The sequence below is a fragment of the Paenibacillus sp. J22P59 genome (assembly GCF_059383895.1).
In genome coordinates this window covers 288358-345453 of sequence record NZ_JBXENX010000003.1, presented here as the reverse complement: position 1 = coordinate 345453, position 57096 = coordinate 288358, and the positions used below count along the sequence as shown (strand labels likewise).

The following is a 57096-nucleotide window of genomic DNA, read 5'->3' as shown; positions in this document are numbered from 1 at the left end:
AGTTCGGCAACCTGCCTATAATCCCACCAGTGCTTCCAGGAGGACCTAATGAGATTCCTAGCGTCCCTGGCAATGGCGGGGGAACAGACATCACGAATCCTGAGATCACTCCGCCTACCCTGCCTTCTTCACCCAGCGGTTTGACTGTCAGTAAAACAGACCTGAGCGTTACGTTATCATGGAAAGGCAATCCCGCCTCCGAAACGGTTATTGCCTACCATGTTTATCTAAGTACAAATGATGGACAGTTCGTCGAAATAGGTACAACAGCCGAGACGAGCTTTGAATATCCATCGCCTCTAACTGCTGGTACCTTCTATGTTATTGCAGAGAATGCTGCCGGTAATTCCGTGCCTTCACAACAAGTGAAGGCCTAGCATTACCATAATAAAAAGCCCCGAGTTAACCGCAATCAATCACGCGGTTAGCTCGGGGCTTTTTTAATAAATTCTAGTCTTCAATTGTGGACAAATCACCTGTTGGGAGATTCAATTCCCAAGCCTTCAATACACGACGCATAATTTTACCGCTGCGTGTCTTAGGAAGCTTATCCTTAAATTCAATCTCACGAGGCGCTGCATGAGCAGACAAGCCAATCTTAACGAACTGGGCAATTTCTTGCTTCAATTCATCAGAAGCGGTATAGCCTTCACGCAATGCAATAAAGGCCTTAATAATTTCTCCGCGCATTGGGTCCGGCTTGCCGATAACACCTGCCTCTGCTACAGCAGGATGCTCTACCAGCTTGCTCTCAACCTCGAATGGACCTACACGCTCTCCAGCCGTGTTAATCACATCATCCACCCGGCCTTGGAACCAGAAGTATCCGTCCTCATCCATATAGGCGGAATCACCCGATACGTACCAGCCCTCAAAACCGAAATACTCGGCATACTTGGAAGGGTTATTCCAAATTTTGCGCATCATGGACGGCCAAGGGGTCTGAATAGCCAAATTACCCATACGGTAAGGCGGCACTACATTTCCTTGATCATCAATAATTGCAGCCTTAACGCCTGGCAGCGGCTTGCCCATAGAGCCTGGCTTGATATCCATGGATGGATAGTTGCAAATCAGCTGTGCGCCCGTCTCGGTCATCCACCATGTATCATGAATACGCTGGTTGTAGACCTTCATCCCCCATCTTACAACTTCAGGGTTGAGCGGCTCACCTACGCTAAGTACATGGCGCAGGCTGGACAAGTCAAACTGGGATACAACATCATCTCCGGCACCCATAAGCATCCGGAATGCAGTAGGAGCACTATACCATACGGTTACGCCATACTTCTGAATCGTGCTATACCATTCATTCGGACTGAAACGGCCGCCTCTAATTACATTCGACACGCCATTCAGCCATGGAGCGAATATACCATAGGATGTACCTGTTACCCAGCCTGGATCGGCTGTACACCAATAAATGTCGTCCTCTTTTAGATCGAGCACGATCTTACCTGTATAATATTGCTGCACCATAGCATTCTGAACATGGAATACGCCCTTAGGCTTTCCTGTTGAACCTGACGTATAATGTAGAACAAGTCCATCTTCACGGTCCAGCCACTCAATTTCCGCTTCATCAGAAACCTGACTCATCTCCGTTGCATAATCGGCAACGACATCATCCGTTTCCACTTCATCGCCAAACACAAAAATATGTTTGAGGTTAGGCAATTCATCGCGTTTGATTCGTTTGAACAAAGCGGGAGTCGTTACGATTGCTGTAGCATCGCTGTCTAGCAATCTATCCTTAACCGCTGTCTCCATGAACGCTTCAAATAATGGGCCTACTACTGCCCCTACCTTCAAAGCGCCTAGAATACTGAAATACAACTCTGGCGTACGAGGCATGAATATAAATACTCTTTCCCCTTTGTTAACGCCAAATTTGCGTAATACATTAGCAAACCGGTTGGACTGTTTGCTGAGCTGCTCAAAGGTGTAAGATTCATCGCGTGTATTATCGCTGTAATATAACGCAATCTTGGATCCTTTGCCAGACTCTACATGACGGTCAATTGCTTCATAAGCCATATTTACTTTGCCTGTGTCGTACCAGCTGAATTGGCGCTCAATCTCTTCCCATTTGAATTGATCGACTGCCTCTTCATAGTTGGATAGGTTAGAGCCTACCGCCGTTGCTGGAATTCGTTCTTGATGTAAGTTGATCATACTATCACGCTCCCATCAAATCTGTTAAACTTTACTAGAATACGCTTTCATTGATTAGATAAATTCATCTCATGATGAGACTAATCATAAAGGTTTCTATAGATTGCTCAACCGCCAACAACAATTATAACATAACACCTTTCTATTCGACTACGCTTTTCATTTGATCAAATGTTTGTTATAACCATTATTAGACGTATTTTATAGCAGTTACCGCTATTCCGAGAGGGGAGTATGGCTTGGAACATCGAAAGAGGTATCAAAAAGAGACACTTGCTCTTCAAGACAACCGTGAAATCATCATTGAAGGCCCGCTATGCCCTGGCGAATTATCGAAGCTCGTTATGCACCCAGACTTAGATGCTTTCCGCAGACCAGCCGATCAGCATGAAGCGCTTGTAGAAATTGCCGGCCTAGAGGAAGGACGAATTATTGTCGCACGAGAAGGCGAATTAATTGCCGGATACGTAACCTTTCACTATCCTGACGAAATGGAGCTTTGGTCACAGGCCAAAATGATAGATCTTATTGAGCTCGGCGCAATAGAGGTTGCTGATCAGTATCGCTCCTATGGACTAGGGAAGAAAATGGTTCAGCTCGCTTTTGCAGAGGACCAGTTTGAGAATATGATCGTGTATACAACCGAGTACTATTGGCATTGGGATTTGGAAGGAACGAAGCTTAATGTGTGGGAATATCGGAACATGATGGAGAAGTTGATGCAATCCGTGGGGATGGTCTGGTTCGCAACGGATGATCCAGAGATTTGCTCTCATCCAGCCAATTGCCTAATGGTTCGTATTGGCAAAGAAGTGCCTTTGGATTCCGTCCAACACTTTGATCACGTTAGATTTCGTCAACGATTCATGTATTAGCATAGGATAAACGTATTATTACAGGCCCAAGGAGGGATACGAAGGCTATGTCGTCAAATGCTGTATTCATTCAACATACGGATTCGGCCCGTTATAACTTCGGAGAGGACCACCCTTTCAACCCGATCCGGATAGCCTTAGCAACTGATCTACTAAAGACTGCGGGAGCATTGCAGGATGATCAAATCAGAACAACCGCACGACAAGTGAATGACGATCTGCTAGCGCAGGTGCATCGTTCCGATTATTTGCAGGCTGTTCAGTTATTAAGCAAGGACGAGCCCGCTATTGCTGATATCGATGAAGCTGAACGCTTCGGCCTGAATACCGAAGATACACCAATCTTCCCAGGCATGCATGAAGCGACAGCTGCGATTGTTGCAGGCTCCGTTGAAGCAGCAGATCTTGTAATGAGCGGACAAGCGCTTCATGTCTATCATATGTCTGGAGGACTCCATCACGCTTTCCCAGATAGAGGGTCCGGTTTTTGTATCTACAATGATGCTGCCGTTGCTATCAAGCATTTGCGGAATGAATACGGGGCACGCGTGCTTTACATTGATACCGACGTCCATCATGGAGATGGCGTACAATGGATTTTTTATACGGACCCGGACGTATGCACCTACTCTATCCACGAGACAGGGAAATTTCTATTCCCCGGAACAGGCTATGTCCATGAGAGAGGCAATGATGCAGGCTTTGGCACCTGCTTCAATATCCCGCTTGAGCCTTATACGGAGGATGATTCATGGATCGAATGCTTCCGTGAATCTATCACCAAGGTGACCGCTGCCTTCAAACCGGATATCATTATTAGTCAGCATGGCTGTGATGCTCATGCTTATGACCCTCTCTCCCATATTCATTGCTCTATGCGCATCTATAATGAAATGCCAGCGATTATTCATGAGCTCGCTCATACTTACACCGAAGGAAGATGGATTGCCCTTGGCGGAGGCGGCTATGAGATATGGCGAGTCGTACCGCGTGCCTGGGCACTTGTATGGCTAATCATGTCTGATCATCCTCTGGCAGAAGCCCTAGCGGAGCCAGGCGGCAATGTGCGCCTTCCCCAGCCTTGGTTGGACAAATGGTCGCCTCTTAGTCCTGAAGGGCTTCCTGAGTGGTGGCTGGACGACACAGCATGCATTCCTATCATACCAAGGCGTGCAGAGATTGAGAGCAAGAATCGTACAATAAGAGAAATAGCTGTGCAAGATTTGTAGTCTTGCTTCAATAAGAGCAGGCTATGCTGTCTTTTGATGGCAAAGCCTATTCTTGTATGCAGAACGAGTACTACATAATAAACCTCGAATGAAAAAAACCGTCTATTAGCTTGTATACTACGGCTAATAGACGGTCTATTTTTTTACTATATATTTGCAAGAATATCGTCAATGATAAGATAGGAATTATTGGAGGCTTGGACGGTAAATTCAGCAAAGTTCACATGAGCCGAGCCATCAGCCTTATCCGACATAGAGCGAATCACGACAAATGGAACTTCGTTCATATCGCATACCTGAGCGACCGAGGCTCCTTCCATCTCTGCACATGCGCCCTGCATCGTTTCGTACAAATCATTTACCGCTTCTCTGCTTGCTATGAATTGATCGCCGGACAATACTTTGCCCTTCAGGCTGCGACCGGCAAATAATCGTTCACTAGCGTTGGAGGCCAGCTCAACCAACTGCTCGTTTGCTGCGAATTCCGAACGCTCATGGAATGGAATAACGCCTCTAGCGAACCCAAGCGGCGAGCAATCCATATCATGCTGCACGCAGCTTGTGGACACTACGATATCTCCAATGTTCAGCTGCGGATCAACCGCTCCGGCAACGCCAGTAAACAATACGCAATCTGCTCCAAGATCAAGCATAATTTGTGTGCAAACCGCAGCATTGACCTTGCCTACACCAGACTTGCAATAAATAACCGATTTGCCATGGAAGGTACCTTCATAGTAAGTAATGCCCGCCTTCGTAATTGTACCCTCTACCTGCACATGCTTATGGAGCAATTCTATCTCTTCAACCATAGCACCAATAATACCAATTTTACTAAAGCTCATTATTGTTACAGACCTCCAACCGATTGTCTTATTACTAGCTCATGAGGCAATATGACTTTTGAAAGCTCGACGTTCTCTTTCTTCATCAGCTTAGTCAACAGACGCATGGAGACTGCACCAATATCATACATTGGCTGTGCAACAGCGGTAAGCTGCGGCCTAACCATAGAAGCCATCCTGCTGTTATCCACACTAATTATCGAGATATGGTCTGGAACCTTCAGCCCCGCATCCTGAATGCTGTGAATAGCGCCGATAGCCATCTCATCCGTTGCTGAGAACACGGCAGTCGGACGTTCAGGCAGTTCGATGAAATACTTCATCGCCTCTGCACCTGATTCATACCGGTAGTTGCCAATACGGACAAGAGAATCATCATAGGCAATTCCCGCTTCCTCCAGTGCTCGCTTATAGCCTTGGAATCGAGCATAGCCGTTCGCCGGATCTTGAAGTGTCCCACTGATCATTGCAATTCGTGTATGGCCTTGCTCGATAAGCTTCTGAACCGCATCATAGGCTGCATCCTCATGGTTGATGTCAACAGAAGGAATTTCCCCATTCTCATCCGTCGTTGCGCACAGCACGATCGGAACATTCGCCGTCTTAAAGGCTTGCATATGCTCTTCCGTCACAGCACCGCCCATAAACAACAGACCGTCCACTTGCTTCTCTAGCAATGTGTTAATGACACGAATTTCTTTTTCTTTCTTTTTATCTGCATTGCATAGAATAATATTATAATGATACATATTCGCAATATCTTCGATACCGCGTGCTACCTCAGCAAAAATAGCATTCGAAATATCGGGAATAACAACCCCGACTGTCGTTGTTTTCTTGCTTGCCAAGCCTCTTGCTACCGCATTCGGACGATACCCGAGCCGTTCAATGGCCTCGTACACTTTCTTCCTGGTTGCCGGCTTCACATTAGGGTTGTTGTTAACTACCCTCGAAACCGTCGCCATCGAAACTCCTGCTTCTCTTGCTACATCATAAATGGTTACCGTCACGATGCTTCTCTCCATTATCTCAAATTTTTCTCTTTCGCTCGCCACATATTATCGTAATCATAGCACAAGTGAGATTGCAACGCAAAGAAAAAGACGGCAAAAACCTTGTGGCGGCAAGCTTTCATTTGATTTTCAATAAACTGTGAGTAACTATGAAAAAGATCGTTCGGTATGAATAATACGGAACAAAATAGGCTATAAGAGTAGAAAATTACTCGCTTGCAGGCTCTTTAATCGAACTATATCCCCGCGCTCGCTGCGGCATAAAACAATAAAGATCGAAGCCCACTGGACGATATGATCCAATGGTCTTCGATCTTTTCTTCTTTTTGCATACGTATAGATATCGCTACGGCGAAGCGACTCCCCTAGCCTTGTCAGTTGCATTGAAATATGCTTGAGTCTATGTATGCATGATTCGTCGGCTAATCTGAGAAAGCCTTTTTTGAATATCTGCAATCCATTCCTGATCATTCAATGTCTGCGCCAATAAATAAAGATCGAGCAGCCCGTTGACACGCTCTTGCAGCAATTGTTCGACGGCTAATCTGTCAGGCAGCTTGCGCTCCTTGTTAGCCTCTACCAACAAATCCGCATATTCATTGCACTCATTGAACAAAAAGGTTTGCTTGGACGGCTCGGCACCAAGCTTTGCTATAAGTCCAGTTAAATCTGGTTTTACTTCAGGAAATACTTCGCTGCGGTTGCATACCGAACATGAGAATATCGGAACATTATCAATTTCTACTTTGCCAGAATAGATAACGGTACGCAATTTCATCTTCATGATGTCACCGCAATGACACCTCTTCTGCAAAATGGCCCACTCCTTCACGCAGCAGCATAATGCCGCTTATCATCCGTTCCTTCTCTTGCTATTAGGATGCGTAAATTATTCGACCTTTTTTGCAAAAAATCCTGCTTTTTACTCTATGTAATTTTTACTATGGGGCTATCTTCCGCCATACACGTCGTACAGCAGGGATAGAGACCAGAACCACCCAGACTAACGCCCCAATCATATCATTGCGAATGTCCATCAAGTCAGGCATCCTGCCTCCAACAAAGGACTGATGGTATTCATCAGTTACACCGTACAGCCCGCATAATAGAACAATAGCTACTTTCCACTTGAAGCGATCAGCCTTGCCGCCTATCCCGTAATCCAGTGCAGCCGCCAGTATGAAATAGGATACGAAATGTCCCCAGTCGAAGCTGGTCATGAACGGAAACCACTGCTGAAAAAACGGCAGCAATGTATTCACATCATCACCTGTCTGTGAGGATAAGGAATAAATGACAGCCATCCATACAATTGCGGGAATGAACCTCAGCAATCTACGGCTGTTTTTCGGGTTTGTTTGCTTCATTAGGTCTCCTTGGTTACAATGTAAAGGAATAAGGTTATGGAGGGGAATACATGACATTACATAATAAAACCGTCATCTGTCTGCTTGACGATGAATTTGAAGATTTGGAGCTATGGTATCCTGTTTACCGGGTTCGTGAAGCAGGTGCAACTGTTCTCTATGCAGGACCAGAGAAAGGCAAGCAGCACATCGGGAAATATGGCGTACCGGCAACGGCCGACCTGTCTTTTGATGAAGTAAACAGCGCCGATATCGCTGGCTTGCTTGTTCCAGGCGGCTGGGCACCAGACAAGCTTCGCCGTTATCCCAAAGTGCTGGAGCTTGTCCAAGAGCTTGACGCAGCAGGCAAGCCAATCGGACAAATCTGCCATGCAGGCTGGGTCCTAATTTCTGCGAAAATTTTGCAAGGGCGCAAAGTAACCTCCACTCCCGGTATCCGTGATGATATGGAGAACGCGGGAGCAGAATGGTTCGACGAAGCTGTTGTCGTAGATGGGAATCTGATCTCTGCCCGACGTCCGCCAGACTTGCCGCCTTATGCAAAAGCATTCGTAGACGCATTAGAGCAGCAGGCTTAATGAGCACCATCAGCTCCCATCCTAAGAGGATGCTGATGCTGAATCGACCAACTGCATGAATTGCTGGAGCTTCTCGTGGATGTCGACACTTGTACGACATTCCAGCAGCTCAGGCAGTAAGGAGCGGCTGTCATCTTGCCTTGTGCAGAGCAGCCGCTCTTTTACTTGCAGAATCGAATGGGAAGACATGCTCAGCTCATCAACATCAAGGCTTAGCCAGATCGGCAGCGCCCTTATATCTCCGGCTACCTCTCCGCACACGCCTACCTTAATACCATGTCGCTTGGCTGCCTCAACAGTCAGCTTAATCATCCGAAGAACGGCTGGATGAAAAGGCTCATAGAGATAAGAGATCGCATCGTTCATTCGATCCACAGCCAAGGTGAATTGGACAAGATCATTCGTCCCTATACTGAAGAAGTCCACCTCTTGCGCCAATAATTCAGCAATCATGACGGCTCCCGGAACCTCGATCATAATCCCAACCTTCATGCCTTTGTCAAAGGGCAATCCCTCTTGCTCCAGCTCTTGCTTCGCTTCGTACAGCACCGTATTAGCCGCACGAACCTCTTCAACTGAGGAAATAAGCGGATACATGAGCTTAACTTGACCATAATGGCTGGCACGAAGTATTGCTCTAAGCTGTGTTTTGAACAGATCTCTTCTATCCAGAGAAATACGGATCGCCCGATAACCTAGGAAGGGATTATCCTCTTCAATAATATTGAAATAATCGAGCTGCTTATCTCCGCCGATATCCAGTGTACGAATGATTAACGGCTCTCCCGCTAATTTCTCAGCGACACTCCGATAGACTTCGAACTGCTCTTCCTCCCTTGGAAAACGATTGCGGTCCATATACAGAAACTCTGTCCGAAATAAACCTACTCCATGCGCTCCGCTCGATAGAGCTACCTCCAGTTCTTTATAAGAACTAATATTGGCAGCGAGCTGCAGCTTCTTCCCATCTGGTGTCAGCGGCTTATGGCCAGCGATGCTTTTGAGCCTCTTCTGTGCTTCTGTCTGATTCTTCTGAATAACCGAATAGCGATCAATGAGCGCTTGATCCGGTTCGATATAGAGAGAGCCGTCACTTCCATCAATAATTAGCGTCTGCCCTGTCTGAATCGGCTCCTCCAGCTTTGTCTCCAAGCCGACAACCAGAGGCACACCAAGAGCACGTGCCATAATTGAGGAATGTGAAGTCTTGCTTCCTGCCAGCGTTACGATGCCCAGAACATTTTGCGGATTAATATGGGCAAGCTGAGAAGGCGACAGCTCCTTCGCAATCAATATGAACGGAAGCGTATCTGAAGGCAATGTAATTTCTGGCGCACCTAATAAATGCTTAAGCAGACGATTGCCCACGTCTTTTATGTCCAAGGCCCGTTCTTTCATATATTCATCATCGAGCAAGTCGAACATCGTGACGAAGTGGTCAATGGCTTCCTTGACCGCTACTTCCGCCGCTTTGTACTGCCTTTGAATAATGCCTTGGATCTCATTCATGAATACCGGATCATCCAATATAGCAAGATGCGCATCAAAAATTTGAGTTTCTGCCGGACCTACTACTTCTCTAAGCTCATCCTTAATCTGCTCAATCTCGAATTTGGAGGTACGGATTCCTTCATACACGCGTTCAAATTCACGGGCAAAATCAGCAACATCGATACGTTGTTCCGGGAGCTCCCACTCCCAGGTAGGCAGAACGAACGATTTGCCAATTGCAATACCCGCTGATGCTCCAATACCTTGTATCATGACCTTTCCCCTCCACCATTTCTCTCTTTCAGTACAACCGACATCACTGAGGACTGTCCTTTTTTAACCGCTTTGAACGGAGCGAATCGCCAGGAATGAACGAGGTCTGAATTGGTGATCACCATTGGGGTGGCCAAAGACTTGCCCTCCTTGCGGATGCCTTGAAGATCAAACCTTACTAGCAGCATGCCTGGGATAACTTCATCGCCCTCTTTAACAACGGCTTTGAAATACGCTTTATCACCCAAGCTGGATGTATCAATACCGATATGCAGGAGCACCTCCAGCCCCTCTGGCGTTCGAATGCCTAATGCGTGCATAGTCGGATAAATATGAATAACCTTGCCTTTGACCGGAGAGACAAGCTCTCCCTTATCCGGTATAAAAGCAACCCCTTCGCCTACCAATTTACCGGCGAATATCGGATCAGGCACTTCATCAAGTGAAATCATGCGGCCCTGCATTGGAGAGCTGAACAATACTTGCTGCTGATCACGTTGAATGGACTTGATCATCTCACCGCGAATCAATTCCGAATAAGTACCGAATACAACCTGTACATTACCGCCGCCAAGTCGAATCACCCCTGCTGCTCCCAAGTTTCTTAGGGCATTGATATCAAGCAGCTTTTCATTCGATACCTTGAGCCTCAGTCTAGTAATACAGGACTCCATCTGCAGAATATTGTCCTTCCCGCCGATGGCCTGCAGAATAAGCGGTGCACGGTAAGGGATATCACCTGCCCAATCATCCAGCTGTGAGCCTTCCTCACGGCCAGGGGTTGGAATTCTAAAGCGATTGATCGCCCAGCGGAACAATACATAATAAATGATACCTACGACTATGCCAATTGGAATCAGAAGCCAGCCCCGTGTCGCCAAATGCTCATTAATAATGAAGTCAATAGCGCCTCCCGAGAAGGAAAAGCCATGTCGAATGCCTAGCTCATAGGTCACCCACATAATGACGCCAGACAACAAAGCATGAACAACGAATAAATAAGGAGCCACGAATAGAAAAGCAAATTCCACTGGCTCTGTCACACCGGTCAAAAAGGAGGCCAGCGCAGCATACATAAAGGTTTTTTTAATCTTCGGCTTAAGGTCTTCCCTTGCCTCGTGAATGATTGCAAAGGCAATAGCCGGCAGCGCGAACATCATCGTCGGGTACATACCTGCCATGAATACGCCAGCCGTTGGATCTCCTGCGAAGAATCGCGGCAAATCACCATACACGGTTAAGCCATCAGCTGTCTCATAGCCGCCGATCTGAAACCAGAATACATGACTAACTAGATGATGCAGCCCAAAGACAACCAATATCCGATGGACGAACCCATAAAGAAATACGCCAAAGCCGCCGCCGGAAGCAACAACATCCCCAAGCTCAACCAACATCTGTTGAATGTGAGGGGCTATGCCAATCATCCCGATGGAGAAAAGTACAGAGACAAAGCTAACAAATAAAGGAACGAATCTCGGACCGCCGAAAAATTGAATATACTCCGGCAATCGCAAATTTTTAAATCGCTCATAGCTGAATCCCGAAATAATTCCCATTAACGAGCCTATAAAAACAGTCGGTTCAATATGCGGGCTTGCACTGCCCGTAATTCCCGTATAGATAACCATTCCTGCCATAGCCGCCATACCAGCTGCCATCGCATTGCCCGTTAAGCCAAGTGAAATGCCAAGTGCAAATATGTAAGGCAAATAAGTAAATATCGCTTCACTAGCTGCCAATAAATAACCCGATATGGCAGGCAGTCCTATATAATCCCATGGAAGTTTGCTTAAAAATAGAAATACGGCTGCTCCCGGAAGCACGATCATAGGCAGCATAAAGGCTCTGCCGAGCTGCTGCAGACTTCCCAAAAAATTCAATCTCACACCTCCTGACGCTGTAATCCTCTATTGAATGGTAAGGGTTAGACCTTGTTTTGTCAAAGTAAAAGACGGGCCTCGCGGCCCGCCAGTGTTGATTATTCTTCATGAATGGTTGCTAAGCTAGCTTAGCGGTTGTTTCCTGAGTTATTGCCATTGTGGTTAGCATCATAGCCGACCTGCCAGCCCAGCTGAGAAATGACCGGTCCCGATTGCGCATAAGCATTCGTCGCCTGATAGACAGGGTGCTGGCTTTGGGTCTGGGATTGCGCATTATTGCTATAATATCCGCCTTGACCCTGCAATGCATTCGAATATTGATTCGTATAAGCCTGATTGTAATTCGAATGTTGTTGCTGATCTGGACCTGCTTGATAACCAAGACGAGCAATTACTGGTCCAACATTGCCGAAATTAGAGGCAGATTGATGCTCTGCCGAATAACTATGGACCGGTTGATGCTGCTGGTATTGTCCATAGTGCTGGGGAGCACTGTAATTCGTGTAATTCGACTGATATCCTTGTGAACCATAGCCTTGTTGTTGGCTTGATGGCTGATATCCTACAGAGTGGGATGCGATAGGTTGGTTTTGACCAAAGCTAGGTTGGCTTAATTGCCCCTGATAATGGGATTGCACATATCCGTGAGGCTGATAAGCGTTTCCTTGGTTTTGATTGTAGCCTTGGCCTTGTGCTTGATAACCTTGCTGTCCTTGATTAAATCCCTGCTGCTGTGAATATTGGTTCACGTCATGCCCTCCTAGGCGAATCTTAAGAAAGTCTTATTAGGCTGAACCTGATTGATTGAACAATCGCAGTTCATCCTCGTAAGCTTTTCTTATTGTGGTAGGAAAAGGCGGTTTTTATTAATGTTAGGATTTGGATTTTCCTTGAGGCAGCAGAATCGAATCCTCTACCTTGATGCAGCGATCCATAATAACCTGCAATCCGCCTTCTTCTGCAATACGAGCAGCTTCCTCGTTAGCGATGCCAAGCTGCAGCCATAACGTCTTCGCCTTGATTGCAACAGCATCTGCTGCTACAGGAGGCGTATGCTCTCTGCGCCGGAAAACATTGACGATGTCGACTTTATCCGGAATATCCTGCAAAGTCGGATAGCATGTCTCGCCCAAGATGCGATCTGCATTGGGATTAACCGGTATGATCCGATATCCCTTGGCTTGCATAGCATTAGACACCATATAAGACGTACGATCCGGCTTATCAGACAAACCAACTACGGCAATGGTTAAGCTATCCTGCAAAATCTGCTTGATTTCTTCACGGGATGGATTCTCAAATACCATTCTTTATCCCTCGCCTTCTTCATATGGATGATGAGATTATTATTCTACCCAATCGACGTTTGCTCCCAGTGCTTTGAGATGGTCGAAATAAATGGGATAAGATTTGGCTACATGATGGGCATCACGAATCCGAATCGGCTCTTTGGAACGAAGGCCTACAATAGTTAATGCCATAATCACACGGTGATCGTAATGAGCATTAATTTCCACGCCGCCTTCTACGCCTTCCGGTCTTCCATGTACAATGATCTCGCTTTGTCTTTCTTCCACATTCGCTCCTGCTTTGCGAAGCTCGTTCAAGTAATCCGTAATCCGGTCGCATTCCTTGTATCTTAAGTTCTCCACGTTGTAGAAACGCGAAGTTCCTTCAGCGAACACAGCAGCCGCAACCATAGCGAGCACAGCATCAGTAGCTTGATCGCCGTCGAATTCAACAGCCTTAAGCTTGCCGTTCCCTTTCACATGAACGATGCCGTTCTCATGAGTAAGAGGAGTCTCCATCATTTGAAGCACATCGACGACAGCTCGCTCACCCTGCTTGCTCTTCTCTTCCAAGCGATGCACGATAACATCAGACTGTGTAACTGCTGCTGCTGCAAGAATAGCCGCTGAGCCTGGATAGTCGCCCTGCACGATGTACGTTTTGGCCTCATAGCTTTGACGGCCTGCAATGCGATAATGCATCAAATCTTCACTCGCTTGAATGACAATGCCCGCTTGCTCCAGCACTTCCAGCGTCTGACCCACTACAACCTTGGATTTCAAGTCATGCAGCACTTCGATTTCGCTATCTTCTTCAAGCAGCGGTGTCAGGAACAACAAAGCACTTAAAAACTGTGAGCTGACATTTCCAGAAACCTGGATTTTGCCGCCCTTAAGCTTGCCGCCTTGAATGCGGATCGGAAGCTTGCCCTCATTATGCTCAATAGATACGCCAAGCTGACCCAGAGAATCAATCAAATCGCTATGCGGACGCTTGCCTAGGGAATCGGGATAACGGTTAATAAACGTAACATCCGGGCATAGCGATGCAATAGCCATAAGAAACCGAAGCACAGCACCAGCATTGCCAACATCAAGCTGCTCTACTGGTTTTGGATTGCGCCCAAAGCCAGTAATGACAATTTTCTCTTCATCTTCTTCTACTGTTGCTCCCAAATCACGAATACAGCGGCGCATAGCATCACTGTCTTCACTATGTGCCGGATAATAGATTGTGCTAGTTCCTTCCGCTAGAGCCGCGACCAGTAAATAACGAGTCGTATAGTTTTTGGAGGAAAGGGCTTGAATTTCCCCTTTTAGATTCGGGGTTGGTTTTACAATAACGTCCATGCTGCAGTTCTCCTTATTATGGTCATATAGTTTTTAAACTTAAAAGGAATGAATCAAACGTATTATCACTTGCTATCGGCTATGTAATTGTTCGATAATAATGGAAGATGCCTCGTCAATTGTAAGGGTCGTCGTATCGAGCACAAGATGTGCGAAATCATACGCATGCTTGCGCTGCTCCATAATTCGATGAACATTGCCAGTCAGGTCGCCTTGCAATAAAGGACGGGAGGTGTCCGATTCCACTCTAGCAATAATTTGCTGTGCATCTGCCTTCAGCCCAACGACGAAGCTCTTCTCCAGCATCAGAGCCCGGTTGGAATCCTTGAGCACTGCACCGCCGCCAGTGGCGATAACAGCTTGCCCTTCATCTGTCAGCAGCTTGCTGATGACACGGCTCTCTATCTCGCGAAATCCGGATTCTCCAAGAGATTCAAACAAGCTTGCAATAGATTGGCCTTCAGTCTGTTCAATGACCTCATCCGAATCATATCGCAGCCAACCAAGCTGTTCTGCCAGCAATTTGCTTACTGATGACTTGCCTGCCCCCATAAAGCCTACTAATACGATTTTGTTCGTTTGAAGTTTCAATGCACAACGCTCCTACTTTGATGATGTTCCTAGCTTACCTAGGATGACTTCGATAGGCTTTTCTTACACTTTTACACAACATCATATCATTATTTACATCCAATAGGGTATAAAAAAGTTGTATATGCCGTATGGTTGATAATACGCTGAATCGATGAATAGGAGTGAAGATGGCATGACCAATAATCGTGATTTGCCTGCTCCCCACCCAACACATATCCGTATTAGCCGCATACTCAATCCTGATCATCCCTTATGCCGGGAAGATGTTGTATGGATGCTGGAGTATATTAAAAAAAAGGTGGCTGACGAAGACCCTGCCTTACTAGGTCTATCGCAGCCACGCTTATTGAAGAACTTTCATTGCTTTGCCGAAGTAGCCATGTCGCTCATTCATCGAGGACATTGTTCAGATCAAGAGGCTAACCGTCTGCGAAGCTTGCTTGTTGAAGCTGCATATGGACTGGCTGAGGCTGATCCGAACAACCCTCGAAAATAACAGCTTCTTAGGACTGCATCCAATTGAAGTGGAATGAGCCTTCTTTGTCTAGGCGCTTGAACGTATGTGCGCCGAAGTAGTCACGTTGTGCTTGCAGCAGGTTAGCTGGCAAGCGCTCTGTACGGTAGCTGTCGAAGTAAGCAATTGCGCTTGAGAAAGCTGGAACAGGCACACCGTTCGTTACGGCAGTTCCGATCACTTCGCGCCATGCGCCTTGGTAAGACTCGACGATGTTCTGGAAGTAAGGATCAAGCAGCAGGTTGCGCAGGTTAGGATCACGATCATAAGCATCCTTAATATTTTGCAGGAAGCGAGCACGAATGATGCAGCCGCCGCGGAAGATCATCGCGATGTCGCCGTAGCGAAGATCCCAGTTGTATTCTTCAGATGCCGCACGCATTTGAGCGAAGCCTTGTGCATACGAGCAGATTTTGCTTGCGAACAATGCTTTGCGCACCGATTCGATGAAAGCCGCTCTGTCGCCTTCGAAAGGCTTTTTAGCTGGGCCATTCAGCACTTTGCTTGCTGCAACGCGCTCTTCCTTCATTGCGGACAAGAAGCGAGTGAATACGGATTCTGTAATAATGGACAAGGGTACGCCCAGATCAAGCGAGCTTTGGCTTGTCCATTTGCCAGTACCTTTTTGACCAGCAGAGTCAAGAATAACATCAACCATAGGCTTGCCTGTCTCAGGATCATATTTGGAGAAGATGTCTGTCGTAATCTCGATCAGATAGCTGTCCAGCTCGCCTTTGTTCCATTCGGAGAAAATGCTGTGCAATTCTTCTGTGCTAACATCCAATACGTTCTTAAGCAGGTCATACGCTTCGCAAATCAGTTGCATATCGCCGTACTCAATTCCGTTATGCACCATCTTCACATAGTGGCCTGCACCGTCTGGCCCGATATAAGTGCAGCATGCATCGTCGCCCACTTTAGCGGAAATCGCTTTGAGGATAGGCTCAACGAGCTTGTATGCAGACTCTTGGCCGCCTGGCATAATGGACGGTCCTTTCAGAGCGCCCTCTTCGCCGCCGGATACACCAGTACCGATGAAACGGATGCCTTGCTCTTCCAGCGTTTTGCTGCGACGCTGCGTGTCAGGGAAATAAGCGTTGCCGCCATCAATAATGATGTCACCTTTATCCAGGTGTGGAACAAGAGAATCAATCGTTGCATCTGTACCTGCGCCTGCTTGTACCATGATCAGAATTTTACGAGGTGATTCGAGTGATTGTACGAATTCTTCGATTGTATAAGTAGGGACGAGGTTCTTGCCAGCAGCTTCCTGAACCAGATCATCCGTTTTCTCGCGGGAGCGGTTGTACACCGATACAGTAAAGCCTCTGCTTTCAATGTTAAGGGCCAAGTTTTTGCCCATGACGGCTAAGCCGATTACGCCAATTTGCTGTTTAGACATTTGGTTCTTCCATCCTTTGTTATTATATTTGGGTCACAATAGCTTTATATTACTCTTTTTGCACGGATAAGAAAACTATTTGCGCGGAAAATATCCGAACGCACTATCTGAATGCAAAAGTGACGAAGCCCGCATGGCAGAAGATTAGAGTGAAGTGTTCCTCTTCTGAAATAACGAAAATGACGGAGCAGATCTCATTCCTGCCCCGCCATTATGATTGTATGGTATCGACATTACTGACAAGCAAGCGCCTACAATTCTAATTGCAGCATTTCTGAGCGCAGCACAGCAAGCTTTTCTTTGGATTGCGCAATGCCCTCCTCATTGCTCTCCTGCAGTGCATCGAATAAAACGGTTAGTTCATAATCCAGTTCATAGCGCAATACCGCAGCTCTTTCCTCTGCTCTTTTGGACTGAAACGCTTTGATCATGTCTTCTATTGTTACGAATGGCTTCTTCTGATAAATAATCCGATGTTCCATACCGGACACCTCCACAAGTCGTATAATTTCACCGAACATGATGCTTTCAATGACGATTTGACGGTCTTTAATCCGTTTAACCACCGCATGTCCACGTGAATCATTAATCAGCTTTTCAAGCAGTTCAGATAGTTTCTCGTCCTTGATAATATAATCACCGACGATTTTATAGCGGCTCTTCATCCGCTGGAACCTTAGCTTTACGAGCTTGCGACCGGTACGTATTGAAATGAGAAACTGCCCCTCCGTTTCGCTCCAGTACAAGGAGTACCCTTCCTGAATAAGATCGCGGATGAGGTTTTGGATTTGCCGGCGGTCAAATCGCAGCTCCAAATTGCAATATTCGACTTCATGGCTTTTATTCACGGCAATCCCTCCCTTACAAACAGTTGACGAAATGTTCTGACAATTTGTTCTTACCCTATCTTATACTCCATCTTATGTAATGGCAACTTGGTTTATTGACTAATTTTCTTGATAATACCGTCTAAATCTAAAAAATAGGCCAAGCTGCCCAGATTCAGGAGCTTGACCTATTCAGAATGTACTTCTTTCTTAGCTTTTCGCACAAGAAATGACATACGCAAATGTTCTTCTAGCGGAAGCATTCTTCATTTCACGTACTGTAAACGCCCGCAGAGACTTTAATGCAGCTCCATCATTGTATCCGGTTAGGTCTTAGCACAGCTGCTCCAAAACCAATTAGTACTACAGCAAAGAGCAGCAGAATTCCTAATTGAAGCCCAATATCGGCTATGGACCCGCCCCCGCCCAAGCGATCAATCGCTTGGATCGCCCATTTCTGCGGCATGAAATTAGCCAGCTTTTGCAGAAAATCAGGCATGATGGACAACGGCCAGAAGCAGCCGCTAATCATGCAGGTAGGGGTGATGAACAAATTGCTGATTTGACCGAGCTGGGCACTGTTTTTCACAAAGCCTGCGATAAGCATTGCAAGCCCGACCGCTGCGAGCAGGAAGCATTCCAATACGAGCAGCAAAGCTCCGAAGGATACCCCCTGCATAAATCCAAATATAAAATAAGCGAAGCTGAGAATGATTGCCAGCTGAAAGGTGCCTACTAACAGGCTGCCCATAAAATTACCAATGGCAATATCAATAGCCCGAAGGGGCGCGGCATACATCCTTGCCATCGTTCGTTGCTCACGATCCTCCATCACGAAGCCGATTGACTGGCCGACCAGCAGCATCACGAACATCAGTATAATGCCTACCGTCTCGGGATGAGACAGCGTTTGTCCAAGCTTCATCACCTGTTCGGAGGCTGTCACTCTGCCGGCAGCCTGCTGATCCAGAAGCTTAGTCAACAGAGCTACATCCGGCTTGGCGCCCTGCTGCCCTCGCAGAAGGTCTGCTGAAGCCATCAGCTTATTCGCTTCCGACTGGAGCGATGCTGCTAGTGATATGTTCCATAGCTGCTCGTTCTTTCGAAATAAGAGAGCCTGAGGGCGCTCCCCTGCTAACATGCGCTCCGTATAGTCTGCTGGAATATAGACCGCTGCTCTTACCGTCCCTTCCAGCACAGCATCCTTGACCATTTGCTCCGATAAGCTTGCGTCGACATGCATCTCATATAAATTTTCCTTTGCGATGGCCTTCTCATAATAATCGCCTAAGGCTCCCTGATCCTGATTACTGATTATAATGGCAGCCTTCTGATCCCCTGAGCCAGATACGAGGCCCGTAATAACAGCCAGTAAAATCGCGGGGAGCAATAGGTTCAGTATAATGCCGCGCTTAGATCCAATCGTTCTTCTAATCAGATGTGCAGCAATAGGTATGCTTTTACGCACGGCCATTCACCACCTTCGGCAGCCGTAATCCTGCTAGTGCAAGCAAGACAACCGCAATAATAGCTAGCACTCCAACCTCATTCCACACCTGAGAGGAGTCGTTATCATACATCACTGTCCGCAAGATCTCATTTGCCCAATAATTGACCGTAAATTTGTCTACTCCAACCAGAATCTGATTGATTCCGGCCACCATTCCTCCAGATAAAAAGGTCATCGCAAAGGTAACAATTCCGAATATCGTCTGTGTTCCCTTGGCCGTTCCCGTGAATGAAGTTATCGTAATCGCGAGGCCTGCTCCAGACAAGGTCGTCAATACACATACCAACGCGATCATTCCGTACTGGCTGCCCCATTCTACGCCATACACCAACCCTGTAAAGCCAACAATAACAAGTGCTTGCAGCATCGCTAGCAGCATCATTCCCAGCACGATTCCGAGCACTACTTTACGAAAAGAAACGGGGATGGCATAAATGCGATGCAAGGTTCCATTTCTTTTCTGCTCAAGCAGCGACAAAGCTCCAGACATGCCTCCGAACAGTAAAAACATGATCAAATATGCAACCGAATAATACTGTATAGCAGATACCGCACCAAATGCCGTATTTTGACCAACTCCAAGCGTTCCAATTGCTATTAATCCCGAGCCATCCGCCGATTGCGCTTGCTGCTGCGTGGCTGTAGCTGACGTAGGACCTAGCGTCATGTGGGCCGCCTGCTGCAAATTGACCTCCATGAGGTAACTATCAATAATTGCTCTAGCAGCCATATTCTTATCCTCATATCGACCCGAGAAGGTCAACCACTGCGCCTCTTGCCCCGCCATAATTCGTTCTGAAAAGTCCGTCGGGACATATACGCCATAATCTACCTCGCCCTCCCGAAGCAGATCTTGCACCTCTTGCTCCGAGCTTGCAGCAACCAGCTTGAGATAGCGCTGTACAGTCTCTCCAGCCCAGAATGTATCCATTCCTGCACGCAGCGCTCCCTCATCAGCATTATAGAGCGCTACCTTTGCAGGCTTCACCTCTGTGCCAAATGCACTGCCTAATAGGACGATCAAAAGTAAAGGAAGTCCAAATAGAACAATAAGAACCGATTTCAATCGACTATACTTTATAAGCTCGTGGTAAGCCATTGTCCAGCATTCACGCATCTTGCCCATTCCTCCTATTCATCCCGTAAAGTGCGCCCGGTCAATTGTAGAAATAATGATTCTAGCGTGGACTCTTCACGCGTCATTTTTTGAAGAGCGACATTATGCTTATGCAAAATAAACAACAGATCCTGAAGAACGGTAGTAGACTCCTTCACGATGATCTCAAGCGTCCTGCCGTCGTCTCGCGTTCTTAATTGCTTCACAGCAGGATGCCCGCTAATCTCTGCCGAGGCTTGCCCCAATGGTCGATCTATCTCGAAGACCAGTTGCTCATCTACCCCTGATTGCCGTTTCAATTGCTCTGTCGTTCCACAGGCGATCAGCTTCCCTTTATCAACGATTCCGATTCGAGAGCAGATCGCTTCGATCTCCTCCATATAATGGCTCGTATAAATAATCGTTGATCCTAGCCTGTTCAGCTCTCTTACAGATTCCAATATATGATTGCGGGATTGCGGGTCAATTCCAACTGTCGGCTCATCCATAATGATGAGCTTGGGACGATGCATAATCGCACATGCGATATTCAGACGGCGCTTCATCCCCCCGGAGAAAGTAGCCGGCTTCTCCTTAGCTCGATCAAGCAGACCTACGAAGGCAAGAGCTTCATTAACCCGTTCTTGCCGCTCCTTCCCTGTCAGACCGTACAGCTTGGCAAAAAAAGTAACGTTCTCGTGCGCGGTAAGCGTCTCATATATAGCCAGCTCTTGCGGCACAAGACCAAGACGCCGCTTCACTTCTAAAGGCTGCTTGCGAATGGAGAAGCCTTCCAGTGTAATGTCCCCTGCGCTCATCTCCAGCAAGCCGGAGAGCATATGAATGGTTGTACTTTTGCCCGCTCCATTGGGACCAAGCAAACCGAAAATTTCCCCTTTTGCAATATCAAGATTCAAGTGGTTCACTATCATTGTCGTATCATACTTCTTCACTACCTCGCGAAAGTGCACCAACGTCATATGCCTCATCCTTCCAAAATGCTTTATATGAATTCAGTATATAACCCGCGCTGCTTGCAGTCAGGTCTATAAAGTCACCTTCTCAAGGTGACTAAAGTCATTTCTTCATGAGAAACCCATCTTTTGCTCCAGGCCAGTATGCTATAATAAAACAAATTCAGTAGTGCAGGAGAAACGCAGCATGCCTATTTCGCTTCACTCCATTCGAAGCTTGCTAGTGGTGGTACCGGCTATTGCCAGCGTTATGAGCATTGATACGCACGCTTACGCCCCCTATACAGTTTCTATTCTATTGGCGTTGGTTTTAATCAAAGCTGGGCATTGGTTTCCGCGAAGGGCGCCAGCTCTGCTGGCCATCGAAATGCTAGGCTTCGGAATTCTTTCTTATATATATGGCAATGTCTTATTCCTACTGTTATTTGCTGCCCTGATAGGTGCAATGGGCAGCCGCCCTTCTCGATCTGCAGGAATCGCATGGGTGAGCGGAGGAGGCGCCATTCTATTTGCAAGCCTAAGTCATAGAGCACCAGAAATTATACTGACAGCTCTGCTATTGTGGCTGTTAACGGCGGCGGTTCTCTCTGTTTTCAATGACCTGGAAGGGCGCCGTCACAAGACAGAGGACCTCTACGCCCAGCTGACCCATAGCCATGCGGAGCTGGAAGATGCCAGGCGCAGATTGCTTGATTACGCTTCACAAATCGAACAATATGCACAATCGGAGGAACGCAATCGGATCGCTAAGGATATTCATGATGATCTCGGTCACCGTCTAATCCGTGTCAAGATGATGTCTGAAGCAGCTCTGCATGTGTTCGATTCCGATACGACCCGCGCGCATGCCATTACGCTGCAAATTCGTGACCAGCTGCAAGATAGCATGGAGATTATGCGCCGAACCGTGCGCAAGCTGGCCCCTCCAAGCGCTAACGAATCTCGTAAATATGCGCTTGATCGATTAGTTATCGAAGCAGGAGAAGCACTGGGCATCGCAATCGAATTTGATATTCAGGGACCTCCGCGCCCGCTCTATCCCAGCTTGGAATTCATTCTTTATAAGAATGCACAGGAAGCTGTTACGAATGCAGTCCGACATGGCCATGCGACTATCGTATCCGTCATTCTAAGCTTTCAGAAAGATACTATTGCCTTGACTGTATCCAATAATGGCATTGTTCCAGGACCAATCATTGAGACGGGTCTCGGGATGCGAGGAATGAAAGAGCGAATCGCACTGATTGGCGGTACGTTGGAGTGGAACGCTGAGGAGCAATTTTCCGTGACAACGACAATGCCGCTGCTCGGTGACTATACACAATGGCCTGAAACAGCCGTCAAGGAGAGCTAGGAACGATGATCAACGTGCTCATTGTAGATGATGATCCTTTTATACGGGAAAGTATGCAGCTTATATTGGGGCTCGACAATGAACTGCAGGTTGCAGGGATTTGCGAGAATGGACGAGAAGCAGCCGAGTTCGTAAGCCATACGCCTGTCGATGTGGTGCTTATGGATATTCGCATGCCTGAATGCGATGGAGTTGAAGGCACCAAGCTGCTGCGAGAGCTAAGCACTCCGCCAGCCGTCTTAATTCTAACCACCTTTGACGATGATGATTATATTGCACAAGCGATTCGCAATGGGGCGAATGGCTACCTGCTCAAGAATATGTCGCCCAGCCGAATTATTAGCGGAATCAAAACCGTTCATGAAGGCTCACTCCTTATCCATCCCGATATTGCCCGCAAGCTTGCCGGCATGCTTGAGCCCTCTCGTGGAGATTCCATAGAGAGTACAGCTGTCTCTGCCGATACGTTAGCTTCTTATGGCTTGACCCACGCCGAGCAGCAGATTGTCCGCCATATCGCAGACGGGCAATCCAATAAAGAGATCGCTGCCTCTCTCTACCTGAGTGAAGGCACGATCAAAAATTATATTTCAGAAATATTGAACAAGCTGGCGCTGCGTGACCGCACGCAAATTGCTATCTTTTATTTGAAATTACCTAATAACTGAACCAGCAGACCGAACAAATAAGGAGTGAACATAAATGACAACGACACAGGTAAATCATTTTACAGGATTCGAGCAGGCGGATTTCGATACCTTTCAGATAGATGGGCTTGAAGAGCGGATGGCCGCCATTCAACAGCGAATACAGCCCAAGTTCCGTGCAATAGGCGAGCAATTAGTGGGAGACCTCGCGATTCAAGCGGGCAATGAAATGTACTTGCATATCGCGAGGCATGCCCGCCGCACAGTGAATCCACCCAAAGACACTTGGCTTGCCATATGCAATAACAAACGTGGGTATAAAGCACATCCTCACTTTCAGCTTGGCTTGTTCGATGATCATCTCTTCCTATGGTTTGCACTCATCTATGAAGCGCCGAACAAAGCCCGAATTGCTTCCGCCTATCTGAATCGGCTTGATGAGTTCATCGCCGCTATACCAAGCGATTATGCGATATCACTTGATCATACGAAGAAAGAATCGATGGCTGTGAGCGAAATGTCGCGAGCGGACTTTACCAATGCGCTAATCCGCTTTCGCGATGTGCAAAAAGCAGAGCTCTTGATCGGCCGACAAGTTCCTGCAGGCGATCTCCTGCTCAGCGATGGCGACGCTCTTCTAAACTACGCTAAAGAAACTTACACAACGCTTATGCCTTTATATCGACTGGCTTACGAATAAACGCAAGAAAGCTGCCGCCTCCCGGTTAGGGAAGGCGGCAGCTTTCTTTTAATTCATAGCCTCAGTCATACTGATCCGTTCACTCTCCTTGCTGTTGTGGCGCTGCTTCCGTGAAGTGCGGAAGAAGAACAGCTCGTATACGCAAGGGACTATGACCAAGGTCAGCAGCGTAGCTGCTACCAATCCGCCAATGACGACAATAGCAAGGCCTTGCGATACGATATTGCCTGACTCATGGGAGCCGAATACGAGCGGCAGCATGGCTGAGACGGTCGCTATTGCCGTCATGACGATCGGACGCATACGTGTCGACGCCGCTTCAATCAACGCCTCTCTTATCGTCATCGTCTCCTCGTTCTGCTTAACTCTATCAATCAGCACGATAGCATTCGTAACAACGATGCCAATTAGCATCAATGCTCCGAACATCGCAGTTACATCCGGGGTAACTCCTGATATTAAGAGTCCGATTACAGCGCCAATCGCAGCGAGCGGCAGCGAGAACAGAATAGCCAGAGGTGCGCGAAGCGTCTTAAATGCCAGCACCATAATCAAATACACGATACCAATGGAAATAAGAGCTGTAAGGCCAAGATCAGCGAAATCACTCGACTGGTCTGCAGAAGCGCCTCCCACAGCCACACTTACTCCATCAGGAAGCTGTAGAGAATTAGCTTGCTTTGTAATTAAATTGCCGACAACAGACAGCTCGCTCGGTTCTACATCCGCAGCTACACGGACATAAGCTTTGCCGTCCTTATGGTAATACAGGCTTGGCTCTTCCGTTCTGACCAGCTTAGCTACATTCGATACGGCAACAGGCCCCGCTTCCGTCATTACTAACAGTTGCTTCAGATCCGCTTCCGAATCCGGTTGAACGATAGGCTGAAGCAGTACTGGCGTAGCACGGTCATCCATCTCGATTGAGCCCAGCGGAACGGGATTGATCAAGCTTTGCAGCTGCGAGGCAATCTCTTGCCCCTTGGCAAGCGTAGAATCCACCTCAAAGGCATAGACAGCCTTCTTCTCCTCTTGATTACTCTTTACCTTAACTACTCCTTCGAGCGGCTTAATTGCCGCAATCAGCTTCTCGGCAGTTTCAGCCAGCTCGACCGGATCTTCCCCTATCACGTCAACATAGACTTGTGAGGAGCTGCCTCCCATCATCAAATCAATTGCATATACATCAATCGCCGCATTGTATTTCTGGTTCTTCTGGGCTTTAACACCCTCCATGAATGCATCCGCATCCACGTTCTCATGTAAGTCTACGAGATAAGTAACCAGCGTTGGCGATGATACTGCGCCAAACTTCGCCATATCAGAGCTGTTGCCCAGAGACATATTCACCCATTCTACATCCTTGTTCCCCGTTAAATAAGATTCAAGCTTCATGCCTTCCTCTACGACTGCATCATGCGGCGTATCGCTGGGAAATTGCAGTGACACGTTAACGCTCTCTGCACTGGAAGAATCCATCGCTCCCTTAGGCATTACCGCATAAGTCCCTAATGATCCCGCAAGTAAGACAATGGATACGAGCAGCGGCACCCATTTATGCTGCAAATTCCAGCGAATGAAGGACTCAAACATACGGGAGCCTGTATGTGGCTTCTCCTTCGTGCCGCGCAGCAGAATCGCACTAAGCAGCGGCACCACAGTCAGAGCGACCAGCAGCGAGGCAAGCAGCGAGTAAGCGACCGTGAGGGCAAATGGAAGCAAAAACGATTGCAAAGAGCCACGCAGCAGCCCCATTGGCAAAAATACGGCAACCGTCACCAAGGTCGATGAAGTAATCGCTGAGGCTACTTCCTTTGTCGCATCAGTTATTACGAGGATCGAGAAGGGCTCCTTCTGCAATCTTCGATAAATGTTCTCGATCACGACGATACTATCGTCGACCAGCCTGCCTACTGCTACTGCAACCCCTCCAAGCGTAATAATGTTCAAAGATACGCCTGATAGCTGTAATAAATACAACGTAATTCCGAGCGACAAAGGAATGGATACGATCGTAATAATCGTCGCCTTAATATTGCGCATGAATAATAGAATAACAATTGTCGCGAATAAAGCTCCTAGCAATACTTCTCGCAGCATACTATTGACGGAGGAAGAGATAGACTCTGACGTACTAAGAAGTACAGCAGCATCAATCCCTTCTATTTCTTTATTTAATCTTTCCACCGTCTTTTCAATATGATTGCCTGTCGTTACCGCATTTGCTTCCGCTGATTTGGAAACTGTAAATATAATGGCATCCTTGCCATTCATGCGGTTGATGCTCTCTTGATCCTTGGCAAGCTCCACGCTAGCGACATCCTCCAGACGAACACCAGATGCAACAGGCAGCTTGCGGAGCGTTTCTATATTACGAATTTGATCGTAAACGTTAATGTTAGCGGAAGCTCCCTCGATTGTGCGCTCCCCAACAGAAGCTGCCACCCCTCGACCTTGCAGCACGCCCATAAGCGTCTGGACCGGCAGCCCTTTCTCAGAGAGCTTGTCAGCTAATGGAGTAACATGGATCGTTGCTATCGACTTACCGACAACACTGACAAGGCCAGCCCCTTCAGACTTTTGCAGCTCTGCTGTCACCTGCTTAAGCTTCATTTCTTTTGCTTGCTCACTCAAGCCGTCCGCGAACGTCAAGGTCACCCACGAAATCGGAATCATCGACGTATTTTGTTGAATGACGAACGGTTTCATAACGCCCGCTGGAAGCTGCACCTGCGAGAGCGCTCTTTCCACCTCCTCTTTCGCTTCCTTCATATTTGTCTTCGAGTCATAATTCAGATTAAGCTCTGCATATCCGTTACCCGAGGTAGAGAACATTCCGCTTTTCCCTGTCATTAAGGAAAGCGCCTCCTCCATCGGATTAGTAACCAGCTTCTCCATCGTCTTAGCGTCCAGGCCTGGTCCAATCGTTACCACTCGGACCTGCGGATTATCAGCCGCTGGAAGGAATTCCATCGGCAGCTTCAAATAGCTGACAACCCCCATAACCAGTGACATGATGACGATCAGTATGACGGCCGCCTTATTTCGGAACGACCATTCTGTTAATCTACTCATTTTTTCCCTGCTCCTTCTCCTTGTCGGATTGCTTTGTTTTCCTGTATAAAGCATAAGGCTTGGAAAAGTATTGCAAAAACGTCTGGAGACCGCTCTTTGCTCTGGCCTATGGTCGGAGACTCGCTCCGACTAGAGTCGGAGCGAGAGATTTCTATCCGCAACAAAAAAAGTGCTGGTACAGGGATCATTTCCCTCTACCAGCACTTTTAAAGGTAAATATGAACTTTAATCGTTAATCGTTATTGCCTGCAACCGCAGTTTGTTCCTGTGACAGCCGAACGTCCATACGACGGAAGCCGACTAGCAGCAGCAACGCCGCAAGACAAAGCACTCCTCCAGACACATACGGCAAGCCTAGATTAAACGTAAATAAAAATGTACCGAACAGAGGTCCTGCGATACGTCCAAGGCTGTCCATAGAAGAGCTTAGTCCAGAAGCAACACCTTGTCCTACTGTTGTTTTTTGGGTAATGAGCGAGGTCACGCATGGACGAATCAAGGCATTCCCTATACCGAATACAGCGAGGGATGCCGTTGCCCACCATAAAGAATGCGCACCCAGCAGCATAAAAAAGCCGATTGCTGAGATAATGAGCCCGATCGCTATATACTTAGGCTCGTCACCCTTCTTAATTTTGCGGCGTACAAAACCGCCTTGAACCAAAGCGCCCACAAGGCCGCACACGAAAAATAAGATACCGACTTGAAGCGGCGTTACAGCAAAACGGACCATCCCGAAAATTTGCAACGTTGCTTCGAGTCCCGCAAGCGTAAAGGTCACAAAAAAAGCAAGTACATATAAGTATTTGAGCGGCCCGGTAAAGGCTGACCAGCGCGATATGCGCGGCTCTGACGATTGGCGCCTATTCTCAGGCGTCAGCGATTCCTTAAGCTTCGTGATCGCCAACACGAAAGTAATAGCTGCCAAGGCAGAAGCGACATAGAACGGTGTCTCTAAGGAGACCAGACTTAGCATCCCGCCAAAGGCAGGGCCGAACGTGAAGCCAAGACCAATCGACATGCCCACAAAGGCCATTCCCTTCGTCCGATGCTCCTTCGGTGTAATATCTGCGACATAAGCCACGATTACCGACGTAACCGCTCCAGAGAACAAACCGCCAAGAATACGTGATAAATACATGAGCATCAAGTTACCGGAGGATAGCCCGAACAGCAAGAAGCTAATCGAAAACCCAACTACCCCAACTAATATAATCGGCCGTCTGCCTATTCGGTCGGACAGCCCTCCCCAATAAGGAGAGAGAATAAATGATACTGCCGAGTATACGGCGAGCATGAGGCCTGTATGCTTCTCAAGGCCGCCTGGATCGGTCGCTTTAATGATCTCGGGCATAACCGGAATGATAATCCCGAACCCGATGAACGTCGTCATAAGAATAGCGCTAACTAAGTATATTCGTTTATCTTTCATATCCATTTCACCCCAACTTTTATCGTACCATAATAGGCTGCAGCTTAGTTATGAACAAATAAAGAACAAAATAATGACCTGTTTTTTAAAAATGACGCTTGCATTCCAACTTGTATTTGCTATACTCAACTTTGTTTGTACATGTATATTAGATGATATTCGAAAGGCAGGGATATACAACGATGGATCATAATAAAACCCCGCTCTTCACCGCGCTCCGCCGCCATGCGGAGAACGACCCGGTTCAATTTCATATACCCGGACACAAGAAAGGCCTCGGCAGCGATTCTGAATTTCGCGAATTTATCGGTGACAATGCTTTGTCTATCGATCTTATCAATATAGCTCCGCTTGATGACTTGCATCAGCCGACCGGCGTTATTGAAGAGGCACAACAGCTGGCAGCCGATGCATTCGGTGCCGATTATACCTACTTCTCCGTTCAAGGAACGAGCGGCGCGATCATTACTATGATTCTGACCGTATGTGCGCCCGGCGATAAGATTATCGTACCGCGCAACGTTCACAAATCGATCATGGCTGCTATTATTTTTGCCGGAGCAAGGCCTGTGTTTATCTCACCGGCTAGAGATGCTAATCTTGGTATTGACCACGGCATTACGACTCAATCCGTCAAGCGAGCGCTGGACAAGCATCCTGATGCCAAAGCTGTTCTCGTTATTAACCCGACCTATTACGGCTTCTGTGCCAATCTGAAGGAAATCGTTGATCTGGTACACAGCTTTGATATCCCAGTCCTTGTTGATGAAGCACATGGCGTTCTCATTCATTTCCATGAGAAGCTGCCTATGTCAGCGATGCAAGCTGGAGCGGATATGGCGGCTACCAGCGTTCACAAGCTAGGAGGCTCCATGACGCAAAGCTCGGTGCTCAACGTCCGCAAGGGACGCGTGAACCCGCATCGCATACAAACGATCATCAGTATGCTGACGACGACCTCTACCTCTTACATCCTGCTGGCATCCCTTGATACATCAAGACGCAACCTTGCGATGAACGGACATGCCATAGCGGAACGCGCGATTAGCCTTGCTCAATCCGCAAGAGAGCGAATTAATCAAATTCAAGGCCTCTACTGCTTTGGTGAAGATATTCTAGGCGGTGAAGCAACCTATGACTATGATCCAACGAAGGTCGCTGTCCATGTTAGACATCTTGGCATTACCGGCTACGAGACGGAAAACTGGCTTCGAGACCACTACAATGTGGAAATCGAGATGAGTGATATGTATAACATTCTTTGCCTAGTTACGCCAGGTGATACCTCGGACTCCGTCAATAAATTGCTGGAGGCTCTTCAAGGACTGTCCGATGCCTTCCATGAAGGAGCCGAAGCTCGCGAGCTTATTGTGAAGATACCTGATATTCCGCAGCTTTCCTTAACTCCTCGGGATGCTTTCTACGGTGAGACAGAGGTGGTGCCTTTCAAGGAATCCGCAGGTCGTATCATTGCCGAATTCATCTATGTCTATCCCCCTGGTATTCCTATTCTACTGCCAGGAGAGGTCATCTCGCAAAATAACATTGATTACATCGTAGATCATGTTGAGGTGGGCCTGCCGGTCAAAGGACCAGAGGATCGCAGCATTCAATTCGTCAAGGTAATCGTCGAAGAAAACGCTATTTACTAATTTTCAAGCAAAACGCCAGTTGCTGGCCCTTTTTAAGGGCTATCAATCGGCGTTTTTATCATTTATCCCACATATTGTAAAGAAAGAACCTCTCATGCTATGATGTTGATGGAGGTGGGATGAATGAGTCAAAGCGCTTTCATCAAGCTTGTGCAAGGGTCCGCTGTCAGCGAGCTGCCGCTCACGCTGTTAAAAGAAAAGCTGCTGCATTACCGAGACCAGACTGCTCTTACCGGCAGCCAGTTGGATTGGGATTATGCGGAGGCTGCCTTTCCCTACACCATCGAAGATAGACAGGATGATCGTTGGTTTTACCTACAAGGAACGAATCCACTATATAAGTACATTATTTTTGGTACCGGCGAAGAAGGCCCTTCCAGCATACAGGTTGTTCTTCCGGAAGAAGCAACTCATGGGGATAAAGCAAAGGCCAATGAATTATGCAAATTTATAGCGAAGCAACTGCAAGCCGAGCTGATTCTATTCAATGGTCGAACGATTCATTATAATCCGCGCAAATAGAAAAGAGCACCTGCCCTTATCGTATAGCTCATCGCTATCCACTTGGGCAGGTGCTTCTTATTGCCGCGATTACTCGCCTTTGGCTTCGTTCTCTGTACGCGCAATTTCCTCGTAGATCGCTGTTACGCGATCCCACTCTGCGTCATCTTCGATACCAACAAGAAAGGCTTCGTCGTTCTCTTCTTCAATACGGAAAATAACGCCGTCCGCTTCTGGATCATTACGGTCCAGCAGAACTGCGTACCCATTGTCTTCTGATTCAAACGTATACACCATGACCATTTCGCGATCCTGGCCCTCGTCATCCGTTACTATGAACACACTCTCTTCATGCTCGTGGTCATGTCCGCAGCCGCAGTCTTCCCCATGCTGATGCTCACTCATGCGATTACCCCATTTCAGTTCAATATACATACCTAAGTATCGTACCATGAGGATGTACTTCGGTCAAACGAAAACACCCTTGTATCCTCTACGCAGGATCAAGGGTGCAGCCGTATTTTATTGCGAGGTAATATACTTGTCAGACACGACTGACCAATCATCGGAAGAGTTAATTTTCATATAAAATCGGACCACGTATTTGCCACCCTGATCGAAATTATATTTAATATCATCAATTGTGTACCAGAAGTTATCCTTGGACGTATTGATATTCTCCGATTTGATCGTCTTCTCGGTGCCCGACGGATCAGTAATCGTTACTTTGACAGAGGATACATCTGTCGTTAAATTATCAATTTGCGACAGCAACGTGAACGTATACCGACTGCCCTTGTCTACACTTCCGAACATCTTCTTGTCTTGGAACAAAATCATGTGCACATTAGGCTTATATAAAGTCGCTTTTTTGCTCTGATTGTCCCAGGTCACTATGGCTTGCAAGCCATCCACAACCTGCCGCAGCGGCAAGTAGGTTTTGTTGTCAATAATAACGCCATTCTCATCCAACTCTTTATTGTTAACGATGACACGCACCTTTTGTGATGCTGAATCCGCAAACAATAATGTCCCCCCACATAATGACAGTACGAGGAGCAGCGTGGCTACTTTTCTGAACTTCATCGATGAATACCCTCCATCCGGTTTGTCTGGATGCTAGGTTATACTCGTCATGCTGCTCAAAGTTGCGCTAATCCGTAAACTTTTTTTCAATTGGGAAACAAGCTAACAAGTCTCTTCTATTGCTGGTGTCATTTCTTGTTGAATGCTGCGCTTGCCCGGGAAATGATAAGCCTATTAACCATAAGTGCGAGTGAGAATACATGGAACGCCTTTTCCTACTGAACCGGGCTCGCTCATCCGTTCCCGATAGCTAATTCCTCTCTCACATGGCGTCTTGCAAGCAAGACATGTACTGGATAAAACCAGCTTGTAATGGAACTGCTTTCTGTCGCTTGTCACCGTTTTTTTCTTGGTTGCTTTTCCTTTGCCTTTGCTCATAATGCTCTGCCCCTCCCTGCCGAATACTGCTGCTCGCATTATATGTAAGGAAGGGCGAATGTGCATCTACATTTGTTCGGATACTGACAATTATGATACATTGGATATATTCGTAAAATACTTTCTAGGCGGGTGGTCTCCTTTGAATATTCAGATGCTCGGAACAGGCAGTGCTTTTGCCAAAAAGTATAATAACAATAATGCTCTTATAGAGGTTAATGGCTTCCGTTTGCTCGTTGATTGCGGCATTACTCTTCCTAGAGCCTTGCATGAATCCGACAGGTCCTTCTCTGAGCTGGATGCGGTACTGATCAGTCATATTCATGGCGATCACGTGGGGGGGTTGGAGGAGTATGCGTTCCAGATGATGTTTCTCTACGGCAGGAAGCCTGTTCTTTATATAGCCTCTACCTTGGTAGAGCCCTTGTGGGAGCAGACCCTAAGAGGTGGCTTAACACAGGAGCCATTAATGGCATTAGAGGATTTCTTCGAGGTCAGGCCGCTTGAGGAAGGCGTGGAGACTGAGATCCATCCGGGATTAAATGTTCAGCTAATTCGTACGGATCATATTCAAGGGAAAGACAGCTATTCGTTCATTTTCAATAAGCAATTCTTCTACTCTGCTGATATGAAGTTCAATGGAGAGCTGCTGCAAGATCTAGTTGACCATGGCGTTCAAACCATATTCCATGACTGCCAGCTGCAAGCGCCAGGGGTTGTGCATGCCAGTCTAGAGGAGCTGTTGACACTTCCTGCGGCCATTCAAGAAAAAACTTGGCTTATGCATTACGGCGATACGATGGAGGATTATAAGGGCAGAACTGGTGCTATGCAATTCGTAGAAGAGCTTCGCACTTATACCTTTTAATAGAAAGAAGCGAGCATTCACAGGCCTCATGCACTGCGAATGCTCGCTCCATTCCAGCTTATGCTAGAAGAGTGGAAGCTGATCCAAATTATTCGTCGGGTCTCCATCCGCATCTCCACGAATGTACAATTCTCCATCCCGCCCTTTGAATGCATTTACGCCAGCGATATGACCGGCTTGCACCTCTTGCAATGCGGTTTGATAATCAAGCACGCGACCAGATGATGTTTTGAACGAAGTCAGGTCTCCATCCCCGTTCTTTTGTACCGCTACGATTTGTTCCCTTTGGTCATTCGAATACTCATTCGGACTCAATTGGATTCACTCCCCTGTCTGTTGTTGGCAGGCCAAGGAAGCTTCACCCGGCTCTTCCACTATATTCAACAGGTAGCCTATCCATTATTTCAAAAGACTATGCGTATATTAGCCAGTATTGCTTATTTTTTGGTCCCATCAGATCCCAGCTTCCGTCTCCATACAAACTGCTGATCATAGGCCAAAGTATCTTTCACAACGAACAGTGCCACATATCCGCATACCGTTCCAACAATACCAAATAACCCTAATAGCCAAAGTGCTAAATAAGCATACTCCTCCGCCAAGCAATCTCCCCCTTGTATTTCGCAGCTCCAAGAATTCATTAGGAATCGGATAACCCAGCTTGCTATCGAGAGCGTATACTTCTGTACTTTTACACCTATGCGGAGGAATGGCTGATTATGTTTATGTATCCACCATGTCATTAACTATTTATAAGACTAATCAATGAACTGAATTTCCCCAAAAATTATTCTTGATTTTTATATTATTCATGTGATATTATATATTTCATTGAAGGCTGGTAGCTCAGCGGGAGAGCACTACCTTGACAGGGTAGGGGTCATGGGTTCGATCCCCATCCAGCCTACCATACTTAAATTCCCGAGAACCCTTGGTACATAAGGGTTCTTTTCTTTTTTATATCATCTTACAAGTCACTGTAGTTTCCTCAAAACCACCTGTTGATACGAATTTGATACGAATCCACTTTTGATACGAATAAATAAAATAGCAAACGCTTATAAGCCCTTGCTATCTACTCCTGATAAAACATTTAGCTATGTTCCCTCTAACCAATTCCTAAAAACTAATTTACTGATATATAATTCCCTACCTGCCTTCGCGACATGAAAGGGAGGATCGTTCAAAAACTCATATGTTTTCTTCAGTCCCATTTTCATAATCTGTTGTATATGCTTGGGTCGCAATGTCATCGGATATTTATCCCAGTCTGTTTCAATTTCATCTTCCACCCTGTTCACTCTCCTTTTTCATAGACGTTTACAAGTCTTCACATTCTATTAACACTGCCAGCCGTAAATTCAGCGCCAGCTTATAAAAGCATTCCAGCGATATTCCGCATACTTCGGCTGGCTGATCGGCGGCTGAAACTCAAAGTTGAATACCTTTTGATCGGTTATATAAGGTGCGTCCTCTGCCATATATCTCCTTTCAATCAGGAATTTCTCCATACGTGGCAGCCTGTTAATCGCTCATTCTATACACGCTCACAGTAAGCCCTCCGTGCATCCTGGGCATCAACATTACGCGTTGCGATATCACCTGTCTGGTCGCTTGTCGTACCTGTATTGCCCCTTGGCATATCGCTGTAACTCGCAGTCATGCAGGCTTCCCGTTTAAATATGCTCCATGCGACTAATATCCAAAACACTATGCAGCATGCTACGCCTGCTATGAGGAATGGGCTCTTCCGAACCTTACCACTTGTCATTTCCGTCACCCGACTGCTGATCCTCGCCGTCTTCTTCGAGATCGTCATTATCTTCTTCTTGATCGGGCTCGTCTTGCTCGTCTTGCTCGTCTTGCTCATCTTGCTCCTCCTGGTGTTCATCGTCCTCATGCTCAGCATCGGATTTTTCCGCATCATGATCGTTGTCTTCAGATTGGCCTTCTTGAGCGGAATCATCTGGAGCGTCCTCTTCCGATCCTTCATTAACATCACCAAAGCTTAACTGCTGGCCTTCGTCTTCATCCGGTTCTACGTTGCCCTCCACGTTTACAGTCCCATCTGGTGCAATTGTTCCGCGAACACCTTCGCGAGGCTGCTCAGCTCGTTCATTGTCATAGTCCTCGATATCATCATATCAGCCTGCGAGCTGGAGAACATAATGTAGGCCTTTCCTTGCTTCATAATCTTGCGAAGGGTTTCGAGCTGATCGGCGGATAGCCCGTCCATAGTGAGTGTCAATTTCTCAGCTTTACCTAATTTGATGTCCTCGATTGTTGCGCTTGCGAATGTTTTCATTGTTGTTGCTCCTCTCAAATTTTGAATAACATAAGATCATATGTTCGGTTTATGAGCAGTAGTGGCCTACCAGATTCGCAGAATGCGTCTGTTAGCTTGAATTGTAATATTCAGACCTACCCGTCTATCGGTTGCAAAACTAGCATGATTTTAGCAAGCGATATGCAAAGAGCAATTTATGTCCTTTCGTATTCAGGCCTATTCGTCTTCATCCTCGGCATGTTCGGCGCCTGACCCTTCGTTGTAGAGTTCAGCGCAAGCTTTTGAATCTGGGTAATACAATCATCACCCGTTACCTGGCAACCATACCTACCTGTATCAGCATCGTATTTTCCAGCAGATGCACAGCCCATCGTTTGTCCCTCCTCATGTATTTCTGCCATTGAATATTGTTAAAAATACTTTACGAAGTACGTATTATATCTTTGTTCGGAAAATATAAATTAAAAAAATTGGAGCGATTTGCAATATGAAAAAAATTATAATACCGATTGAACTGCTTAATGAAGATCAGGTGGCATGGGTAACCATGGCGAAATTAATTAGTCGGGAAGAACTTTATCAAACTAATAACGAAATATTTACAGACTTTTGGGCCGAGATAATAAAGTAATCTCGATCTGCGGCTCGTTCTTTTGAGAGCGGGCCTTAAAGTATCTCTGTATTCAAATTCGAAACATATCCATTTATTTAACGTAAATATTACCATCACATTAAAAAACGGAGTTCATATGAGAAAATTCATTCTGTACGGTCCCATATTATTATTTTTTGTATTTATACTTTTCATTGACAAAGACAATGGCTTCCACTGGAAAAATGCTGTTGAGAAAATATTAATTTCTGGATTCGCAATTCTAGTGGTCTACCTCATTTATAAGTTCTACGAAATGATCAGTAATATTAAGAATTAGTTGACCATAGCGAGGGAATGCTCGTTATGGTCTTTAATATTCAAACTGTCCGTCTAACTACTCGGCTGATCCGGTATGATATTCGGAGTCCAATGCGTGTGGTAGTCCGGCCAGTTATCAGCCAACGGAGATCCACAATACAGTGGTTCATCAATAGGAAATGCCCACCACAATACATCGCCGTAATCTTCATGCCATTCGTCAATCGTCCTTGCCTGTGCAAATGAATCAGAGAAAGCTTGTTGAGGACATCGCGGATACCGTATGCCTGTATTGAGTCAGCCCGATTTTTGATTTCTTCCAACGCACCTCGCAGCAGGGCTGCTTCTCCTTTGATTCGTTCCATTTCCGCGAATGAGTATCCGTGATCTAATTCTCTTAGACCAGCGGCATAACCTCGAGAATATTCATCACTCATTTTGAATCCCCCCATATATTTCCTTATTCATCCATCGCCGTCACTTTGCCCAATTCGGGGCATGCTCTGGCACATAGTCTAGCCAAGCTCCTGCTGGGTCAATGTTTTGCTCGAACCATTTCGCGCCTCCATATTCAAACCCAAATCCTGATATATCAATCAAACCCTCCACATCTTCATCGGAGGTCATATCGTCTATTTCTGTTTTCGGCATACCTAGCAGCCTGAGCATCTCTCGATTGTGTTCGTTATCAATAACATACACACTCTCCAATTCCCCACCGCATGCTGCGGAATCAACTACATGCATACTGTTCAAGATTTTCAATTTTTCCATGGCCTTATTTCCTCCTCATGATCTTCATTATTCAAACGGTGTTTATCGAAACAAAACGTAAAAAGCGTGTTTCCAGTCAACAAGATGGTTCATTTCTCCATCTGGATGAGTTGCAGTTATTCCACTGTTTCGATGTTTCTTTATGTGAATTCCGTTCTTTTTTGCTTGGTAACGAACTGTATTTTCAAAATTCAAATCATCACCTCAGATCTATCTCTACTAAAATAAAAGTTGATGCAAATTATACTTATATAGTAATATTATCCATGTACAAGTTCCCTTGTTAGGGGGTGAATATTATGAAAAAGAAGTTTGCATTTATTGTATCTGCTATGTGCCTTGCAATAACTCTTATAGGACCAGGTGCGGCATCTGCTTGGGGTGGAAATGGTCCTGATCCAGGATGCGGTAATCCGACAATATGTGAAAATCAATAAGGTACAAGAAACTGCCGAATTCTAATTGGCAGTTTTTTAATTTTTTTGCTATAAGTCTGGCTTTAGTGTCGGCTCTATGTGATAGCTACCAGATCATAGATGGAATCCCCCCTACTGCCTCGTCAATAATGTCATGATTGATTCCTATATAGCGCATTGTTATCATTGGGTGAGAATGATTTAATATCTCCTGCAGCAGCGCAACGTCCTTGTAGCGTTTATAAAAGTGATAGCCGAACGTCTTGCGTAGCGTAAGCGTTCCGATCTCGATCAGACCGACCTCTGCCGCGGCATAGTTGAGTATGCGGTAAACCTGTACACGGCCAATGTTCTGCTTCCTCCTATAGCTCAGGAACAGCGGTGCATCGTCCTTCATGCCTTTGGTGTACTGGTTAATAATTTCGCGCAGCTCCGAATTGATCGGAAACCATTTTTTCTTATTGGTCTTCCCTTCGACTATTCGAATGTGCGATTTATTCCGCACATCGCGGACATGCAGCTTGAGCAAGTCACCGATCCGCAGCCCTACGTTTATTCCCATGACTAGCAAAAACCAATCTCTCTCCGACCGTTTCCTTAGCGCTGCCTTCATTCTCTCGCGCTTTTCCTTTTCATTTCATAGCGATAACTGGACGTTGTACGCGTAGCATGTACGTATGGAGGATCAGCATAAATCATTACATCAGCGCGTTTATATCGCTGGAATATTGTTGTGGCAGGTTGGCATTCGATTTGCACTCCCTTAAGACGATCAGAAACTACCTCAATTTTTGAAGGAAACGATAGCCACTCTTTTCCGCTCAACGGCCCATTGCACTCAATCATGCTACGCCACCCCGTGCGATGAACTGTTTTACCTCCCCTACCTTGCCAGAGGCGGACCACCAAGCGGCGGGCTCGCTCAAGATCATCTACTGTAGGTTCATAACTCTCGTAATATTCCTGTCCCGAGTGCGGTGTCCAACAAATTGCATGCGCCAGCTCATCTGATCGCTCCCTGATGATACGGAAGAGGTTGACGATCTCTCCATCAAGGTCATTTATGGTTTCAAGTTGACTCCGGGCTTTGGTGATTAGAACTGCACCAGATCCGAAAAAAGGCTCCAGATACGTCTGATGCGGTGGCATATGACTAATGATCCATTCAGACATGCTCTATTTGCTGCCGGGGTAATGCAATATTCGGGGGATGTTCATTTTATATCATCACTCCCCACGATACTCTTTAGGATTGATACCTTCCGGAACCTTCCACCCATACTTAAATTCCCGAGAACCCTTGATACATAAGGGTTATTTTCTTTTTTATACAGATAATCTTTAATGGTACTAATGGCCTTTCTATTGATCTGGTGCAGCATTGGTGCCTTTTATTCAACTAAGACAGCATTCATATTTCTGTGGTGCCAATTTGTATTGTAATCATAAAAAAGGAGCAGCTCATTTTGTGACTGCTCCTTTAACTATTTTATTTGTCCGCCTCTTTCATACCATTCAAAAAATAATCTCTTAGAATCGCCCCCTAATTCACTCTTAATCAATACCACCCAGCGCAAATTCAGTGCCAGTTTATAAAAAGCATTCCAACGATATTCCGCATACTTCGGCTGCTGATCTCCTGTTCATCAAATCTTCTAAATTTATACTTTATATAAAATCATTGTAAATAAAATAATTATAATGTAAACTATTGGTGTAGTTTAATAAATATTTCTAGGAGGTCTTTTATGCAAAACTTAAAAACTTTTTTTCTTACAGTAGTTATTTTAATGATGACCACAACATCTGTTTTTGCTGCCAATATGTTCGAGACATCAGAGACTATTACTGGTTATCAAAATGAAATCACTTGGCTTGTAGATGGACAACACCAATATGGTGAAATTAGTTGGAACATCCATAATGGCAAAGCAAAAGTCGAACTTAACGCAATTTGCCAGAGTACTACTGGCGGTGTGGTGTATTCAAAATCTTATACTTCTAGTGGTTATATACATTTTTACATGTCAGGAGACTGCCAATATTACGCCAGAATAACTGGTCAAGATGTTGAATTTGCATATGTTAGCGTTCAAAATTATGTCCTCTAGAACTACTAGACTGGTGATATCCTTTCGCCAGTCTTGTATATTTAATAGTTGTTCATCCTTCTGGATACATCACAACGGATTCTAGCAGCAAATGGTAATGGTATTCTTCATTCATCATAAGTCAGACAATTCAATAGCATGAATAAAAGCAAAAAAAACCGCCTACGAGTTTAAGATTCGCTAGGCGGTTTTTATGCTTTATTCTTATGTTATCTATATATGTAATACATACCCTCGTGGTGTCCATATTGATCGGTCCAAAATTTCCACTGCCACCAGCATTGCACTTCTTCAGCAGAAGCAGTAAATGGAACGCTAATAACGGTGAAAAACTTAATGCTAATGCCATTTTCTGCCTTCAATATTCAAAGCTAATTTTTATTTACATTACCGCATGCCGTATTGCATATATTGATATCAAATATTCCGAAAAGGAAGCGATGGATTCAATGGACCAAAATAAGAATATTAATAGCGAACAACTCGCCAAATTAAGGGATATTCGTATTGCTAAAATCGCCTTTATCGGAGCATCCATTGCTACAATCGGAGACGGTATCGCTGCACTTGCCGCAGGGCTCGCTGTGGAAGCATTAGAAAATCCCATCGAGCAAAGATCGCAAAACACCCCTTACAACTCTGATCACTTAGAAATATCTCAAAGAAACTTAGATCACTATATAAACGAATTAATACAACTTAGAAAGTTAATGGGATGAACAAAATTTATTGCCAAGACTGTCCACACAAAAGCATCAACTGCTTGCCATTTCTGTCGGCGGCTATTAAATTAAACGATTTAACCCTGCAGTCCCTATCTGGATTACAAGTTTAAAAGTGTCGTCCTACTAAGGATTGGCACTTTTTTATTCGTTTATTTGTATCTCGTTTAGGACACTATTGACCAATCAAAAACGGCCCGCTGCTCCAGTAATCAGCTGAGAAGATTTTTTCACTTTGTAGAATTACACCTCCGACACGCTGTCCTGACTAATCCCCACCATATGGATAGGCCCTCCAAATTAACATGGCTGTGAAATATGGACTAGGAAATAGTGCCCATATGATATAAAATATAGTAGAATCTTTGAGTTTATTATTAGAAATGGCTGGAGATATGTATCCCTCATTGATCTGATCACTATCCCTAGATTGCAGCACCTATCGTTTGGAATTCTTGTAACAACATGCACTGCATAATATCAGTTGAAATTCATATCACTCATTACTGATGTTCTTCATTCTAAGACCCAGAAAGTGAAGAAATTCGGTAGAAAAATAGCTTTCAATTATTAAACTTTTAGAGGTGTTAGACTGTGCAGACTAAGGAACCTACTACAAAGCCTTCATCTAGAAAGCATCAAGTAAATCCTAAACAAACAGCCCTACCGGACAGAACAATGCCAAATTCAACTCCAACATTGTCACCAGCACATATTATGCAGCTGCAGAAGAGTTTAGGTAACCAAGCTGTGGTACAGCTGATGGAATTACCTATGACGTCAGCCCCTCCTATACCACAAGAGTTCACTATTCAAAAAAAGAAGAATCAAACCGGCATGCCCGATAACCTCAAATCAGGACTAGAGCGGTTGTCCGGAATGGATCTATCAGATGTAAAAGTAAATTATAATTCAGCGAAGCCAGGAAACGTAGGAGCTCTTGCTTACGCGCAAGGCAATAATATCTACATGGGGCCTGGACAAGAGCGACATCTGCCCCATGAAGGCTGGCATGTTGTTCAGCAAAGACAAGGCAGGGTTCAGGCTACGGCGCAAGCAAAGGGAATGGCTCTGAATGATGATGTCGGTCTAGAACGAGAAGCTGATGTTATGGGGGCACGAGCGAACAGCCTGGGCCACAGTTCTGTAGATTGCTGCTGTGATGATTGCACAGGCGGGCTTTCCATTAGTGCACCTGCTCAACAATCTGTCGTGATGAAGAAAGCGGTTATACAAAGAAAGAAGATTGGGAAAGATGAAGCACACAGGATCGGCGAAGAAATACTAACTGTAGTATTTGAAGACGATACGATAACCCAAGCAGCAATAAATGATTTAGATAAAATATATGATTGGGTCGACAAGGACACTAAGGATGATGACATCAAAGATGCTCTTTTACTTGTAGGTACAACATATGGTATAGCTGATCTAGTAACATTAAGTAATAGCATTGATTTAAACACCATTCGTTCCATGTATTATCCTACAGCTTTTAATAAAGGGGCATTGGCAAGTAAGGCTACATATGTCGCTAATAATCCTGGGACAGCTCCTAACACATGGATATGCCCAGGTACCGGAAGTAAAGCGTCGCATGAAGCTAGCACTTTAGATCGTGCAGAAATAACCATTGACCATATATCTCCCGTAGCTACTCATTGGAATACTATTGGGTATAATTCCGATAAAGCGACGCGTGTTAATTGGTACAATGATACAACCAATCATTCAATATTATGCAGGTCCTGCAATGCATCCAAAGGCTCTGGAGGTGTCGCCTACACGAAATCTAAGGGGATGAACTTTTCACACTAATTAATCTTATGAAACCACTCCACCGATCTCATTTGAGGTCGGTTTTTTACATTTTTTTGTTGACTCAAACCCGAACACAAAAAAGCCCACTGACCAATAGGTTAGTGGGCTTTACTATAGTATGAAGTATTCTATTAATGTTTATTTCCGAGCAGTATACAATCGGCACGTCATGCTCAAGTGCATATTTTCTCAGAAATGTCCTCTAGTTTAATTAAGTTATTGGTAGTATGGTAATTTTATACACATATACAATATTCCCGTATTGATCCTTTGAATATACCGTTGCTGTGCCAGGATTTTTCCCTATAATTTGCCCTGAGTTACTTAATTCTACACTCAATGGAGTCGATTGGAAGTAATCCACTACAAATGTCCATTCCCCCCATGGATTGTATAGTTGCTGCATATTCGCATAACCTATTTTTAGTGTCACATACTTAGTTCCAAGGGAAAGAGGTTGCACTTGTTCATTTTGAACAGTATTGTTACCAATGTGATTATTAACACTAGCTGCCGAAGCACCTCCACACACAACAGTTAAAGCTAATAAGGCAGAAGATACACCAAGAAATAATTTTTTCATAATATTCCTCCTTTTTATTAAGCTTAATTAACACCTTTAATGTACCTAATATTGGAAATTATTACAATGGTAGTAAGGTCCTTTTCACTCTACATAATTAGACATATTTCGCATGCATCACTTCTCTTCTCTGGTTGAAACAAAAAAAGCCCACCGCCCTCATTTTGAGGGAAGTGGGCTTTAAAATTTATTTGGTACAAATTGTTTATTCCATCTATATCATCAGGTTGAATGGTTGTTACTGAAGGGGTAAGAGCGTGATCCTTTGAATCTATCTTTGCTGTGCCTGGCATTTTTCCTACAATCTATCCCCAAGGTAATACATCTACATTCATCGGATTCGGTTGAAGGGCATATACGAAAAATATCAAATCCCCATGGTTCATAGAGTTGTACAATCGCACCATAAAAAGCACCGGTTTAAGGCGCTGAATATATTATTCCTTGGAACAACTTTAATTAAGGAGATCGAAGGACTCTGACATCCTAACAATAAATTACTACATGAGTGCAGCTTGTAAGTATACTCTCTATGTAGTCAAAGATGGCAATTCAAACGTAACAGGCACACTCCAAAATTATCTTTAATCGCCGTTAAAAGGTGCCGTCCCACTATGGATCGGCACCTTCTATATTTAGAGTGCTACATAAAGCCTCTATTCAGCAACTCCTCATCAAGCTAGGTTTGATTGCTTATCAAAATTTCAGGTTTATTCGATTGTCGGCTGTACCTCTTCCATCCCCCTTACTTAATCTGGTAAACTACTTTTATAGAAGGGGGTGTACGATGGATAATCTTATTTCGAAGGTTTCGTCTATCTTGCTCGATATGAAGCAGGATTGTTTAAAGGACCCTATGAGCGCGAATGACAAATATAATGTCATGTTTATCGGCCCAGATATGAACATTATTAACAGTGTAGTACTGCTCCACTCCTTACGAAGTATGTACAATTTAGACATTACAGAACCAGAACTATTGCGTATCATTCCTGGGATTTGCGCTAATTTGAATATGCAGACTGAAACATGGCGCGCCTTCGACAATCCCGATCTTGATGCAGTCGATGCTTATTCCATCATCCTTTACTAAGTGATAGCCGTCGCCCCGCCGCGACGGTTCCTTATGATCTGAATATGGGACATTATTCATTAGCCCGGTCCTACCTGTTATTCTTCACGATTTGAGAAAACCAGCTTATTCAATAATTCGCTCATCTGCTGAACAGCACCTTGGGAATGAACAGGCCAACGCTCGCCATGCTTCGTACGAAACACCGCCATGCTCTCAGTATCATCAGGGTCAGAGGGCGCCATGTCATAAATGTCTTCTGGTAAAAGAAATAACAAATTCCCCGCTTCATCCTCTGTCATAACGAACATATGCTCATCCTGTTCCGAGCTTTCCGGGAAAATGACGAGTCCATTAGGTATGATTACTCGCAATTGTTCGCCTGCTGCATTTTGCAATAACACAAATGCTACTTTTTCCTTCGCCAACTTCAGCACCTCCACAGCACCTATTTCGCCAAAACAAGCTCAACTCCTGCTACCCCTTCCCTTTATTTAATGACATGAACAAGGATGAAGTCCATGTAGATAAACACACATTTCATTTACTTGCCCAAGCATTTGCAGCAGACAATCATATGCTACTGTACCTTATAAAAAGGAGTTGAGTAAATTGAGTTATGGCGTAGGGAATGTTGGCCCTGTTGGATGCGGTCCTGTTAAATGCGGCCCTGTTGTCAGTGGTTGTGGGAATAGCAATATCGGCATTATTCTTGTCCTGTTTATCCTTTTAGTTATTATTGCTTGCTCTTGCCTTCGCTAGGCAGCTATACCGCCTCCAACCTATGACGTGACGTGACGCGCACCAGATTGATATATAGAATCCCGTTGGCCTTGCGCCAACGGGATTCTCTTTGTTAATTGGAGCCGTATTATTTCTGGCTCCTCCCCATTCACTAATCCCGATTGCTTGCCGATAATATAAGGGGAGGTGTTCTACTATGGATATTGCAGCATTATCTACTTCAATGAGCCAAGCTTCTCTGTCACAAGCCGTTTCTGTACGTGTTCTTGCTATGGGCAAGGAACAGATGGAACAGAATGGGCAGAACTTAATCAAGCTAATGGAACAAAGCGTTAACCCTAACGTTGGGCATAATCTCGACATTAAAGTGTAAGCTAGAACGGTGGTGGGCCTTCTTCTTAAGAAGAAGCCTAGCACCGTTTTTTCATAACTTTTTCGTTCCCTGCAACAATATGGAACCTCTCTCCGTCAAAACTAATAGTCAATAAGCTTAACTATATTACAGAAGAGGTGATGTTAACCATGCACAAAAAACCACTATTCATGCTAATAACTGTTGCACTGCTGCTCCTCACGATGGGGCAATCTGCGGGGGCCTTCAATGACGTTAAGAATGACCCGAATGAAAGCAAGATCAATTCTCTCCAGCAGCGAGGAATCCTTAACGGGGATAAGGATGGTAAGTTCAACGCTAAGGGCGAGCTGACTTATGCAGCTGGAATTTCAATGATCGTTAAAGGTCTAGACTTAAACTTCAATCACATTAGATTCGTCAAGGCACCTCAAGTATCCGATTATTATACCAATCTAAAAGAAGATGCATGGTACTCCGATGCGTTCATTATCGCTCATTATTACGGTTTGGACGTCGCTAAGGACATTAAGGCGAATGATACTATGACACGCGAGCAATTCGCACATCATTTGTTCAAGGCAATCTCCCAAAAAGGAAATTACGCCTTTATCGAATTGTTTATGCAAATTGATGATGCCAAAGAAATTAACGCTTCGTATATGGATAGTATTCAAAAACTTCTGATCAGCAAAATCGCTGTTCTAGATGACAAACAAAAGTTCTATCCAACCACTGTGATCACTCGTGGCGACGCGGCTGCTTGGCTGTATGACGCGATCGAGTTTGTAAAGGAGACACCAGTCATCGAAGAGCCCGTCACACAGCTAATCAACGATCTAACGGTGTCTGTAACCTCCGTGAACGCAGATGTGAATAAAGTAACGGTAACAGGTCAAGCCCCTCATCCTGGCTATGGCTTGCGCATTGCATCTATTGCTTTTGAAGGGGATCAAGCCATCCTCTATATCGAGACGATTCAGCCTGATCCCGATAAAATGTATCCTCAGGTCATTACCAAGGTTGAAGCTGTTACTTATGTCGACGCGAAGTTCAAACCTGTATTGCCAAGCAGTAACTAATACACAACAAAAAGACGTACACCTCGTATATCCGAGTCTGTACGTCTTTTTCGTTCTTACCCTTTGCTGACCACTGATGCAGCCTCAACAGGTATCTGCCAGTCTATCTGAGCTTCTCCAATACTGCGCAGGTATGTATTGGCTCGTGAGAATGGCCGGCTCCCGAAGAAGCCTTTACGAGCCGCGAATGGACTCGGATGAGGCGAAGCAATGATGAAATGCTTATCCGTATTAATAAAGGCTGCTTTATCCTGCGCATGCTTCCCCCATAGAATAAAGACAATCGGCTTCTCTCTCTCATTAAGCAACGTGATCACATAATCCGTGAACCTTTCCCAGCCAATCGCTTTATGGGAATTAGGATTACCCGCTTCGACTGTGAGCACCGTATTAAGCAGCAGCACTCCCTGCTTAGCCCAACTCAATAGCGAGCCATGCTCAGGGAGGGTACAGCCCTCATCCTCCTGTAATTCCTTATATATATTTTTCAGAGAGGGCGGTATTTTCACACCTGGCTGAACGGAAAAGCTCAGGCCATGGGCTTGTCCCGGTCCGTGATAAGGATCTTGTCCAATAATGACGACACGCGTCTGTTCATAAGAAGTATAATGAAAAGCATTGAATAGATCTGCTCGCGCTGGATAAATGAGCTTATACTTTTCTTGCTCTTCAATGAAAGCCATAATCTGCTTAAAATAAGGCTGCTTAATCTCTGACTCGAGCAGCTGCGACCAATCATTGATAAAAGGGTTGGTTATCATTCCACTACCTACTTCCTGCCGAAATCCGCTTTAATTTCTCCCCACTCTTCGGTATTCCACTTCACAATTTGGTTATCGTAAGTATTCGTTTTGAGCCAATTGATGGCCCAATCCGTAAGCTCCCATATTTGTTTCGTCGATGCATCCCGCTTCAAGGTGGAGGCTACTTTTTTGTTGCGAATCCAGGCAAGCGCCGTTCTGGAATCACTATAAATCGTCCTGCTGCTGCCTTGCTTTTTCAAATAATCAAGGGCATGAACAACGGCTATGAATTCTCCCAGATTATTTGTCCCATTGGGAATCGGTCCCACATAGAACAGAATATCGCCCGTCTGTGTGTCTACCCCCTTGAATTCCACTGGGCCCGGATTGCCGCGTGTACCCACATCTACAGAAATACTATCATAATCAATGCTCTGTTCACTTGCTGATGGGGCGGCAGTGCGTTTCACTTGAGCCTTAGCCTTCTCTTTGCCTGTCGCAGACACTGACTTCCCTTGGCCCCAGTGAAGCTTCCAGCCCTCTTTAAAGGCCGTCATCGCCTTCTCCTTAGATTCAAAGGATTTATATTTCGCTTCTGGATATCCGTTCACTTGCTCCTGACATTCTTTCCACGTACCGTATACGCCAGGCTGCTTGCCAACCCAGACTACATATTGTTTACTTGCAGCCATTGCCGATCACCGCTTCCGATTCATTTATGATCCCTTATAAAGAAAAATCCCCCTTCACGAAGCAAGGAAGGTAGGTTAAGGAGGATCGCTTTTTCTATTTTAATTGAATTCATGTTCAGGTACAAACCTTTTGTCTTATAACTATTGTGTGGGTTGTCCGCTTGCTTTGCGAAGCTCATTCGCCAATCTGTTAAATTCCGCTCGCGCTTCCTTGTCCGTAGTTGCCATATAAGCCGCGCTTAGAAAAGGAATGATTTTATTCGCATCTTCAGCACTTAAGCCTTGTATCACGGGTTCCTTCAGCTCCTCCCTATAGGAAGCTACAGCCTTCTGGAAGGCTACCTTATCAATCCCTGTACCAGGGCAGGTCTTCACATTCGTCATCTCCCGATGAAAGACAATACGGCTTCCGAATAATGTAACAAGCGCATGAGTAAGGCCTAATGCAGTCTGTAATTGCGCCCCCTCCAGCTTCTCCTCTCCTTTATCGAAGTTGCCGATCATCTCGAACATAAAGGGATGAATGCCGTCTTGATCCGAGTCATTATAGCCCGTAGCCGAAGCCGGCGCTTGCGTTAATGGACGCCCATCCCATATATAGCCGTCCGGATCAATCGTAGCATGCTGTGCGATGTCCGCGAATCCACGGGCAAGATGGGCGCGATACATGGCTTGCATATAATACTCACCGGGCCTTTGCCGAAAGTTGGCAATCGTGGGCTTCCAGGTGCCATGTACGTGAACCTCAGGGAATCGAACACGACCAACATAGGTACGCAAATGATTGACGAATTCCTCCAACGTATAACGCTTGAATGCCTTCCGATCTGCCACTCCCTCACGACCTCTCCTATAGAAATGCCTTCCTAGACGATTCTTCCATGATTTATAACTATTTCGCACTCTAAAATTATATGTCGAGTCATGCTGATGGTCTTCTCATGTCATGCAATTGGGCCTTTGCTGCAGAATCCCATACCCGTTGCACAGTCCTGCCGCTTCATTTTCGTCAAGCTGATGTTATTCCGAGTAATTGTTCTCCTTCAAAATACGAATCATCTCCACCATCATAAAAAATAAGAGAATGTCACATTGACCATTCTCTTTAGAAATAGATAGGTTCTCTCGTGTTCATACTGAACCGTTTGTTATTCTTCTGCTATGCCAAGCTCTTTCTTTAACACCACTAGCTCAGTAATCGCATCTAGCGTATTATCCTCGGCGAGCTGTGCATTTGTCTGATAATCGTAGGCAGTATCCTCGTCATAGGATTCCAACAAATTAAGAAGATACCACATGGAGTTTGATTTAAAAATATAAGATTGCTCAAAGTTAGTTTTAATATCCTCAAGCTTACTTTTTCTTTCCTTCGTTAACCCTTTTGGAATCTCCATATTTTTTATTTGAATAGAGACACGCTTATACGTTTTCTCAGCCTCATCAAGAAGCTCTATGTTTGGATTCTTATTTTCACTGACCTTCAGCAGCTCTTTCGAAATTCCTTTATTAAGACTATCCAATTTCTTATCAATTGCAATAATTTTCTTTTCAAAATCCACAATAATTTGACCTTGTTCTTCAACTGACCCAACGCCCATGTTATAGACCATTTTATTGCAACCTTTGACGCCAGCCACGATAAGAAAGATAACGATTATGACAAGTACTATGGCAACAGTGCTGCATCCACTACTTCCATTATTTCCACTGCTTCTATAACTCCCACCGCTACTGCCGCTACTGCCGCTGCTACTACTTGTTCTATTAGGAGCAGTTGTTTGTGTTCCCCCTTTGGGAGTATTGCTTTTTGTTAAATTCATATGATTTCCTCCATTTTCCACAATAAAGCTATATTACAACTTTTGATATAACTGTGACAATAGAATCATAGAAAATTATAAATTTCAAGCTATTCACATAAAAAAATAAGACTTTCCTCCTAAGAGAAAAATCTTATTTTCGCAATGCTGATCAAAAAACATGTAAAATAATATCCTATATTCTTTGACAAGAGGAATATACTTGCAGACACGTTAACAAAAAAACGCAGCATTCAGCTAAAGATCTCTGCTCGTATGTCCTATTTAGAGTGTACGTCTGATTTCGTTGGTAATGCGTTGAAAATTAGCGAGCCACATACGCTGTAAGCGACTATTGCTCCCCGCCATTTCCGCGAGTACGAGTAACATACGCGATGGACACCCAGCGTAATCCGTAACATTAGCTTTTCCGTCATCCATACGTTAATACCTCCTATTTCGACCGATTGCGTCTGGCTTACGGAAATCCATAGCCTTATCCGGTCGATTGTTTATTTCTCGATAGCACAAAAGCTGTGATCGGTCGTAAACATTAGATAAAAAGTAGCTGCGTATTATGTGAACGATCGCCCTTACGTTACGCCCCAAAGGGGCTATTACCTGCGTTTGTCTATCCTGCGTTTTTACATGATATCCCTCAATGGTTATATCATACATTTAACCTTGTGGAGAGTGAGCTAAACTCCCCCTTTTGTACTACAAACAATCTAATTCCTTAGAATTCGAGAAGTTAATAACTAGATCACTAGAGAGGCTGCTTTTTTTGTATATACAACTTATAACTCAAGCGCCCACCATTGAAAATATTATACTAAATTCAATAGACCTAATTTGTAGGTAATGATACTATTATAGGAATGTATGGAAATAAAGTTCAGGGAGAAGATCAGGAATGGCCTCAAAAATATGCAATGCATGTGGTGAAAGTAATAGTGAAAATGCTTTTATTTGTATTCAATGCAGCAGCACATTAAAAGACTCTAAAATTATTGGAACGCCTGATTCTTTAAAGACCTTCACAAAAGCCGAAGAGAAACGAATATGCTCACATTGTAATGAAAAATTAAATGCAAATGAATCAAAATGCAAATATTGTGGGACTGTTTTTACCAAGAAAACGAATACAGCCTACTATGAACCCAGTAATAACTCTGAATCTACATTCGGTTGTGCAACTGCATTGCTGTACGTTATAACTCTGCTCATTCCAATAGTTGGATTAATTGTGGGCGGGATATTTGCATTCAATGATGATCTCGAAAAACAAAGCATAGGAAAAGGCTTGTTAATCTTTGGGTTAATAATGATTGTTATAAATATTGTTTTCTACTCGTTTATTATTTAGACCTATTCGCCACTCTATTAATGAATAGTATTGCTTTATCCATGTTTCTCGCTTTCTAAGTTCGAGAAGTGACGGACAGATTTATGTTAGCAAAATGATTGAGCAGGTGTCCTGCTCTTTCTCAATTTTTCACTAATTACCAGCACATTTGTTCCATATTGAAATTTGAAGTCTGAGTCCTCTGAAGTCCGGTCGCTTCGTGTCATATGCAGGAATTACATGTTAACTCCTAACAATCTCTTGGGCTCACTCCATTCTGGTGCCAAGCTAACAGCCTTTCTACACAACTCATTAATTCTTTTACTATAATCACTTGTTTCCAACTGTGAACTTATCGAACCGAATATTTGAATTTGATTTAGCCAAAGTGCCTTTAGATAATAGTTTGTTGCTTCATCAGGCACTAATTCTATACATTTATCCAAAGTATTAATTGCATTAGGATAGTCACCATTTAGGTGATACCCTGACGCTATTGAATTTAAATATGCAGCCTTTGTTAAATTATCTTTCTCAAAAAACAAAGCCTGAGTTGCAGACTCATCAATTTTCATTAAAAACAATTTACGAATTCTACCAATCCATTGTGAATAAATTTCATAATTTCGGAACGGTGGGGTAGAAATTATTTGGGAATCGTAAAAGTTTAGAGGTGGATATTCATCACTAACCTTTATATCATATCTTTTTTCATAAAAAACATCCAACAGTTTCCGTGCAAAAATCTCTATATCAATGCTTTCACATGAGAGATTCCTTTGTATTAAAAGCCGGCAAAGCTTTAACACTAGTTCTCCATAAATTATTGTTTCTTGTGAACTAGCCAGCTTTATATCTTTAGATAATTCTTTATACTCCAGCATCAACTGATCTATTACCAAATCTTCTTGACCAGGTATATTTGCTATTTTATACAAGGTGTCATATCTCTTCAGAGGTTCTGAGTATTCCGATAGAGTATTATAATAATCCACAAGTACTTTCAGTTGCTTATATGACATATAATCGACTAATTTTAAAATTCGGAATGCTTCATCTAAAGTTTCTTCGAGGCTTGGCCTATCAAAGGGATCAGCTATCAACATTCGTAATATTAAATGTTTAACTTCTGTATAATACGAAGCATCACTGTCTTCAATAAATCTCTCTCCGGAAAAAGCCCACTTTTCAATATGTTGTCTTGCATTCCTTGAGCCTCCGTACTTACTATAAATCTGATTAATTGTCTTACCAAATGGGTGTTTACCCGTCAGCATCTCTGCCATCATGATACCAAGTGAGAATAGATCAGGGTCAAACAAAGTAAACAGATGAGGGTTAAACTGCTCAGGCGCCATGTAAAATAATGAACCTCTTTTAACGTCCAATTCTCTCCAAGCATTGGCTAAACCAAAATCACTAATTAATACTTTATACCTAAGCATACCCTTAGCGTCATATCCTTCAAACCTTTTCGATAAATCTTGTATTAATATATTTGAAGGCTTTAAATCTTGATGATTTTCAATGCCATTTTTTTTCGCATATATTAATCCGCTAATTATTTGTATTGCCACAACTAATACATCTGTTACACTAAAATTAACTCCGGTATTCGCTAGTTTTTTTCTATAGTTATCAAGAGTATCATCACAGTAGGGCATACAAATAATTGGCTTATCCTTGTATTCAGCCATATAAAGAGGAGCAACAATTAATGGATGATTACTTACTTTTAGCCACATTCTTGCTTCCCGAAGAAAACTTTCTATTTTTTTTGGAGTACCTTTTGATTCCCTTAGTGTTTTAAAGGCTATTTTATTAGGATATGCTTCCTGTTCAACAATAAGGATTTCAGAGTAATTGTGATCTGTAGCTAACTTGGTATCAACAACCGTTCCTCCAAGAAAATCTATTCTCTCCAAAGCGGAAATACACCTCCTAAAGAATTGTTTGAAGCTCAACCATTGGTAAAGTCCGGATTATCACGTATGCGGTGAGACTCTAACGCCTTTTATTCCCGCGGTAACTCCGATTTCCGAAATAACTTTCTGCATCGTCCGAGTTTTAATCGGTGTGTTGTCAATATTAACGAAAAGGAAATCGTGATCTAATAAACCACGAGTACTAATACACTCCTTAAGAAGACGTTCGAGAGTACGCTGGAATGGGACAAATCGCTCTTTCCGTCCCTTCCCATAAACCTTAATTCGCCGCTCACGCCAATTTTTATTAAGTATCGTCATATCGTCATGCCCTCTAGTTCGGAGATGCGTACGACAGTCTCTAACAGCGTCATCATAATAACTTAGTTTAGATAACCGGTAAACGTTTGTTTATTTGGAGCATCCAACAATGCCTTTAATTGTGGTTTGCTGAATGTTTCTCTGATACGTTGTTCCGACGTTATCTTAGCGAATCGGTCAAATGGGTTTTCTATTAGATAACCTTCCGTAAACATGCAATTGAAGAACGCCCGCCAACCTCCAAAATATTTATCTACTGTAGCGTCAACTGCTCCTTCTTCATGTTTCGCGAGAGTACATGCGCGAATATGTTCGTGATTAACTTATCCCTTCTATCTCTAGTACGTTTGAGTATCGACAATAGGTCCTTGTAATACGTAATAGTAGGTCCTGCTAAATCAAGAATACGGCAATTCCGTAAGAACGTTGTTATCGCTAAGTCAAAATCCTTGGATTCGGCTGCGCATTTACAGCATCATACCCGCTAACCGCTATCGTATTCTTTCTCCCTACAGGCCCGTTACTTCGATTATTTCCGGACATAGAAAAAGCACCCCTTTGCGTAATAATCGTCACGTGACGAATAAAGCGCGGTTACGAGGTGCTGGTTCCTCCTGCCAATAACACAGGATTATGTATTTCGCGTGCCGTATCATACCGTATTATACGTTTGCTTATGTTAGGCAAAACGTTTATCTAACGGGACTTTACTTAAGTATGCCGAGGACGGGAATCGAACCCGTACGGTGGTCACCCACCGCAGGATTTTAAGTCCTGTGCGTCTGCCAGTTCCGCCACCCCGGCATGAGTGATGTTTCAAATGGTGGGCCCTGAGGGACTCGAACCCCCGACCAATCGGTTATGAGCCGACCGCTCTAACCAACTGAGCTAAGGGCCCTCGCAAACGTCCAATGAACGTTTAGTCGAAAGGTTGGTTGCGGGGGCAGGATTTGAACCTGCGGCCTTCGGGTTATGAGCCCGACGAGCTACCGGGCTGCTCCACCCCGCGATATATCCATTTGTAAAACATCGTTTTGAAATGGCGACATGAATTAATATACAATATTAGCTATACTCTCGTCAAGCATTTTTTAATTTTTCTTAAAAAGAATATATTTTATCTCATTTAAAGCATACGGACCCACCGAATTTCAACACATTATGGAAGATAACGAACGCCATATCTTCCCTTCCGCGAACGGAATACTTCAATTTCCTGTGGACATTCATAGCCGTATACCCACCAATCATTTTCCATTCGCTGAACGAGACATCCAGCCTGAAACTTGGTTTCATATAATCTGACCCAATAGATCCATTTCATCATGGGAATCCCTCCTCGCTTCTTAGAATACCCAATAATCCAATAAAACAAGCAAATCAAGGATGATTCCTTTTGCCTATGCATCTGCATCCTTACTGATGGCTCCCCAAGCCATGTACACGGGCTTTAACTATTTTCAGACCACACCCCCTCCCTCATTCAATAGAAAACAACAGAGCCCCTCTCAGCTCCTCTCCTGAGCATGATGTATAGAGAATTGAGCCCCCGCCCTCCTTAATCGACGAAACGCCTCTAGAGGACGACAAAGAGCCGTATACGGATACTCCGTATACGGCTCTTGTATTCCTTATTCTACTCCACAGTAAGAGGTTCCGCGACCGCTTCTCTAGGCATAGGCATAACTCCGATGCCCCCGCCCCCTCCGTCTGTTTCACCAGTTGGAGTATTTTTCAGCTTCTCAAGTACAATGTTGCCTTTGGTTTCCCATTCCTGCAACGCTTCCTTGGCCGTTTTGTCACCCTTAATGACTTGCTGGAACAATTCATAGCCAGCATTCTGCGCTTCCCAGATCCCAGGCTTCTCACGCTGCAGCTTCTCCGAATCTGTTGATTGTGGCGGGATAGGCTTCAGCAGCGTAAAGGCATCAATATTGTAGGTCAAGCCATCCTTAGGCTTCAAGAACTCTTTACGAGCAACAAGCTCATACGAGCTGCGAGATTTGAGCTCCGCCCATTCCTTGCTGTTCGAGAATTGAATGAACTTCCAGGCATCATCCGGATTTTGCGCGTTCTGATTGATACCCATCAGTTGACTCAAATTGATGTTGCCTCCAACATCAGGTATATCCGTGTGAGTCGGCACCGTAACGATATCCCATTCGAATGGATCAAAATTTTGGAGCTTAGAAGCACTTTTCATTGTTGAATTCAATTCATTAATATAATAATACTCGCCAATCGTCATAGCGACTTTGCCGTTGAGAAAGAAGTCACCCGAATTGGCTATCGGATTATAATCGCCTTCCCCGCCGCTAGCATTCATTTTGTCATATACAGCGTTCATATCTTCTTGACCAGGAACAATTTTCTCCTTGTATAGGTTAGCAATTGTTTCCCACACTTGCTGCCACTTATCATTATTCACAAGCATTTTCTCGCCTTTGTCATCCCACATCTTCAGTTGCAGCGGTGCCGCATAGGTCTGTGACTCGGAGAATGGATCACCTACCCAGCGATTGAAGGAAAGGCCGAATTTACGATCTGCTCCTTCTCCTGAACTCACTTGGCGAGCTTTGTTAATTACATCATCCCAGCTCATGCGATCTGTAGGCGGTTCAATATTTGCTTCAGCAAAAATCTTCTTATTATAGAAAAGTGCAGATGAGGTAAAAGTAGGCGTCAGAGCATAAATATTGTTGTCTCCGCCTGCTGATTTGATGCCATCAAGTACGGTTGGCACATAATCGCTCAGATCAAACTTGCTTTGTTGAATAAGCGGATCTAACTGCTTAAGCAAGTTATCCTGCACTAGTCTGCGCATCATACTGTAGTCGATTACAACGACGTCAACCGGATTTTGCCCAGACAGCAGCTCAGACATTTTTACAAATGGATCCGGCTGTTTGTTGGCACCGTCTTTGCTTGGCGTCTCAAAACGCTGGTCATCATAATTAATCGCACTTACAATCTCGAATTTCACATCTTTGTTCATCATTTCGTACATATCTGTATATTGCTGGCGGAAGTAAAACTCACTGTCAGATCCACCGTACAATACACCAATCCGCAGCACTCTTGTCTCTGCTGACCCGCTCTCTCCGCGACTGCACGCGGAAAGCAGCGTAACGAGCATGGATAAAATTAAAATAAGCGAAATCCATTTTCTAGGTTGTGTTGCCTTATCCAATCTTCTCATCCGCTTCTACCTCCAGTGATTTTGGGGATGTAATAATAATTCGCTCCCCATCGAATTCCATCGTTGCCTTGTCTTTAATATTAAGCGCATTTAAATATTCCTTGGGCACCTGCAAGCGACCTACCCGGTCAACGACTACATAAGCTTCGTGAACAGCTTGCAGACCTTTTCCTATCTGCTGCTCACCGCCGCTAGCCAAGTCCATATTCGGGTTGCGCTTGATGAACTCTGTACTCGTTAGGCCGTCACGAATAGCGACAACCCGATCCACCTTGCCTGCAAGAGTCAAATCATGGGTAACGATAACGATCGTAATGCCAATCTCACGATTCAATCGGCGGAATATATCCATGATAAGATCTGAGGTTGCGGTATCGACAGAGCCCGTGGGCTCATCGGCAAGCAACAGCTTAGGCCGGTTGCATAAGGAAATTGCAATTGCGACACGCTGCTGTTCACCGCCTGAGAGCTGATGAAGCTTGTTATTCATTCTCTCCTTCAAGCCTACCCACTCCAGCAATTGCTTGGCATATGCGCGGTCCACCTTGCCCGATAGCATCATTGGCATTTCCACGTTCTCAAGAGCCGTCAAATAAGGCAGCAGGTTACGCGCATTATTCTGCCAGATGAAGCCGACGGTCGCTCGCTTATATTGAACAAGCTCATCATCGCTAATCTTGAGCAAATCCCAAGGACCGACATGGACCGTTCCAGCGGAAGGGTGGTCGAGACCACCCAATATATTCAACAGCGTTGATTTGCCGCTGCCGCTGTTCCCGATTATAGCCATTAGCTCTCCGTCTTCTACCTTTAAGTTAAGACCTTGCAAGGCAACAACTTCGAGATCGTCGCTTTTGTAGATTTTCACTAGGCCTTCGCAATCGATCATAGATGTTATCGCTCCTCTCCCATTTTAACTGCCTGATGCACCCGGAGCCTGCGAATATGCAGGAAGAGCAGAGCTGCTCCTGTAAACATCATGAATCCGACAACAATATACAGCTGATTCGTATCCTTAGAATCAAATATAACTCGGAATGGAGGCACCGTCTCTGCTACATTCTCCGCCGTTTGCAAGAAAGGCAGGAAGAGCAGACTCGTTACTTTTCCGATCAGAACCCCTAAGCCGATAGACAGACCCGCTGTGAATAGCTGCTCAAGCAGCAGCATCCCCGTCAATTGCTTGCGAGATAATCCCATCGCACGCAGGACACCGA

The 57096-nt window shown here is 44.9% G+C and carries 63 protein-coding genes, 4 tRNA genes and 1 pseudogene (2 of these 68 cut by a window edge); 21 read left to right on the top strand and 47 right to left on the bottom strand.

Annotation, left to right across the window (positions count from 1 at the left end):
* On the top strand, window positions 1–377 hold the 3' end of the coding sequence (locus AC50YO_RS06945; RefSeq protein WP_494844940.1) for a transglycosylase domain-containing protein. It extends 2722 nt beyond the left edge of the window; 377 of the gene's 3099 nt are visible here — the last part of the coding sequence; its start codon lies off the left edge, out of view; the stop codon is at window positions 375–377.
* Window positions 378–450: 73 nt separating this feature from the next.
* On the opposite strand, the gene acsA is transcribed toward AC50YO_RS06945, so the two are convergent.
* Complete coding sequence (gene acsA / locus AC50YO_RS06940; RefSeq protein ID WP_494844935.1) at window positions 451–2175, bottom strand: acetate--CoA ligase; 1725 nt, start codon at window positions 2173–2175, stop codon at window positions 451–453.
* Between the two features lie 239 nt (window positions 2176–2414).
* Here acsA and AC50YO_RS06935 point away from each other — a divergent pair, with 239 nt between their 5' ends.
* Window positions 2415–3050 (top strand): GNAT family N-acetyltransferase, encoded by a 636-nt coding sequence (locus AC50YO_RS06935; protein ID WP_494844931.1) that lies wholly within the window; start codon window positions 2415–2417, stop codon window positions 3048–3050.
* A 47-nt stretch (window positions 3051–3097) separates the two neighbouring features.
* Window positions 3098–4279 carry an acetoin utilization protein AcuC gene (locus AC50YO_RS06930; RefSeq protein WP_494844927.1) on the top strand — a complete coding sequence of 394 codons (1182 nt, stop codon included), beginning with the start codon at window positions 3098–3100 and terminating at the stop codon, window positions 4277–4279.
* Window positions 4280–4425: 146 nt separating this feature from the next.
* Here the strand turns inward: AC50YO_RS06930 and AC50YO_RS06925 are convergent, their stop codons facing one another.
* The 4 genes from AC50YO_RS06925 to AC50YO_RS06910 all read right to left on the bottom strand — a co-directional run bounded on the left by AC50YO_RS06925 (window position 4426) and on the right by AC50YO_RS06910 (window position 7504).
* On the bottom strand, window positions 4426–5124 hold the full coding sequence (locus AC50YO_RS06925) for a 5'-methylthioadenosine/adenosylhomocysteine nucleosidase (protein ID WP_494844923.1): 699 nt from the start codon (window positions 5122–5124) through the stop codon (window positions 4426–4428).
* Between the two features lie 5 nt (window positions 5125–5129).
* The gene (gene ccpA / locus AC50YO_RS06920; protein ID WP_494845308.1) at window positions 5130–6134 is read right to left on the bottom strand and encodes a catabolite control protein A; all 1005 of its coding nucleotides are present in this window, start codon (window positions 6132–6134) and stop codon (window positions 5130–5132) included.
* A 403-nt stretch (window positions 6135–6537) separates the two neighbouring features.
* On the bottom strand, window positions 6538–6951 hold the full coding sequence (locus AC50YO_RS06915) for a hypothetical protein (protein ID WP_494844919.1): 414 nt from the start codon (window positions 6949–6951) through the stop codon (window positions 6538–6540).
* A gap of 127 nt (window positions 6952–7078) precedes the next feature.
* Complete coding sequence (locus AC50YO_RS06910; protein ID WP_494844917.1) at window positions 7079–7504, bottom strand: VanZ family protein; 426 nt, start codon at window positions 7502–7504, stop codon at window positions 7079–7081.
* Between the two features lie 50 nt (window positions 7505–7554).
* On the opposite strand from AC50YO_RS06910, the gene AC50YO_RS06905 reads away from it, so the two are divergent.
* Window positions 7555–8082, top strand: coding sequence for a type 1 glutamine amidotransferase domain-containing protein (locus AC50YO_RS06905; RefSeq protein ID WP_494844914.1), 528 nt, complete (start codon window positions 7555–7557; stop codon window positions 8080–8082).
* A gap of 21 nt (window positions 8083–8103) precedes the next feature.
* On the opposite strand, the gene ptsP is transcribed toward AC50YO_RS06905, so the two are convergent.
* The 6 genes from ptsP to AC50YO_RS06875 all read right to left on the bottom strand — a co-directional run bounded on the left by ptsP (window position 8104) and on the right by AC50YO_RS06875 (window position 14959).
* Entirely contained in the window at window positions 8104–9846 is a 1743-nt protein-coding gene (gene ptsP, locus AC50YO_RS06900) for a phosphoenolpyruvate--protein phosphotransferase (RefSeq protein WP_494844910.1), read from the bottom strand.
* Entirely contained in the window at window positions 9843–11729 is a 1887-nt protein-coding gene (locus AC50YO_RS06895) for a glucose PTS transporter subunit IIA (RefSeq protein WP_494844907.1), read from the bottom strand. Before AC50YO_RS06895 ends, ptsP begins: the two co-directional genes overlap by 4 nt.
* Before the next feature lie 128 nt (window positions 11730–11857).
* The gene (locus AC50YO_RS06890) at window positions 11858–12478 is read right to left on the bottom strand and encodes a hypothetical protein (protein WP_494844904.1); all 621 of its coding nucleotides are present in this window, start codon (window positions 12476–12478) and stop codon (window positions 11858–11860) included.
* A 123-nt stretch (window positions 12479–12601) separates the two neighbouring features.
* Window positions 12602–13036 (bottom strand): CoA-binding protein, encoded by a 435-nt coding sequence (locus AC50YO_RS06885; RefSeq protein ID WP_494844901.1) that lies wholly within the window; start codon window positions 13034–13036, stop codon window positions 12602–12604.
* A 39-nt stretch (window positions 13037–13075) separates the two neighbouring features.
* Window positions 13076–14368: a 3-phosphoshikimate 1-carboxyvinyltransferase gene (gene aroA, locus AC50YO_RS06880; RefSeq protein ID WP_494844897.1), complete on the bottom strand. Its 1293-nt coding sequence runs from the start codon at window positions 14366–14368 to the stop codon at window positions 13076–13078.
* Window positions 14369–14440: 72 nt separating this feature from the next.
* A complete protein-coding gene (locus AC50YO_RS06875) occupies window positions 14441–14959 on the bottom strand; it encodes a shikimate kinase (RefSeq protein ID WP_494844894.1) in 519 nt (172 codons plus the stop codon).
* 175 nt (window positions 14960–15134) lie between these two features.
* Between AC50YO_RS06875 and AC50YO_RS06870 the strand changes: the two genes are divergently transcribed.
* Window positions 15135–15458, top strand: coding sequence for a hypothetical protein (locus tag AC50YO_RS06870; RefSeq protein WP_494844890.1), 324 nt, complete (start codon window positions 15135–15137; stop codon window positions 15456–15458).
* A 7-nt stretch (window positions 15459–15465) separates the two neighbouring features.
* On the opposite strand, the gene gnd is transcribed toward AC50YO_RS06870, so the two are convergent.
* From gnd to AC50YO_RS06845, 5 genes are all read right to left on the bottom strand, one after another.
* The gene (gnd, locus tag AC50YO_RS06865; RefSeq protein ID WP_494844886.1) at window positions 15466–16878 is read right to left on the bottom strand and encodes an NADP-dependent phosphogluconate dehydrogenase; all 1413 of its coding nucleotides are present in this window, start codon (window positions 16876–16878) and stop codon (window positions 15466–15468) included.
* A 251-nt stretch (window positions 16879–17129) separates the two neighbouring features.
* A complete protein-coding gene (locus AC50YO_RS06860; protein ID WP_494844882.1) occupies window positions 17130–17726 on the bottom strand; it encodes a YkzI domain-containing protein in 597 nt (198 codons plus the stop codon).
* Window positions 17727–18018: 292 nt separating this feature from the next.
* Complete coding sequence (locus AC50YO_RS06855) at window positions 18019–19173, bottom strand: ABC transporter permease (protein ID WP_494844881.1); 1155 nt, start codon at window positions 19171–19173, stop codon at window positions 18019–18021.
* A complete protein-coding gene (locus tag AC50YO_RS06850; protein WP_494844879.1) occupies window positions 19166–20332 on the bottom strand; it encodes an ABC transporter permease in 1167 nt (388 codons plus the stop codon). The genes AC50YO_RS06855 and AC50YO_RS06850 overlap by 8 nt, the downstream gene beginning before the upstream one ends.
* Before the next feature lie 14 nt (window positions 20333–20346).
* On the bottom strand, window positions 20347–21291 hold the full coding sequence (locus AC50YO_RS06845; RefSeq protein WP_494844876.1) for an ABC transporter ATP-binding protein: 945 nt from the start codon (window positions 21289–21291) through the stop codon (window positions 20347–20349).
* 181 nt (window positions 21292–21472) lie between these two features.
* Between AC50YO_RS06845 and AC50YO_RS06840 the strand changes: the two genes are divergently transcribed.
* From AC50YO_RS06840 to AC50YO_RS06830, 3 genes are read left to right on the top strand one after another with little or no spacing between them, the layout of a single operon-like run.
* Window positions 21473–22639, top strand: coding sequence for a sensor histidine kinase (locus AC50YO_RS06840; protein WP_494844870.1), 1167 nt, complete (start codon window positions 21473–21475; stop codon window positions 22637–22639).
* A gap of 5 nt (window positions 22640–22644) precedes the next feature.
* Complete coding sequence (locus AC50YO_RS06835; RefSeq protein WP_494844866.1) at window positions 22645–23307, top strand: response regulator transcription factor; 663 nt, start codon at window positions 22645–22647, stop codon at window positions 23305–23307.
* Window positions 23308–23341: 34 nt separating this feature from the next.
* On the top strand, window positions 23342–23986 hold the full coding sequence (locus tag AC50YO_RS06830) for a YktB family protein (protein WP_494844861.1): 645 nt from the start codon (window positions 23342–23344) through the stop codon (window positions 23984–23986).
* A 48-nt stretch (window positions 23987–24034) separates the two neighbouring features.
* Here AC50YO_RS06830 and AC50YO_RS06825 read toward each other — a convergent pair whose 3' ends face one another.
* Complete coding sequence (locus AC50YO_RS06825) at window positions 24035–27061, bottom strand: efflux RND transporter permease subunit (RefSeq protein ID WP_494844857.1); 3027 nt, start codon at window positions 27059–27061, stop codon at window positions 24035–24037.
* Window positions 27062–27293: 232 nt separating this feature from the next.
* The gene (locus AC50YO_RS06820; protein WP_494845305.1) at window positions 27294–28493 is read right to left on the bottom strand and encodes an MFS transporter; all 1200 of its coding nucleotides are present in this window, start codon (window positions 28491–28493) and stop codon (window positions 27294–27296) included.
* A gap of 182 nt (window positions 28494–28675) precedes the next feature.
* Here AC50YO_RS06820 and AC50YO_RS06815 point away from each other — a divergent pair, with 182 nt between their 5' ends.
* Together AC50YO_RS06815 and AC50YO_RS06810 are read left to right on the top strand one after the other, a co-directional pair.
* Window positions 28676–30145 (top strand): aminotransferase class I/II-fold pyridoxal phosphate-dependent enzyme, encoded by a 1470-nt coding sequence (locus AC50YO_RS06815; RefSeq protein WP_494844854.1) that lies wholly within the window; start codon window positions 28676–28678, stop codon window positions 30143–30145.
* Between the two features lie 123 nt (window positions 30146–30268).
* A complete protein-coding gene (locus AC50YO_RS06810) occupies window positions 30269–30667 on the top strand; it encodes a DUF1885 family protein (protein ID WP_494844852.1) in 399 nt (132 codons plus the stop codon).
* A gap of 69 nt (window positions 30668–30736) precedes the next feature.
* Here the strand turns inward: AC50YO_RS06810 and AC50YO_RS06805 are convergent, their stop codons facing one another.
* The 3 genes from AC50YO_RS06805 to AC50YO_RS06795 all read right to left on the bottom strand — a co-directional run bounded on the left by AC50YO_RS06805 (window position 30737) and on the right by AC50YO_RS06795 (window position 32110).
* On the bottom strand, window positions 30737–31051 hold the full coding sequence (locus AC50YO_RS06805) for a DUF1292 domain-containing protein (protein ID WP_494844848.1): 315 nt from the start codon (window positions 31049–31051) through the stop codon (window positions 30737–30739).
* A gap of 117 nt (window positions 31052–31168) precedes the next feature.
* A complete protein-coding gene (locus AC50YO_RS06800; protein WP_494844843.1) occupies window positions 31169–31732 on the bottom strand; it encodes a stalk domain-containing protein in 564 nt (187 codons plus the stop codon).
* 174 nt (window positions 31733–31906) lie between these two features.
* The gene (locus tag AC50YO_RS06795; RefSeq protein ID WP_494844840.1) at window positions 31907–32110 is read right to left on the bottom strand and encodes a hypothetical protein; all 204 of its coding nucleotides are present in this window, start codon (window positions 32108–32110) and stop codon (window positions 31907–31909) included.
* A 142-nt stretch (window positions 32111–32252) separates the two neighbouring features.
* Here AC50YO_RS06795 and AC50YO_RS06790 point away from each other — a divergent pair, with 142 nt between their 5' ends.
* Entirely contained in the window at window positions 32253–32978 is a 726-nt protein-coding gene (locus AC50YO_RS06790) for an MBL fold metallo-hydrolase (protein WP_494844838.1), read from the top strand.
* Window positions 32979–33041: 63 nt separating this feature from the next.
* Here the strand turns inward: AC50YO_RS06790 and AC50YO_RS06785 are convergent, their stop codons facing one another.
* Window positions 33042–33293: a DUF3892 domain-containing protein gene (locus AC50YO_RS06785; protein WP_494844835.1), complete on the bottom strand. Its 252-nt coding sequence runs from the start codon at window positions 33291–33293 to the stop codon at window positions 33042–33044.
* Between the two features lie 122 nt (window positions 33294–33415).
* The gene (locus AC50YO_RS06780) at window positions 33416–33721 is read right to left on the bottom strand and encodes a hypothetical protein (RefSeq protein WP_494844832.1); all 306 of its coding nucleotides are present in this window, start codon (window positions 33719–33721) and stop codon (window positions 33416–33418) included.
* A gap of 92 nt (window positions 33722–33813) precedes the next feature.
* On the opposite strand from AC50YO_RS06780, the gene AC50YO_RS06775 reads away from it, so the two are divergent.
* Window positions 33814–33888 (top strand) — tRNA-Val (locus AC50YO_RS06775).
* 187 nt (window positions 33889–34075) lie between these two features.
* Here the strand turns inward: AC50YO_RS06775 and AC50YO_RS06770 are convergent.
* The 5 genes from AC50YO_RS06770 to AC50YO_RS06750 form a co-directional block, all read right to left on the bottom strand.
* Window positions 34076–34270 (bottom strand): helix-turn-helix domain-containing protein, encoded by a 195-nt coding sequence (locus tag AC50YO_RS06770; RefSeq protein ID WP_494844830.1) that lies wholly within the window; start codon window positions 34268–34270, stop codon window positions 34076–34078.
* A gap of 245 nt (window positions 34271–34515) precedes the next feature.
* Window positions 34516–34848, bottom strand: a complete 333-nt coding sequence (locus AC50YO_RS06765; RefSeq protein ID WP_494844827.1) for a hypothetical protein — start codon at window positions 34846–34848, stop codon at window positions 34516–34518.
* Window positions 34736–35032 carry a hypothetical protein gene (locus AC50YO_RS06760; protein WP_494844824.1) on the bottom strand — a complete coding sequence of 99 codons (297 nt, stop codon included), beginning with the start codon at window positions 35030–35032 and terminating at the stop codon, window positions 34736–34738. Before AC50YO_RS06760 ends, AC50YO_RS06765 begins: the two co-directional genes overlap by 113 nt.
* 2 nt (window positions 35033–35034) lie before the next feature.
* A complete protein-coding gene (locus AC50YO_RS06755; RefSeq protein ID WP_494844820.1) occupies window positions 35035–35283 on the bottom strand; it encodes a hypothetical protein in 249 nt (82 codons plus the stop codon).
* Window positions 35284–35459: 176 nt separating this feature from the next.
* Window positions 35460–35636 (bottom strand): hypothetical protein, encoded by a 177-nt coding sequence (locus tag AC50YO_RS06750; protein WP_494844817.1) that lies wholly within the window; start codon window positions 35634–35636, stop codon window positions 35460–35462.
* Between the two features lie 116 nt (window positions 35637–35752).
* Here AC50YO_RS06750 and AC50YO_RS06745 point away from each other — a divergent pair, with 116 nt between their 5' ends.
* Entirely contained in the window at window positions 35753–35896 is a 144-nt protein-coding gene (locus AC50YO_RS06745) for a hypothetical protein (protein WP_494844814.1), read from the top strand.
* Between the two features lie 341 nt (window positions 35897–36237).
* Here AC50YO_RS06745 and AC50YO_RS06740 read toward each other — a convergent pair whose 3' ends face one another.
* Window positions 36238–36615: a hypothetical protein gene (locus tag AC50YO_RS06740; RefSeq protein WP_494844812.1), complete on the bottom strand. Its 378-nt coding sequence runs from the start codon at window positions 36613–36615 to the stop codon at window positions 36238–36240.
* A 40-nt stretch (window positions 36616–36655) separates the two neighbouring features.
* Complete coding sequence (locus tag AC50YO_RS06735) at window positions 36656–36952, bottom strand: hypothetical protein (protein ID WP_494844810.1); 297 nt, start codon at window positions 36950–36952, stop codon at window positions 36656–36658.
* A 299-nt stretch (window positions 36953–37251) separates the two neighbouring features.
* Here AC50YO_RS06735 and AC50YO_RS06730 point away from each other — a divergent pair, with 299 nt between their 5' ends.
* Window positions 37252–37389 (top strand): hypothetical protein, encoded by a 138-nt coding sequence (locus AC50YO_RS06730; RefSeq protein WP_494844808.1) that lies wholly within the window; start codon window positions 37252–37254, stop codon window positions 37387–37389.
* A gap of 85 nt (window positions 37390–37474) precedes the next feature.
* On the opposite strand, the gene AC50YO_RS06725 is transcribed toward AC50YO_RS06730, so the two are convergent.
* A complete protein-coding gene (locus AC50YO_RS06725; RefSeq protein ID WP_494844806.1) occupies window positions 37475–37981 on the bottom strand; it encodes a tyrosine-type recombinase/integrase in 507 nt (168 codons plus the stop codon).
* Window positions 37978–38541 (bottom strand): DNA adenine methylase, encoded by a 564-nt coding sequence (locus AC50YO_RS06720; protein WP_494844804.1) that lies wholly within the window; start codon window positions 38539–38541, stop codon window positions 37978–37980. The genes AC50YO_RS06725 and AC50YO_RS06720 overlap by 4 nt, the downstream gene beginning before the upstream one ends.
* A 575-nt stretch (window positions 38542–39116) precedes the next feature.
* Between AC50YO_RS06720 and AC50YO_RS06715 the strand changes: the two genes are divergently transcribed.
* The 3 genes from AC50YO_RS06715 to AC50YO_RS06705 all read left to right on the top strand — a co-directional run bounded on the left by AC50YO_RS06715 (window position 39117) and on the right by AC50YO_RS06705 (window position 42019).
* Entirely contained in the window at window positions 39117–39479 is a 363-nt protein-coding gene (locus AC50YO_RS06715; RefSeq protein WP_494844802.1) for a hypothetical protein, read from the top strand.
* 248 nt (window positions 39480–39727) lie between these two features.
* Window positions 39728–40198 (top strand): hypothetical protein, encoded by a 471-nt coding sequence (locus AC50YO_RS06710; protein WP_494844799.1) that lies wholly within the window; start codon window positions 39728–39730, stop codon window positions 40196–40198.
* Window positions 40199–40795: 597 nt separating this feature from the next.
* Window positions 40796–42019, top strand: a complete 1224-nt coding sequence (locus AC50YO_RS06705; RefSeq protein ID WP_494844795.1) for an eCIS core domain-containing protein — start codon at window positions 40796–40798, stop codon at window positions 42017–42019.
* 214 nt (window positions 42020–42233) lie between these two features.
* On the opposite strand, the gene AC50YO_RS06700 is transcribed toward AC50YO_RS06705, so the two are convergent.
* Window positions 42234–42605 carry a hypothetical protein gene (locus tag AC50YO_RS06700; RefSeq protein ID WP_494844793.1) on the bottom strand — a complete coding sequence of 124 codons (372 nt, stop codon included), beginning with the start codon at window positions 42603–42605 and terminating at the stop codon, window positions 42234–42236.
* Between the two features lie 787 nt (window positions 42606–43392).
* Between AC50YO_RS06700 and AC50YO_RS06695 the strand changes: the two genes are divergently transcribed.
* On the top strand, window positions 43393–43698 hold the full coding sequence (locus tag AC50YO_RS06695) for a hypothetical protein (RefSeq protein ID WP_494844791.1): 306 nt from the start codon (window positions 43393–43395) through the stop codon (window positions 43696–43698).
* A 77-nt stretch (window positions 43699–43775) separates the two neighbouring features.
* Here AC50YO_RS06695 and AC50YO_RS06690 read toward each other — a convergent pair whose 3' ends face one another.
* A complete protein-coding gene (locus tag AC50YO_RS06690) occupies window positions 43776–44105 on the bottom strand; it encodes a hypothetical protein (protein ID WP_494844788.1) in 330 nt (109 codons plus the stop codon).
* 512 nt (window positions 44106–44617) lie between these two features.
* Between AC50YO_RS06690 and AC50YO_RS06685 the strand changes: the two genes are divergently transcribed.
* A complete protein-coding gene (locus AC50YO_RS06685; protein WP_494844783.1) occupies window positions 44618–44794 on the top strand; it encodes a YjfB family protein in 177 nt (58 codons plus the stop codon).
* Between the two features lie 149 nt (window positions 44795–44943).
* Window positions 44944–45855 (top strand): S-layer homology domain-containing protein, encoded by a 912-nt coding sequence (locus AC50YO_RS06680; protein ID WP_494844781.1) that lies wholly within the window; start codon window positions 44944–44946, stop codon window positions 45853–45855.
* Between the two features lie 56 nt (window positions 45856–45911).
* On the opposite strand, the gene AC50YO_RS06675 is transcribed toward AC50YO_RS06680, so the two are convergent.
* The 4 genes from AC50YO_RS06675 to AC50YO_RS06660 form a co-directional block, all read right to left on the bottom strand.
* Window positions 45912–46616: a uracil-DNA glycosylase gene (locus AC50YO_RS06675; protein WP_494844779.1), complete on the bottom strand. Its 705-nt coding sequence runs from the start codon at window positions 46614–46616 to the stop codon at window positions 45912–45914.
* 8 nt (window positions 46617–46624) lie between these two features.
* Entirely contained in the window at window positions 46625–47290 is a 666-nt protein-coding gene (gene rnhA, locus AC50YO_RS06670; RefSeq protein ID WP_494844777.1) for a ribonuclease H, read from the bottom strand.
* A 141-nt stretch (window positions 47291–47431) separates the two neighbouring features.
* Window positions 47432–48124 (bottom strand): peptidoglycan recognition protein family protein, encoded by a 693-nt coding sequence (locus AC50YO_RS06665; protein ID WP_494844774.1) that lies wholly within the window; start codon window positions 48122–48124, stop codon window positions 47432–47434.
* Between the two features lie 314 nt (window positions 48125–48438).
* Window positions 48439–49110: a hypothetical protein gene (locus tag AC50YO_RS06660; RefSeq protein WP_494844772.1), complete on the bottom strand. Its 672-nt coding sequence runs from the start codon at window positions 49108–49110 to the stop codon at window positions 48439–48441.
* Window positions 49111–50002: 892 nt separating this feature from the next.
* Here AC50YO_RS06660 and AC50YO_RS06655 point away from each other — a divergent pair.
* Window positions 50003–50455, top strand: a complete 453-nt coding sequence (locus AC50YO_RS06655; protein WP_494844768.1) for a double zinc ribbon domain-containing protein — start codon at window positions 50003–50005, stop codon at window positions 50453–50455.
* A gap of 215 nt (window positions 50456–50670) precedes the next feature.
* On the opposite strand, the gene AC50YO_RS06650 is transcribed toward AC50YO_RS06655, so the two are convergent.
* The 9 genes and pseudogenes from AC50YO_RS06650 to AC50YO_RS06610 form a co-directional block, all read right to left on the bottom strand.
* On the bottom strand, window positions 50671–52359 hold the full coding sequence (locus tag AC50YO_RS06650) for a serine/threonine protein kinase (RefSeq protein WP_494844766.1): 1689 nt from the start codon (window positions 52357–52359) through the stop codon (window positions 50671–50673).
* A gap of 60 nt (window positions 52360–52419) precedes the next feature.
* A pseudogene (locus AC50YO_RS06645) lies at window positions 52420–52698 on the bottom strand (tyrosine-type recombinase/integrase); the annotation flags it as partial.
* A gap of 700 nt (window positions 52699–53398) precedes the next feature.
* Window positions 53399–53484 (bottom strand) — tRNA-Leu (locus tag AC50YO_RS06640).
* A 17-nt stretch (window positions 53485–53501) separates the two neighbouring features.
* Window positions 53502–53578, bottom strand: a tRNA-Ile gene (locus AC50YO_RS06635).
* 34 nt (window positions 53579–53612) lie between these two features.
* Window positions 53613–53689 (bottom strand) — tRNA-Met (locus AC50YO_RS06630).
* A 150-nt stretch (window positions 53690–53839) separates the two neighbouring features.
* Window positions 53840–54007, bottom strand: coding sequence for a hypothetical protein (locus AC50YO_RS06625; protein ID WP_494845334.1), 168 nt, complete (start codon window positions 54005–54007; stop codon window positions 53840–53842).
* 309 nt (window positions 54008–54316) lie between these two features.
* Window positions 54317–55879, bottom strand: a complete 1563-nt coding sequence (locus AC50YO_RS06620; protein WP_494844760.1) for an ABC transporter substrate-binding protein — start codon at window positions 55877–55879, stop codon at window positions 54317–54319.
* The gene (locus AC50YO_RS06615; RefSeq protein ID WP_494844754.1) at window positions 55863–56768 is read right to left on the bottom strand and encodes an ABC transporter ATP-binding protein; all 906 of its coding nucleotides are present in this window, start codon (window positions 56766–56768) and stop codon (window positions 55863–55865) included. Before AC50YO_RS06615 ends, AC50YO_RS06620 begins: the two co-directional genes overlap by 17 nt.
* 5 nt (window positions 56769–56773) lie before the next feature.
* Window positions 56774–57096 carry the 3' end of an ABC transporter permease gene (locus AC50YO_RS06610; RefSeq protein WP_494844750.1) on the bottom strand. The gene runs 2566 nt beyond the window's last position, so only the last 323 of its 2889 coding nucleotides appear in the window; its start codon lies beyond the right edge, outside the window; the stop codon is at window positions 56774–56776.

What these genes read in the sequence shown, in the direction of transcription:
- acsA (WP_494844935.1), bottom strand. Translation starts at nt 2,175, where the DNA reads ATGATCAACTTACATCAAGAACGAATTCCAGCAACGGCGGTAGGCTCT.
- AC50YO_RS06930 (WP_494844927.1), top strand. Translation starts at nt 3,098, where the DNA reads ATGTCGTCAAATGCTGTATTCATTCAACATACGGATTCGGCCCGTTAT.
- AC50YO_RS06925 (WP_494844923.1), bottom strand. Translation starts at nt 5,124, where the DNA reads ATGAGCTTTAGTAAAATTGGTATTATTGGTGCTATGGTTGAAGAGATA.
- AC50YO_RS06910 (WP_494844917.1), bottom strand. Translation starts at nt 7,504, where the DNA reads ATGAAGCAAACAAACCCGAAAAACAGCCGTAGATTGCTGAGGTTCATT.
- AC50YO_RS06905 (WP_494844914.1), top strand. Translation starts at nt 7,555, where the DNA reads ATGACATTACATAATAAAACCGTCATCTGTCTGCTTGACGATGAATTT.
- ptsP (WP_494844910.1), bottom strand. Translation starts at nt 9,846, where the DNA reads ATGATACAAGGTATTGGAGCATCAGCGGGTATTGCAATTGGCAAATCG.
- AC50YO_RS06885 (WP_494844901.1), bottom strand. Translation starts at nt 13,036, where the DNA reads ATGGTATTTGAGAATCCATCCCGTGAAGAAATCAAGCAGATTTTGCAG.
- aroA (WP_494844897.1), bottom strand. Translation starts at nt 14,368, where the DNA reads ATGGACGTTATTGTAAAACCAACCCCGAATCTAAAAGGGGAAATTCAA.
- AC50YO_RS06870 (WP_494844890.1), top strand. Translation starts at nt 15,135, where the DNA reads ATGACCAATAATCGTGATTTGCCTGCTCCCCACCCAACACATATCCGT.
- gnd (WP_494844886.1), bottom strand. Translation starts at nt 16,878, where the DNA reads ATGTCTAAACAGCAAATTGGCGTAATCGGCTTAGCCGTCATGGGCAAA.
- AC50YO_RS06850 (WP_494844879.1), bottom strand. Translation starts at nt 20,332, where the DNA reads ATGCGTGAATGCTGGACAATGGCTTACCACGAGCTTATAAAGTATAGT.
- AC50YO_RS06845 (WP_494844876.1), bottom strand. Translation starts at nt 21,291, where the DNA reads ATGACGTTGGTGCACTTTCGCGAGGTAGTGAAGAAGTATGATACGACA.
- AC50YO_RS06840 (WP_494844870.1), top strand. Translation starts at nt 21,473, where the DNA reads ATGCCTATTTCGCTTCACTCCATTCGAAGCTTGCTAGTGGTGGTACCG.
- AC50YO_RS06835 (WP_494844866.1), top strand. Translation starts at nt 22,645, where the DNA reads ATGATCAACGTGCTCATTGTAGATGATGATCCTTTTATACGGGAAAGT.
- AC50YO_RS06830 (WP_494844861.1), top strand. Translation starts at nt 23,342, where the DNA reads ATGACAACGACACAGGTAAATCATTTTACAGGATTCGAGCAGGCGGAT.
- AC50YO_RS06825 (WP_494844857.1), bottom strand. Translation starts at nt 27,061, where the DNA reads ATGAGTAGATTAACAGAATGGTCGTTCCGAAATAAGGCGGCCGTCATA.
- AC50YO_RS06820 (WP_494845305.1), bottom strand. Translation starts at nt 28,493, where the DNA reads ATGAAAGATAAACGAATATACTTAGTTAGCGCTATTCTTATGACGACG.
- AC50YO_RS06815 (WP_494844854.1), top strand. Translation starts at nt 28,676, where the DNA reads ATGGATCATAATAAAACCCCGCTCTTCACCGCGCTCCGCCGCCATGCG.
- AC50YO_RS06810 (WP_494844852.1), top strand. Translation starts at nt 30,269, where the DNA reads ATGAGTCAAAGCGCTTTCATCAAGCTTGTGCAAGGGTCCGCTGTCAGC.
- AC50YO_RS06805 (WP_494844848.1), bottom strand. Translation starts at nt 31,051, where the DNA reads ATGAGTGAGCATCAGCATGGGGAAGACTGCGGCTGCGGACATGACCAC.
- AC50YO_RS06800 (WP_494844843.1), bottom strand. Translation starts at nt 31,732, where the DNA reads ATGAAGTTCAGAAAAGTAGCCACGCTGCTCCTCGTACTGTCATTATGT.
- AC50YO_RS06795 (WP_494844840.1), bottom strand. Translation starts at nt 32,110, where the DNA reads ATGAGCAAAGGCAAAGGAAAAGCAACCAAGAAAAAAACGGTGACAAGC.
- AC50YO_RS06780 (WP_494844832.1), bottom strand. Translation starts at nt 33,721, where the DNA reads ATGACATGGTGGATACATAAACATAATCAGCCATTCCTCCGCATAGGT.
- AC50YO_RS06765 (WP_494844827.1), bottom strand. Translation starts at nt 34,848, where the DNA reads ATGAGCAAGACGAGCAAGACGAGCAAGACGAGCCCGATCAAGAAGAAG.
- AC50YO_RS06755 (WP_494844820.1), bottom strand. Translation starts at nt 35,283, where the DNA reads ATGAAAACATTCGCAAGCGCAACAATCGAGGACATCAAATTAGGTAAA.
- AC50YO_RS06750 (WP_494844817.1), bottom strand. Translation starts at nt 35,636, where the DNA reads ATGGGCTGTGCATCTGCTGGAAAATACGATGCTGATACAGGTAGGTAT.
- AC50YO_RS06745 (WP_494844814.1), top strand. Translation starts at nt 35,753, where the DNA reads ATGAAAAAAATTATAATACCGATTGAACTGCTTAATGAAGATCAGGTG.
- AC50YO_RS06740 (WP_494844812.1), bottom strand. Translation starts at nt 36,615, where the DNA reads ATGAGTGATGAATATTCTCGAGGTTATGCCGCTGGTCTAAGAGAATTA.
- AC50YO_RS06735 (WP_494844810.1), bottom strand. Translation starts at nt 36,952, where the DNA reads ATGGAAAAATTGAAAATCTTGAACAGTATGCATGTAGTTGATTCCGCA.
- AC50YO_RS06730 (WP_494844808.1), top strand. Translation starts at nt 37,252, where the DNA reads ATGAAAAAGAAGTTTGCATTTATTGTATCTGCTATGTGCCTTGCAATA.
- AC50YO_RS06725 (WP_494844806.1), bottom strand. Translation starts at nt 37,981, where the DNA reads ATGAAGGCAGCGCTAAGGAAACGGTCGGAGAGAGATTGGTTTTTGCTA.
- AC50YO_RS06720 (WP_494844804.1), bottom strand. Translation starts at nt 38,541, where the DNA reads ATGTCTGAATGGATCATTAGTCATATGCCACCGCATCAGACGTATCTG.
- AC50YO_RS06715 (WP_494844802.1), top strand. Translation starts at nt 39,117, where the DNA reads ATGCAAAACTTAAAAACTTTTTTTCTTACAGTAGTTATTTTAATGATG.
- AC50YO_RS06700 (WP_494844793.1), bottom strand. Translation starts at nt 42,605, where the DNA reads ATGAAAAAATTATTTCTTGGTGTATCTTCTGCCTTATTAGCTTTAACT.
- AC50YO_RS06695 (WP_494844791.1), top strand. Translation starts at nt 43,393, where the DNA reads ATGGATAATCTTATTTCGAAGGTTTCGTCTATCTTGCTCGATATGAAG.
- AC50YO_RS06685 (WP_494844783.1), top strand. Translation starts at nt 44,618, where the DNA reads ATGGATATTGCAGCATTATCTACTTCAATGAGCCAAGCTTCTCTGTCA.
- AC50YO_RS06680 (WP_494844781.1), top strand. Translation starts at nt 44,944, where the DNA reads ATGCACAAAAAACCACTATTCATGCTAATAACTGTTGCACTGCTGCTC.
- AC50YO_RS06675 (WP_494844779.1), bottom strand. Translation starts at nt 46,616, where the DNA reads ATGATAACCAACCCTTTTATCAATGATTGGTCGCAGCTGCTCGAGTCA.
- rnhA (WP_494844777.1), bottom strand. Translation starts at nt 47,290, where the DNA reads ATGGCTGCAAGTAAACAATATGTAGTCTGGGTTGGCAAGCAGCCTGGC.
- AC50YO_RS06660 (WP_494844772.1), bottom strand. Translation starts at nt 49,110, where the DNA reads ATGAATTTAACAAAAAGCAATACTCCCAAAGGGGGAACACAAACAACT.
- AC50YO_RS06655 (WP_494844768.1), top strand. Translation starts at nt 50,003, where the DNA reads ATGGCCTCAAAAATATGCAATGCATGTGGTGAAAGTAATAGTGAAAAT.
- AC50YO_RS06625 (WP_494845334.1), bottom strand. Translation starts at nt 54,007, where the DNA reads ATGATGAAATGGATCTATTGGGTCAGATTATATGAAACCAAGTTTCAG.
- AC50YO_RS06620 (WP_494844760.1), bottom strand. Translation starts at nt 55,879, where the DNA reads ATGAGAAGATTGGATAAGGCAACACAACCTAGAAAATGGATTTCGCTT.
- AC50YO_RS06615 (WP_494844754.1), bottom strand. Translation starts at nt 56,768, where the DNA reads ATGATCGATTGCGAAGGCCTAGTGAAAATCTACAAAAGCGACGATCTC.